Origin of the sequence: Corallococcus sp. CA054B (assembly GCF_003611625.1) — a bacterium.
Lineage (GTDB): Bacteria > Myxococcota > Myxococcia > Myxococcales > Myxococcaceae > Corallococcus > Corallococcus coralloides.
Window position 1 is genome coordinate 1 of sequence record NZ_RAVY01000026.1, and the last position, 57,671, is coordinate 57,671.

Sequence of the window (57,671 nt, forward strand, 5' to 3'; positions counted from 1 at the left end):
CGCCCGGAGTCCCCCGCCACGCGCACCTTCGTGGACGACGTGCTCCAGCGCGACGCCGGCCGCGCCGACGCGCGCCCCGTGAAGGACGACGTGGTGAGCGCGCCCGGCACGCGCTACGTGGACTGGCTGGTGCCCGGACTCATCGGCATGAACGTGATGGCCGGCAGCATGTGGGGCATCACGTTCGTCATCGTCCTGGCCCGGCAGCGCCGGCTGCTCAAGCGCTTCGCGGCCACGCCCATGCGCCGCCCGGAGTACCTGCTGTCCTTCGCCCTGGCGCGGGTGGTGTTCGTGCTGTGCGTGGACCTGCCGCTCTTGCTGGGCTTCGCGCGCCTGACGTTCGGCATGCCCATCCACGGCTCGCTCGCGGCGGTGGCGGCGGTGGCCCTGGCGGGGACGTTCGCCTTCAGCGGGCTGGCGTTCCTGTGCGCGTCACGCGCCCGCACCAGCGAGACGGCCGTGGGCCTCATCAACGTGGTGATGGTGCCCATGATGGGGCTGGCGGGCATCTTCTTCGCCTCCAGCCACTTCCCGGACGCGGTCCAGCCGCTCATCCGGGCGCTGCCCCTGAGCGCCATGAACGCCTGCATGCGCGCCGTCATCAACGAAGGCGCGTCGCTGTCCGCGCTGCTGCCGGACCTGGCCATCCTGGGCACGTGGGGCTCCGCGTGCTTCGCCCTGGCCGTGCGCCTGTTCCGCTGGACCTGAGCACTCCTCACCATGTCTTCCGTTTCCCGTCCGCGTTCCACGGCGCCCGTCCTCATGGGGCTCCTCACCGTGCTCTGGGCCGCCTCTCCGCGCGCGGAAGGTCCGCCCGCCTCCAGCGCCATCCAGGCCCGGCGCACGCTCAAGCCCATCCAGCTGGACGGCCGGCTGGACGAGGCCGAGTGGGCGGAGGCGCCGCTGTACGACCGCTTCGTGCAGACCTTCCCGAAGAACGGCGCGGCGCCCAGCGAGCGCACCGACCTGCGCGTCCTCTACGACGACGACAACCTCTACGTCGGCATCCTGGCGCGCGACTCGCAGCCCCAGCTCATCAACCGCCAGTTGGGGCGCCGGGACCGGCCCCCGGAGTCGGACTCCGTCACGGTGATGGTGGACAGCGCGCACGACCACCGCACCGCGTACGCGTTCACGGTGAACGCGGGCGGCATCCTCCGCGACGTCCTCTACTTCGAGGACATCAAGTACACCGAGGACTGGGACGCGGTCTGGGACGGCGCCGCCGCGGACCTGCCGGACGGGTGGTCCGCGGAGCTGGTCATCCCCCTGCACCTGCTGCGCTTCCCGGAGGCGCCCACGCACACCTTCGGGCTCGCGGTGCGCCGGCAGCTGGCCCGCACGCGCGAGGTCATCGACTCCACCCTCCTGCCTCGCAACGACAACGCCTTCGTGTCCCGCTTCGGGCACCTGGAGGGCCTGGAGCGCATCCCCCAACGCAGCGGCCTGCAGCTGACGCCCTACGTGGCCGCGCGCTTCGGCATGAGCCCCCGCTACGCGGACCCGGCGCGGCCCACGCCCCGGCTGGGCTCCCCGTCCGCGGACGTGGGCGTGGACCTGCGCGCGGCGCTCACCAGCGACCTGACGCTCACCGCCACGGTGAACCCGGACTTCGGCCAGGTGGAGGCGGATCAGCTCATCCTCAACCTCAGCACCTTCGAGCAGTTCTTCCCGGAGAAGCGCCCCTTCTTCCTCCAGGGCATGGACGTCTTCCAGCCGGTGGGCGAGTCCTCGCAGACGCTCTTCTACACGCGGCGCATCGGCCTGGAGACGCCCATCCTGGCGGCGGTGAAGCTCACCGGAAACCTCACCGACACGCTCCAGGTGGGCGTGCTGGACGCGGTGGTGATGGGCCCCTCCGCGCCCCGGACGGACGGGGTCGGCGAGGACGGCGAAGCGCCGCCGGACCGGCGCATCCGCTTCCACCCGTCCCGGCCGCTGCACCTGGGCCCCAACAACGAGCTGCCCGCGCAGGCGGGCCCCGCGCAGAACTTCCTCACCGTCGTGCTGCGGCAGCAGCCCGTCACCGGCGTGTCCGTGGGCGGCACCTTCGCGGCGGCGACGCCCCTGTCGGACCTGTGCTCGGGCATCCTGCCCTCCGACCCCGCAGAGCGCGACGCGTGCCGGGTGGCCGGCGGGAACGCGGCGGCGCTGGACTGGGACGTGCGCAGCACGGACGGCGCCTGGGGCGTGCGCGGCCAGCTCACCGGCTCGCGCGTGGCGGGGGGGCCGGCGGGGCGCCCGCTGCGCGACGGCACGCTCCTGCGCCCGGGCGACCTGGGCATGGGGGCGTACGTGAGCGGCGGCAAGCAGGGCGGTGAGCCCTTCCGCTTCGACGTGGGCTACGAGTACCTGTCGCCGCGCCTGGAGCTGAGCACCACGGGCTACCAGCCGACCCAGAACCTCCAGGAGGCCTCCGGCCGGGTGTCCTTCGTGCGGCCCACCGGCTTCGGGCCGCTGCTGGACTTCTCCACCTCCGTGCAGGGCATCACCAGCTGGACGACGGACGGGCGCGGCATCCGCCTCAGCCACAAGCTCACGGTGGGCGCGCTGGCCACGCTGCCCGGCTTCCACGCCGTGGAGTGCGAGCTGGGCCAGCTCACCGGGCGCAGCGACATCCGCGAGATTCCCCTCACCGGCATCCCCTACGAGCGCCCGCCGTACCGGTACGTGGCGTGCTCCGGCTCCACGGACAGGAACCGCGCCCTCTCCTTCCTGGTGGACGGCTACGTGGGCCGCATCTCCGCCCCGGGCCCCCTGCCCTCCAAGACGGGCGGCGGCGGCGCCCTGACGATGACGTGGCGCCCCACGCCGCGCCTGGAGACGCAGCTGACCAGTGAGCTGCTGACCAACCTGGACGGGCCCCGCTACGTGGGGGACGAGGACGGCCGGCTCGTGTTCGGACAGCTGCACCCGCGCGCCATGTCCTTCACGCTGCGCCAGCTGCTGGTGCTCACCCCGCGGCTCACGCTCCAGGCGTACGCGCAGTTCTTCTCCGCGTACGGCCGCTACGGCCCCTTCTTCGAAGGCACCCCGGACGCGAACGGCCGGCTGCCCCTGGCGCGGCTGACGCCCACCACCACGGCGCTGGACCCGGACTTCCACGAGTCCGCGCTCAACCTCAACGCCGTGCTGCGTTGGGAGTACCGGCTGGGTTCCACGCTGTACTTCGTCTACTCACGCGCCCAGACGGAGCTGCCCACCACGCCGGGCACCGCCCAGGTGACCCGCCTGGCGCCCAACCAATTGCTGGACGGCGCCACCACGGACACCTGGCTGCTCAAGTGGTCCCACCAGTGGGGGCTTTGAGACGTCTCAGGTCCGGCGCCCGCCACAGCCCCCTGCCGATGCAAGGGATTGGGCGGGCGCCAGCCCTAAAAACAACTCAGGCGGTGGGGCGCTCGTCTGAATACAGAGAGCCCGCCAGCACATCCATGTTCCGGATGGCGCCGCGAATCTCTTCCAGGAAGGGACGGCTCAGGTCACCCTTCAGGCCATCCGTGCAGAAGCTGGCATAGATCTCATTGATTGCCTTCTGGAGGTGGGTCGCCTTCTCCATGGGGTTGTCCATGGGCTTGCGGAACTCCGCCTCCAGCCGCGCGAAGGCCTTGAGCCCCTGCTCGTCCACCGCCCGCTCGTTGGCCAGCTTCCAGGCGATGTGCTGGAGCCGGTAGTCGGTGTGGAAGTTCTCCGCCAGGAAGCGCAGGTACTTGTTGCGGCGGAAGCGCATGGTCAGGGCCATGCTGGTGTCCATGTACTCGAAGTAGTGCCACATCAGCGCGGGCATGAAGAGCGTCTCGCCGGTGCGCACCACCGCCTGGTAACCCCCGACGTAGCGCACGAAGTTGTCATTCTCCTCCTGGCTGAGTCCTTCCGGGCTGAGCGCGCTGTTGTTACGCATGGGCAGGATCTTCCGCGACGACGTGGGCGGGACCAGCACCACGCGTTTCTCTCCCCAGAGCTGGTACTGGAAGATGTTCTTGTAGTCCGCGTCGAAGTGCATGTGGGTGAAGTTGCCCGTGTTCCCCAGCCACAGCATCGACGTGTACTCGTCGGGCTCCCCCGGGTCCGGATGGCAGTACTCGGGGATGGTGTAGCCCGCCTCCACCTTCTGGATCATCGACCGCGGGACCTCCGCGCAGACCAGCCGGCTGTCAGGGTCCTTTGCCACCATCTCCAGATAGCCGTTCACCGTGCTCTGGTTCTTCCCGATGTCCTCGAAGGTGAAGTCCTTGGAGATGAGCATCGACAGCATACGGGTGAAGTATTCCTCGTGGCCCTCCTGCACCACGACGGGCATGTCCCCCAGTTCCTTGCGGGCGATGTCCAGGCTGGACAGCCGGCTGATGGGCTGCCCGTCGAACAGGTTCGTGATGATGACGGGCTTCTGCTTCCGCACGTACTCGTTGAGGAAGACTTCGCGAGTAGGGGCCTTGATGCGTTCGATGTTCTCGTACATCCGCTCTCCTAGAGGGACCCGGTGTTGGAATTGAAACCTGGATGGTTGTCTTTGGGCCGAAAGAAACCAGTCATCAAGGAATTTACAGGGCTCAAGTATATCAATGCAAGATTTGACAGACACACTTTGACCGTGACACATGAATGCCGTCTTTCAAGCCATACATCGCGTGGAGCCCAACGACATGTCACCGGCGAGCCTGATTGAACTCCTGCGTCTTCGTTCAGCCGAGGCGCCAGGACATCAGGGCTACACCTTCCTGGTGGATGGCGAATCCGAGGAAGCGGCGCTCACCTATGGCGAGTTCGACCGGCAGGCGCGCGCCATTGGCGCGTGGCTCCAGGCGAACGGGGCACGGGGAGAGCGGGCGCTCCTGCTGTTCCCGCCGGGCAACGAGTACCTGACGGCCTTCTTCGGGTGCCTGTACGCGGGCGTGGTGGCGGTGCCGGCGTATCCGCCGGACGTGACGCGCCTCAACCGCAGCCTGCCGCGCCTGGAGGCGATGGTGCGCGACGCGCGGGCGCGCTTCGTGCTCACCACGGAGATGATCCACGGCATGGCCGGGATGCTCTTCGAGCAGGCGCCGGAGCTGGCGGGGCTCACCTGGATGGCCACGGACGCGCTGGCGCCGGGGCTGGAGGACGGCTGGAAGGACCCGGGCGTCACGGGGGACGCGCTGGCGTTTCTCCAGTACACGTCCGGGTCCACGGGCAGCCCCAAGGGCGTGATGCTGACGCACCGCAACCTGCTGGCGAACCTGGCGCTCATCCACCGCGCGTTCGGCCACTCGCGCGACAGCCGGGGCGTCATCTGGCTGCCGCCGTACCACGACATGGGGCTCATCGGCGGGCTGCTCCAGCCGCTCTACGGCGGCTTCCCCGTCGTGCTGATGTCGCCCATCGCGTTCCTGCAGCGCCCCTTCCGCTGGCTCCAGGCGGTGTCGCGCTACGGGGCCACGACGAGCGGCGGTCCCAACTTCGCCTACGACCTGTGCGTCCGGAAGGTGAGCGCCGAGGAGCGCGCGACGCTGGACCTGAGCCGCTGGAAGGTGGCCTTCAACGGCGCGGAGCCCATCCGGCCGGAGACGCTGGAGCGCTTCCACGAAGCCTTCGCGCCGCAGGGCTTCCGCAGGGAGGCCTTCTATCCCTGCTACGGGCTGGCCGAGTCGACGCTCATCGTCACCGGGCACGCGCTGGGCACCGCGCCGGTGACGGACGGTGTGAACCTGGTGGGCTCCGGCCGGGTGCTGGAGGGGAACACGGTGCGGCTGGTGGACGCGCGCACCAGCCGCGAGTGCGCGCCCGGCGAGGAGGGCGAGATCTGGGTGGCGGGCGCCAGCGTGGGCCAGGGCTACTGGGAGCGGCCGGAGGAGAGCGCGCGCGTCTTCCACGCGCGGGTGGAGGGCGCGGGCCCGGACGATGGGCGCTACCTGCGCACCGGCGACCTGGGCGTGCTGCGCGGCGGCGAGCTGTTCGTCACTGGGCGCATCAAGGACCTCATCATCCTGCGCGGGCGCAACCTGTACCCGCAGGACGTGGAGTCCACCACGGTGCGCGTGCACTCCGCGCTGCGTCCGGGGTGCACCGCGGCGTTCTCCGTGGAGCTGGAGGGCGAGGAGCGGCTGGTCATCGTGCAGGAGGTGGACTCGCGCCACGCCGGCACGGACCTGGAGGCGCTGGCCCGGAGCATCCGCGAGGCCGTGGCGCAGTCGCACGACGCACAGGCCCATGACGTGGTGCTCATCCAGGCGGGCTCGCTGCCGAAGACGTCCAGCGGCAAGGTGCAGCGCTACGCGTGCCGTCAGGCGTGGCTCGCCGGGGAGCTGGAGGTGCTGGGGCAGAGCACGCTCCAGGCCTCCGTTCCGTCCGTGCCCACGCTGAGTCCGGAGCAGCTGCTCGCGCTCCCGGAGCCGGAGCGCGCGGCGTTCCTGGAGGCGTCGCTGGTGGACGCGGTGGCGGCGCGGCTGCGCCTTCCCCGCGCGCACGTCGACGCGGAGCGGACGCTCATCAGCCTGGGGCTCGACTCGCTGGCGACGGTGGAGCTCAAGAGCGACCTGGACGCGTGGCTGGGCACGGACACGTCCCTGGCGCGGCTGATGGACGCGGTGAGCCTGCGGGCCCTGGCGCGGGAGCTGGTGGGCACGCTGGGGCAGCGGCCGCTCGCGCCCACGGCGTCGGGGGATGCGCTGGGACGCCACCCTGTGTCCCAGGGACAGAAGGCGCTCTGGCTGGCGCAGCGCCTGGCGCCGGACAGCACCGCGAACCACCTGGCCTTCGCGGTGCGCTTCCACACGCCCGCGGACGTGCCCACGCTGCGCGAGGCGCTGGCGCGGCTGGTGGCACGGCACCCGGCCCTGCGCACCACCTTCCACCTGGAGCACGATGAGCTCGTGCAGCGGGTGGACGCGGCCAATGGCGGCGGGCTCCTGAAGGACGCCTCGCTTCCGCTGGAGGACGCTCCGCTGCGGGACGCGCTGGCCGCGGACGCATCGCGCCCGTTCGACCTGGAGCAGGGGCCGCTCTTGCGCGCCTCGCTGTACGCCCACGCGGGCGGCGGCCAGGTGCTGCTGCTCGCGGCGCACCACCTCATCCTGGACCTGTGGTCGCTGGCGCTGCTCGCGGAGGAGTTGCACGGGCTCTACCCCGCACTGAAGGAGGGACGGGACTCCGCGTCCCCCGCTCCGGCCCTGCGGCCCTCGGACTTCGCCCGCTGGCAGCGCCCGTTCCTGGAGGGCCCGGACGGTGAGCGGCTCTTCTCGTACTGGCACAAGCAGCTGGACGGCGTGCCGGACGTGCTGGAGCTGCCCACCGACCGCGCCCGTCCGGCGGTGCGCGCGTTCCGGGGCGCCGCGTGCACCTTCCGGCTGGACGCGGAGCTGACGCGGCGGCTGCGTGCACTGGCGCGTGAAGAGGGCACGACGCTGTTCTCGCTGCTGCTCGCCGCGTGGCAGGTCCTGCTCGCCCGGCATGCGGGGCAGGACCGCTTCGCGGTCGGCTCGCCCGCGGCGGGGCGCACGCGCTCGGGGCTGGAGGACGTGGTCGGCTACCACGTCAATCCGGTGGCGCTGGTGGCGGACCTGTCCGGGGACCCGTCCTTCCGCGCGCACCTGGGCCGGGTCCGGCGCACGGTGCTGGAGGCGCTGGAGCACCAGGAGTACCCCTTCCCGCTGCTCGTGGAGCGGCTGCGGCGTCCGCGTGACGCGAGCCGGTCTCCGTTGTTCCAGGCGGTGTTCGCCTGGGAGCAGCCGCACCAGCGCGAGGAACTGACCCCGCTGGTGCTGGGCCTGCCTGGCGTGCGCGTGCGCTTCGCGGGGCTGGAGGCGGAGAGCGTGCCGGTGGAGCTGGGCACCGCGCAGTTCGACCTGGCGCTCCAGATGGCGGATGCGCCGAGTGGGCTCGACGGCGCGCTCCGCTACGACACGGACCTCTTCAACGCGGACACTGCGGGACGCATGGTGGCGCGCTTCACGTGCCTGCTCGCGGGCATCGCGGCGGACGCGGACCAGCGCGTGTCGGCCCTGCCGCTGCTGCCGGACGCGGAGCAGGAGCGCGTGCGCACGTTCAGCACGGGAGCGCGGGTGTCCGGGTCCTTCACGCCCGTTCACCACGCCATCGCGGCCCGAGCCGCGCTCGCGCCCGACGCGCTGGCCATCACTGCGGATGGACGACAGTGGACGTACGGAATGCTGGAGCAGCAGGCCCGCGTGCTCGCGCGAAGACTGCGCCAGCTGGGCGTGGGTCCGGACGTGCGCGCCGGTGTGCTGATGCACCGCTCGCCCGAGCAGGTGCTGGCGCTGCTGGGCATCCTCAAGGCGGGCGGCGCCTACGTGCCGCTGGATCCGGACGCACCGCAGGCGCGGTTGGAAGCGCTTCTGGAGGACGTGGGCGCGGCGGTCGTGCTCACGACGCCGGAGCTGCGTTCACGGCTGCCCGCGTCCGTGCGCGTGCTGGACGACGTGACGGCTGCGGCCCACGGCGTGCCGGACACAGTGCTGGACGCCACGCCTGACGCGGATCACCTCGCCTACGTCATCTATACGTCCGGCTCCACCGGGCGGCCCAAGGGCGTGCAGCTCACGCACGGTGGCCTGGCCCACTTCGCGGGTTGGTACCAGCGGACCTTCGCCCTGTCGCCCCAGGACCGGGCCACGCATCTGTCCACGCCGGTCTTCGATGCGTCCGTGCTGGAGGTGTGGCCCGCGCTCATCGCGGGCGCCAGCCTGCACCTGCCCGGCGATGACGTGCGCGCCCTGCCGGAGCGGCTCGTCGAGTGGCTCGCCGCCGAGCACATCTCCCACACCTTCCTCACCACGGCCCTCGCGGAGGGCGTGCTCGGACAACAGTGGCCCCAGACGCTCGCGCTGCGCGAGCTGACCACCGGCGGCGACCAACTGCGTCGGCGGCCCTCCGCGCACACTCCCTTCCGCGTCACCAACCTCTACGGTCCCACCGAAGGCACCGTGGCCGCCACCTTCGCCCCGGTCGGATCCGGGGACGCGGCGTCCGGCCTGCCCACCATCGGCCGGCCGCTGGATGGCATGCACGTGCAAGTGCTCGACGCGTCGCTGCGGCCCCAGCCGCTGGGTGTCGCGGGCGAGCTGTGCATCGGCGGGCCGGGCGTGGCTCGCGGCTATCTGGACCGCCCCGACCTCACCGCTCGCGCCTTCGTGCCGGATCCCTTCAGCACGGTTCCCGGCGCGCGCCTGTACCGGACCGGGGACCTCGCGTGCCTGCTGCCGGACGGCGAGCTCCAGTTCCTGGGCCGGCTCGACCATCAGGTGAAGCTGCGCGGCTTCCGCATCGAGCTGGGAGAGATCGAATCCGTCCTCCAGCGTCACCCGGACGTGCGTCAGTGCGTGGTCGCGGTGCGCGACGAGCCCTCCACAGGCAAGCGCCTCGTCGCCTACGTCGTCGCCACACCGGACGCGGCGCTCACCGGAGCCACGCTGCGCGAGCACGTGCGCCGCGAGCTGCCGGAGGTGATGTGCCCCGCGGCCTTCGTGCTCCTGCCCGCGCTGCCGCTGACCCCCACGGGCAAGGTGGACCGGCAGGCCCTGCCCGCGCCCGAGCTGGAGCGCCCCACGTCCCCGGAGGACACGGCGCCGCGCACCGCCACGGAGCAGAAGCTCGCGGGCCTCTGGACCGAACTGCTTGGCGGAGCCGTGGGCCTGCACGAGGACTGGTTCGCGCTGGGCGGCCACTCGCTGCTGGCCGCGCGGCTGCTCGCTCGTGTGCGCGAGGTGTTCGGGGTGGAGCTGCCCCTGCGCACGCTGTTCGAAGCGCCCACGGTGGCCTCGCTCGCCGCGCGCATCGACGGAGGCGTGCGCGCTCCGGCACGAGGGCCCGCGCTGAAGCACCAGACGGACCGCGCGCCGGAAGCGCCGCTGTCCTACGCGCAGGAGCGGCTGTGGTTCCTGGACCAACTGGAGCCCGGCGACGCGCGCTACCACCTGCCCGCGGCGGTGCGCCTCCAGGGCCCGCTGGACATCGCGGCGCTGCGCCGAGGCCTCGATGAAGTGGTCCACCGCCACGAGGCGCTGCGCACCACCTTCTCCCAGCACCAGGGCCGCGCCACTCAGCGCGTCCACGCCCACGTCCCCTTCGAACTGCCCGAAGTCGACCTGAGCGCACTGTCCCCGGCGGCGCGCGACGCGGAGGTGCACCAGCTCGCGAAGCAAGAGGCCCGCGCTCCGTTCGCGCTCGCCCAGGGCCCGCTGCTGCGCGGCCGTCTGCTGCGGCTGGGCCCGGACGAGCACGTGCTGCTGCTGACGCTCCACCACATCGTCGCGGATGGCGAGTCCGTCGCCGTGCTGCTGCGGGAGCTGGGCGCGCTGTACGCGGCGTTCTCCACGGGCGCCCCTCCGGCGCTCGCGCCGCTGCCGCTCCAGTACATCGACTTCGCGCTGTGGCAGCGGGAGTGGCTGGCGGACGGCGTCCTGGAGCGTCAGCTCACGCACTGGAAGCAACGGCTCGCGGGCGCTCCCAGCGTCCTGGAGCTGCCCACGGACCGGCCCCGGCCCGCGGTGCGGACGCTCGCGGGCGGCCGTCACGAGATCCACCTCCCGGCGGCGCTCGCTGGAGGACTCGCGGAGCTGGGCCGGCGCGAAGGCGCCACGCCGTTCATGACGCTGCTGGCGGCGTTCCAGACGCTGCTGCTGCGCTACACGGGCCAGGACGACCTCGTCGTGGGCTGCCCGCTGTCCAACCGCACGCGAGTGGAAACCGAAGGGCTCATCGGCTTCTTCGTCAACACGCTGCCCCTGCGCACGGACGCCTCCGGCAACCCCACCTTCCGCCAGCTGCTGGGCCGGGTGCGCGAGTCCGTGCTCGCGGCGCACGAGCACCAGGACGTGCCCTTCGAGAAGCTCGTCGAAGCGCTCGCGGTGGAGCGAGACCTGGGCCGCACGCCGCTCTTCCAGGTCGCGTTCTCCTACCAGGACGCGCCCCTGCCCTCCCGCGCCCTCCAGGGGCTGCACCTGACGCTGCTGGAGTCCGAGTCCGCTCCGGCGAAGTTCGACCTGGACCTCGCGCTGGAGCGTGGCGAGGACGGCGGGCTGACCGCGCGCTTCGAATACGACGCGGACCTCTTCGACGCGGCCTCCATCGCGCGCCTCGCGGAGCACTTCCAGGTGCTGCTCTCCAGCATCGCGGCGGCTCCCAATGGCCACGTGGGCGACCTGTCCCTGATGACGGCCGAGGAGCGGCACACGCTGCTCCACGGGTGGAACCCGCGCCCTGTTGCGCCGCCGTTCCACGTCTCCGTGCACGCGCGTTTCGGGGCCTGGGCGGAGCGCACGCCGGACGCGCTCGCGGTGGCCTTCGCGGGCGAGGCGCTCACCTACGGTCAGCTCGAAGCCCGCGCGAACCGGCTGGCCTGGCACCTGCGAGGCCTGGGCGTGGGGCCAGACGTCCCCGTGGTGCTCTGTCTGGAGCGCTCGACCGCGTTCGTCGAAGCGGCGCTGGGCGTGCTCAAGGCGGGCGGCGCCTACGTTCCGCTGGACCCCTCCGCGCCCCCGGAGCGGCTCCAGTCCATCCTGGAGGATGTCCGCGCGCCGGTGCTCCTGGCCTCGCGCAACACCGCCGCACTGACGCTTCCGCCGGACTGCCAGCGCCTGCTCGCGGAGGATGGCTTCGGAGCCGCCGCCGAGCCCGCGCACGCTCTGCCGGAGCTCACGGGTCCGCGCCACCTGGCGTACGTCATCTACACGTCGGGCTCCACCGGCCGTCCCAAGGGCGTGGAGCTGGAGCACGCGGGCCTGGCCCACCTGGTGGACTGGCATCAGCGGACCTACGCGCTGACGCCAGAGGACCGCACGACCCAGGCCGCCGGGCCCGCGTTCGACGCCGCGGTGTGGGAGCTGTGGCCCACGCTCACGGCGGGCGCCAGCCTCCACATCGTGGAGGACGAGGTGCGCGCCCTGCCGGAGCGCCTCGTCGCGTGGCTCACCGAGGAGCGCATCACCCGCTGCTTCCTGCCCACGCCGCTCGCGGAGGCGGTGCTCACGCAGCCGTGGCCCGCGCACGCGGCGCTGCGGACGCTGCTCACCGGCGGAGACCGGCTGCACCGAGGCGCGCCCGAAGGCACACCGTTCCAGCTGATCAACCACTACGGCCCCACGGAGTGCACGGTCGTCGCCACCTGTGGCCCGGTCTCCGCGGGCGCGGTGAACCCGCCCATCGGGCGCCCCATCGCGAGCACCCAAGCCTACGTCCTGGACGCGCGCCAGCAGCCCGTCCCCGTGGGCGTCCCTGGCGAGCTGTGGCTGGGCGGCCTGGGGCTCGCGCGCGGCTACCTGAACGAGCCAGAGCTGACCGCGCGCGCCTTCGTGCCCCACCCCTTCGACGCGCGCGACGGCGCCCGCCTCTACCGCACCGGGGACCGGGTCCGCTTCCTGCCGGACGGAGCGCTCGAGTTCCTGGGCCGCACCGACGCACAGGTGAAGCTGCGCGGCCTGCGCATCGAACTGGGCGAGGTGGAGTCGCTCGCGCTGGAGCACCCCGCCGTGCGGCAGGCCATCGCCACGGTCCGCGAGGACGGGCCCATCGGCAAGCGGCTGGTGCTCCACGCCGTGGTGGCGCCGGGACAGGCGTGCACGGAGGCCGACCTCAAGGCCCACCTGCGCCGCCGGCTGCCGGAGTCCGTGATGCCGGCCGCCATCGTGTTCCTGGACGCGCTCCCGCTCACCCTCAACGGGAAGGTGGACCGGCGCGCGCTGCCCGCGCCGGACATCACGCCCCGCGCGGACGGCGTGGCGCCCCGCGACGCCACGGAGCAGCGGCTGGCGGACATCTGGACGGAGCTGCTCGGGGCGCCCCGGGTGGGCGCCCACGACGACTTCTTCGAGCTGGGCGGCAACTCGCTGCTCGCCACCCAGGTCATCTCGCGCGTGCGCGAGTCCTTCGGCGTGGACGTGCCCCTGCGCAGCGCCTTCGAGGCGCGCACCGTGGCCGCGCTCGCGCAGGTCGTCTCACGGCAGGCGGAAGTCAGGAAGCAGCCCCTCCTCACGGCGCGCGCCCCAGAAGAGGCGCTGCCCCAGGTGGATGGGCTGTCCGAAGCGGAGCTGGACGCACTCATCGCGGAGCTCGAAAGCGGAGAAATCGAATCATGAGTGATGTGAAGCAGTCCTCCGCGTTGGAGGAGAAGCGCGCCCGCGCCCGGGCCCTCATCCAGCAGCGCGCGGCGAAGCCCCGGGCCTTCCCGCCCTCCTTCGCCCAGCAGCGGCTGTGGTTCCTGGACCGGCTGGAGCCGGGCAGCCACCACTACGGCATCCCCTTCGCCGTGCGCCTCAGCGGAACGCTGGAGCGCGGCGCCCTGGAGAAGAGCTTCCAGGAGATCGTCCAGCGCCACGAGTCCCTGCGCACGACCTTCCAGGCCCGTGAAGGCGAGGCCGTGCAGGTCGTGGGGCCCGCGCCCGAGCTGCCACTGCACGTGGTGGACCTGGGCGGGCTGGACGCACAGGAGACCGCGCGCCGCGTGCGCGAGCTGACCGCCGAGGACGTGGCCGCGCCCTTCGACCTGGAGCGCGGTCCGTTGATCCGCTGGAAGCTGCTGCGCCTGTCGGACGCGGAGCACATCCTGCTGCTGTCGATGCACCACATCGTCTCCGACGGCTGGTCCATCGGCGTGTTCGTGCGCGAGCTGGCCGCGCTGTACGCGGCCTTCCTCCAGGGCGCACCCTCGCCGCTGCCGCCGCTCAAGGTGCAGTACTCCGACTTCGCCCGCTGGCAGCGCGACTGGCTCCAGGGCGACGTGCTGGAGGAGCAGCTCGCGTACTGGCGCACGCACCTGGCGGACGCGCCCACCGCGCTGGGCCTGCCCACGGACCGTCCGCGCCCTCCGGCCCAGACCTTCCGCGGCACGCAGCTGCCCCTGGGCGTGTCCCCGGCCGTTACCGCCGCGCTCAACACCCTGTCCCGCCAGGAGGGGGCCACGCTGTTCATGACCCTGATGGCCGCGTGGCTGGTGCTGCTCCAGCGCTACACGCGCCAGGACGACCTCGTCGTCGGCACGCCCATCGCCAACCGCAACCACGCGGAGACCGAGGGGCTCATCGGCTTCTTCGTCAACACGCTGCCCCTGCGCACGAACCTCTCCGGCGACCCGCGCTTCACGGAGCTGGTGGGCCGCGTACGCGAGACGGCCCTGGGCGGCTTCGCCCACCAGGACGTCCCCTTCGAGAAGCTGGTGATGGACCTGCGCGTGAAGCGGGACCTGAGCCGCTCGCCGCTCTTCCAGACGATGTTCGTCCTCCAGAACGCGCCGCTCCAGCCGCTGGCGCTCCCGGGGCTCACGCTGACGAACCTGGACCTGGAGACGGACACCTCCAAGTTCGAGCTCACCCTGACGCTGGTCGAGACGTCCGGCGCGCTGACGGGCTGGCTCGAATACAACACGGACCTCTTCGACGCCTCCACCGCCGACCGGCTGGCGCGGGCCTACGAACGCCTGTTGGAAGGCATCACGGAGGATCCGCGGCGCCGCGTCTCCGAGCTGCCGCTGCTGGACGCGGCCGGCCGTCAGCAGGCGCTGGAGTCCTTCCACCCGCCCCCGGTGCCGCTGTCCCCGCGCCCCCTGCACGTCCTCTTCGAGGAGCAGGCGCGGCGCACGCCGGACGCCATCGCGGTGGAGTGCGAGGACGACCACCTCACGTACGCGGAGCTGGAGCGCCGGGCCAACCGGCTCGCGCACCTGCTGCTCGCGTCCGGCCTGGAGCCCGAGGAGCGCGTGGCGTTGTGCCTGCCCCGCTCGACGGAGGTGCTGGTGTCGATGCTCGCGGTCATGAAGGCCGGTGGCGCCTTCGTGCCGCTGGACGCCGGAGCCCCCGCGCAGCGCCTGGCCCTGATGGTCGCGGAGTGCCGCGCCCGCTACGTGCTCGCGCCCGCTTCGCTCGCGGTCAAGCTGCCGGTGCCGCCGGAGGCGCGCCTGGAGCCCGGCGCGTGGCGGCAGGAAGGCCTGGCGGAGACGCCTCCCGCGCGGACCGTCCACCTGGAGCAACTGGCCTACGTGGTGCACACCTCCGGCTCCACCGGCGTGCCCAAGGGCGTGATGATCGCCCACGCGGGCATCGCCAACCGGATGCTCTGGGAACAGCACGCGCTGCCCATCGGGCCGGAGGACCGCGTCCTCCAGGTGGCCTCGTTCGGCTTCGACGCCTCCATCTGGGAGTTCTTCCGCGCGCTGCTCGCGGGGGCCCGCTCGGTGATGGTGCGTGACGGAGCGCACCAGGACAGCCGCTACATCGCGGACCTCATGGCCCGGCGCGGCGTCACGCAGATGAACGTGGTGCCGTCGCTGCTGCGCGTGGTGCTGGAGGAGCCCCGCATCGCGGACTGCCATGCGCTGCGCACGGTGGTCTGCGGAGGCGAGGCGCTGACCACGGACCTGGTGGACCGGCTGGCCGAGCACACCTCCGCGACGCTCTTCAACTTCTACGGCCAGACGGAGGTGTCCATCGACGCCACGTGGTTCACCTGCGCGCCCGGCATGGCGCGCAAGGCGGTGCCGCTGGGCCGGCCGCTGGGCAACATGAAGATGCACGTGCTGGACGCGCGCGGACAGCCCGTTCCCCCGGGCGCGCCCGGCGAGGTGTACCTGGGCGGCCCGGGCCTCGCGCACGGCTACTTCCAGCGGCCGGACCTGAGCGCGGAGCGCTTCGTGCCGGACCCCTTCGGTCCTCCGGGCTCGCGCCTGTTCCGCACCGGCGACCTGGCCCGCCAGCTGCCTGACGGCGAATTGGAGTTCCTGGGGCGCGGTGACCACCAGGTGAAGATCCGCGGCGTCCGCGTGGAGCTGGGCGAGATTGAAGCGGCGCTCCGCCAGCACCCCGCCATCCAGGACGTGGTGGTGCTCGCGCGCGAGCAGGCCGTGGAGCCCGAGCCCGCCGCGATGGATCCGCGCCTGCTCCCGCTGGAGCCGCCCGCGCGCGGCCCGTCCCCCCATCCCCTGCCCTGACCCTCACCCCCCGAGGAGTAGACACGCCATGCAACGCACCAACCTCCAACTGGCCTCGCAGCACCCGTCATTGGTCCCACAGCCCCAGTCGCAGCCGGTGGTCTCCTCGCACACCGAATGGGATCCGCTCGAGGAGGTCATCGTCGGCGTCGCGGACGGCGCCACGGTGCCCTCGTGGCACGTGACCCTCAAGTCGACCATGCCCCGCAAGCACTGGGGCTTCTTCCAGGAGCACGGTGGCAAGCCCTTCCCCCAGGACATGGTGGACGCGGCCAACCGCGACCTGGACGAGTTCGCGCACATCCTGGAGGCCGAGGGCATCCGCGTCCGCCGCCCCGAGCGCGTCTCGCACGCGAAGCCCTTCTCCACGCCGGACTGGCACTCGCCGGGCGGCCTCTACACGGCGATGCCGCGCGACCTGCTGCTCGTCGTGGGTGACCACCTCATCGAGACGCCCATGCCGTGGCGCTCCCGCTATTTCGAGGTACATCCCTACCGGAAGCTATTGAAAGAATACTTCCAGGCGGGCGCGCGGTGGACCTCCGCGCCCAAGCCGCAGCTGACGGACGAGTCGTTCGACGACACCTGGGAGGTGCCGGGTGACGACGAGCCCATGCGCTACGCCCTCACGGAGTTCGAGCCGCTCTTCGACGCGGCGGACTTCGTGCGCTGCGGCCGGGACCTCTTCTACATCCGCAGCCACGTGACGAACGCATTCGGCGTGGAGTGGCTGCGGCGGCACCTGGGCAGCGAGTACCGCATCCACGAGCTGAAGTGCCGGGACACCAAGCCCATGCACATCGACACGACGTTCATGCCGCTGGCGCCCGGCAAGCTGCTGGTGAACCCGGAGCGCGTGGACGAGCTGCCGCGGATGTTCAAGTCGTGGGACATCCTCCGCGCGCCGCCGCCCTGCGCGTCGGACGACCTCATCCTCTACTTCAGCGGCAAGTGGCTGAGCATGAACATCCTCATGCTCGATGAGCAGCGCCTCGTCGTGGACAAGAACGAGCACACGCTGATCCGCGCGTTCAAGGACTGGGGCTTCAAGCCCATCACCTGCAACTTCACCAACTTCTACCGGCTGGGAGGCTCGTTCCACTGCGCCACGCTCGACGTGCGCCGCCGTGGCGTCCTCCAGTCCTACTTCTGAGCCAGGGCCGCGCGCGCTGCATCCGCCCTTTTCCCGCCGACACACTTCCCCAGGACCGCTCCAACATGTCGTCCACGCACCACCGGCTCTCCGAATCCCCTTCCGAACAGCGTGAACCGCCGGCCCGAAACCTGGCGCGGGAGGACGCCCCCGCGGCGCCCTCCCGGGAGCTGGTGGCCTACGTCGTCCCTCGACCGGGCCAGACGGCGCCCACCGTCGAGGAGCTGCGCGGCTTCCTCAAGGAACGGCTGCCGGAGTCGCTCATCCCGCAGGCGTGGATGCTGCTGGAGTCACTGCCCCTCACGGTCAACGGCAAGGTGGACCTGCACGCGCTGCCCGCGCCCCTGCGCCCCCAGGCGGCGCAGGCCTTCCTGCCGCCCCAGGGCGCGACGGAGGAGCTCATCGCCGGCACCTGGGCGAGCCTGCTGCGCGTGCCCCGCGTGGGCCGGCACGACAACTTCTTCGAGCTGGGTGGCCACTCGCTGCTGGCCACCCAGGTGATGTCCCGCCTCAATTCCGCGCTCGGCACGGAGCTGCCGCTGCGCATCCTCTTCGAGTCGGCCACCGTGGCGGGGCTCGCCGCCCGCGTGGACAGCGCGCGCGCCGAGGCTTCCGGAGATGCCCTGCCGCCGCTGCTCCCCGCGCCGCGGGACACGCCCCTGCCGCTGTCCTTCGCGCAGCAGCGGCTGTGGTTCCTCGACCAGCTGGAGCCCGGCCTCACCGCCTACAACGTCGCGGGCGCGGTGCGGCTGTTGGGTCCGCTGGACGTGCAGGCCATGGCGAAGAGCCTCCAGGCGCTCGTGCAGCGCCACGAGACGTTGCGCACCACCTTCGCGCTGGTGGACGGCCAGCCCGTGCAGCGCGTGCACCCCACGGTGGAGGTGCCGGTGCACGTGGAGGCCCTGTCCGGCGCCAGCGAGGACGCCGTGCGCCAGCGCGTGGAGGATGAGGCGCGCCGTCCCTTCGACCTGGCCACGGGTCCGCTCCTGCGCGCGCGCCTGCTGGACCTGGGCGGCATGGAGCACGTGCTGCTCGTCACGATGCACCACATCATCTCCGACGGCTGGTCCATCAGCGTCTTCGTGCGCGAGCTGGCCGCCTTCTACGGCGCCTTCACCTCCGGGCAGCCCGCGTCGCTCGCGCCCCTGGCCGTGCAGTACGGAGACTTCTCCGTGTGGCAGCGCCAGTGGATGCGCGGCGAGCGGCTGGACGCGCAGCTCGCGTATTGGAAGCAGCAGCTGGCCGGAGCGCCGCCTTCGCTGGAGCTGCCCACGGACCGGCCCCGTCCGGCCGCGCAGCGCTACCGGGGCGCGCGCCACGCCTGGAAGCTGGGCAAGGCGCTGACGGACGCGCTCCAGCAGCTGTCGCGCCGCCAGGACGTGACCCTCTTCATGACGCTGCTGGCGGGCTTCAACGCCCTCTTGGGCCGCTACGCGCGCACGGAGGACGTCGTCATCGGCAGCGCCATCGCCAACCGCGGCCACGTGGAGACCGAGGGGCTCATCGGCTTCTTCGTCAACACGCTGGCCCTGCGCACGGACCTCTCCGGCGACCCGCGCTTCGTGGAGCTGCTGGCCCGCGTGCGCCAGACGACGCTGGGCGCCTACGCCCACCAGGACGTCCCCTTCGAGAAGCTGGTGGAGGCGCTGCAACTGCCGCGCGACCTGAGCCGCCCGCCCCTCTTCCAGGTCATGTTCGCGCTGCAGAACATGCCGCCGCCCCGCCTGGAGCTGGACGGCCTGACGCTGACGCCGGTGGACGTGGAGACCGGCTCCGCGCAGTTCGACCTGACCTTGAGCCTCACCGAGGACAAGGACGGCCTGGTCGCCTGGTTCGAATACAACACCGACCTCTTCGACGCGGCCACGGTCCAGCGGCTCGCGGGCCACTACCAGACGCTGCTCGAGGGCGCCGCGCGCGACCCGCGCCAGCGCCTCTCCCGGCTGCCGCTGCTCACCCCCGCGGAGAACCAGCGCCAGCTGCTGGATTGGAACCGCACGGACGTGCCCTGGCGGCGCGACGAGTGCTTCCACGAGGTCTTCGAGGCCCAGGTGGACCGCACGCCGGACGCCATCGCGGCCACATGTGAAGGCCGCAGCCTCACGTACCGGGAGCTGGACGCGCGGGCCAACCGGCTGGCGCACCACCTGCTCGCCGCGGGCGTCTCCACGGACCGCATCGTCGCGCTCTTCCTGGACCGGGAGCTGGAGTTCCTCATCGCCATGCTCGCCGTGTGGAAGGCGGGTGGCGCGTACGTGCCCATCGACCCGGCCCTGCCCCGGCACCGGCTGCGCTCCGTGGTGGAGCAGAGCCAGTGCGTGATGCTGCTCACGGAGGAGCGCCACCTCGCGGACGCCCGGGACATCGCCTCCGGCCGCCCCGTCGCGCGGGTGACGGAGCTGCTGGAGCAGGACGCGCCCTGGACGCGCCCGGACGTGCACGTGCCGCCGGAGGCGCTCGCCTACGTCATCTTCACCTCGGGCTCCACGGGCATGCCCAAGGGCGTGATGATTGAACACGTCGGGATGCTCAACCACCTGCGTGCGAAGCAGCACACGCTGGGCATCACCGCGAAGGACGTGGTGGCCGAAATCGCCACGCCCAGCTTCGACGTGTCGGTGTGGCAGTTCGTCTGCGCGCTGCTCGTGGGCGCGCGCACGGCCATCTTCAAGGACGAGTCCGCGTGGGAGCCGGTGCAGTTGCTGGCCAGGATGCGGGACGAACGGGTCACCGTCCTGGAGACGGTGCCCACGCACATGCGCATCATGCTGGAGGAGATGGAAGCCAACCCCGGCCGCTACGACATCTCCGGCATGCGCTGGTTCATCGTGAACGGTGAGCCGCTGCTGCCGGAGCTGTGCGCGCGCTGGTTCAAGCTGTGGCCGGGCGTGCCCATGGTGAACGCCTACGGCGCCACGGAGGTCTCCGACGACAGCGCGCACTACCCCATGCTGTCCGCGCCCTCCATGCACTGGGCCAGCCTGCCCATCAACGGCACGCTGCCCAACCTCCAGGCATACATCCTGGACACCTTCCTCCAGCCGGTGCCCATCGGCGTCGCGGGGGAGATGTACATCGGCGGCGTCGGCGTGGGGCGCGGCTACCTGGGAGACCCCTTCAAGACGGCCCGCTCGTTCGTGCCGGATCCGTTCGCCACGGAGCCCGGCCAGCGGCTGTACCGCACCGGCGACCTGGTGCGCTTCCTGGAGGACGGCAGCATCGAGGTGCTCGGCCGCATCGACCACCAGGTGAAGATCCGCGGCTTCCGCATCGAGATTGGCGAAGTGGAGTCCGCGCTCGCCCAGCACCCGGGCCTGCGGGACTCGGTCGTCATCGCGCGCGGGGACAAGGGCCACGCGAAGCGGCTGGTGGCCTACGCCGTCCTCAAGGAGGCGGAGGCCGCCACGCCGGCCGCGCTCGCGGAGTACCTGGGCAGCCGGCTGGCGGACTACATGGTGCCGTCCGCCTTCGTGCTGATGGACGCGCTGCCGCTGTTGCCCAACGGCAAGGTGGACCGCAACGCGCTCCCCGCGCCGGGAGAGGGCGACCTGGGCTCGCTCACCGCCTACGTGGCGCCCCGCACGCCGCTGGAGCAGCGGGTCGCGGACGTCTGGGCGGACCTGCTGGGCCTGCCCCGCGTCGGCGCGGAGGACAACTTCTTCGCGCTCGGCGGGCACTCGCTGGTGGCCATCCAGTCCAACGCGAAGCTGCGCGCCCTCACCGGCGTGGAGCTGTCCGTGCGCGACCTCTTCGAGGGCCAGACGGTGGCGCGCATCGCGCAGCGCATCGAGGCATTGCGGAGCGTCCCCACTGACGGCGCCACACCGGCGGTGGCGCTGCCGCCCCTGCGCAGGCTGGAGCCGAGGGCGCACTACCCGCTGGCCACGTACCAGTTCCCCGAGTGGTACATGCACGAACTGGAGCCGGACAGCCCGTTCTACAACGTGTGCATCGGCGACCTGGTGCTCACCGGCGACCTGGACCTGGACGCCTTCACCCGCGCCTGGCAGACGCTGGTGGACCGTCACGACATCTTCCGGCTGCACTTCGGCTACGTGGACGGCCAGCCCGTGCAGTACGTCCGCCCGCACGTGGCCGTCACCCGCGAGTCGCTGTACCTGGACCGGCGCGACGTGCCGGACGCGGACTTCCACGCGGAGGTGCAGAAGCTGGCGCGGAAGCACAGCGGGATGTCGCTCGACTTCGAGAACGGCCCGATGTTCCACGTGAAGCTCGCGCACTTCTCCGGCGGCCGCTTCCTCGTCCTCTTCCTCGTCCACCACATCATCTGGGACGAGACCTCCACCATGAACCTGGCGCGGGAGCTGAGCGAGCTCTACAACGCCTTCCGCGCCGCGCGCGCCCCGCGCCTGCCGGAGCTGCGCCTGGGCTACGTGGACTACGCCGCGTGGATCCACGACGCCGTGGCCTCCGGCGCCCTGGAGCCCCAGCGCCGCTACTGGCTCCAGAAGTTCGCCACCCTCCCGCAGCCCCTGGAGCTGCCGCTCGACTTCCCGCGCCCCGCCTTCCAGACGTTCAACGGCGCGGAGGTCCACCGCGTCATCCCGAAGGAGCGCAGCGCCGCCATCGACGCCTTCGCCCGCCGGCACCACACCACGCTCAACATCGTCTTCCTCTCCGCGCTGCACGCGCAGCTGCACCGGCTGAGCGGACAGCGGGACTTCGTGGTGGGCACGCCCATCGCCAACCGCGATGACGAACGCGTGGCGCCGCTCCTGGGCCTCTTCGCCACCGCGCTGCCCATGCGCTGCACGGTGCGACCGGGCATGACCTTCCAGCAGCTGCTGGAGGACACGCGCCAGACGGCGGCGGAGGCGTATGACCACCACGTCTATCCCAGCGTGCTGGCCATCCAGGAGCTGAACCCGGACACGGACCTGTCGCGCAACCGCCTCTTCTCCGTGATGTACGGACTGCAGAACAACAAGCTGCGGCTCGCCGACGAGGTCCGCTTCGACGGGCTCCAGCTGGAGTTCCTGCGCGGCATCGAGGTCGCCGAGAGCGAGACGTCCAAGTTCGACCTCACGTACATCGTGGACCACGTCGCCCAGGGCGTCATCGTCCGGCTCAACTACAACACCGACCTGTTCAAGGCCGCGACCGCGGAGCGGATGCTGGAGCAGTACCTCTCGCTCGTCGAACAGCTGGTGGCGGACCCCACCCGCGCGCTCGCGGACTACCGGATGCTGTCCACGACGTCGGAGCAGCGGCTGCTGCACGCGTTCAACGACACGGCGCTGCCCTACGACGCGGACACCGGCGTGCACCGCCTGGTGGAGGCGCAGGTGGAGCGCACGCCGGACGCGGTGGCGCTCTCCTGGGAGGGCGGACACCTCACGTACCGGCAGCTGGACCAGGAGGCCAACCGCTGGGCCCACCACCTGCGTGCGCACGGCGTGGGCCCGGAGGACCGGATCGGCGTGCGACTGGAGCCGTCACCGCGGCTGGTGCTCGCGCTGCTGGCCGTGCTCAAGGCGGGCGCCGCGTACGTGCCCGTCAGCCCGGAGCATCCGGAGGAGCGTCAGGCCCAGGTGCTCGACACCGCCGGAGCCCGGCTGCTCATCACCGAGGGGCCGCTGTCCACAAGCCTCCAGCGCCCGGGGCTCACGGTGCTCTCCATGGACGCGGAGCGCGCAGCCGTGGCGTCCCGGCCCTCGACCTCTCCGAAGGGCTCACGGGGGGGGCGGGCCCTGGCCTACGTGCTGTTCACGTCGGGCACCACGGGCGTGCCGAAGGGCATCGAGATCGAGCACCGGGGCATCGCCAACGTCGTCGCCTCCACCCAGCGGGATTACGCGCTGGACGCGAGCGACTCGGTGCTGCTGCTCACCTCGTTCACGTTCGACCCGTTCGTGCTGGACCTCTACTGGCCGCTGACCGTGGGCGCGCGCGTGGTGATTCCGCCGCACGCCGCGGCCCGCTCGCCCCAGCACCTGGCGGAGGTCGTGCGCCGTGAGTCCATCACCCTGTTCCAGTGCGTGCCCCTGATGCTGGGGGAGCTGGTGGACGCGCGGCGTGCCGGGCGCATCCCGGAGCTGCCGTCGCTGCGGCGGGTCCTCTCCGGCGGCGCGTACCTGCCACGCGAGCTGCGCGACGCGTTCCTCGCGACGTTCCCCGCCCGCCTGGCGAACCACTACGGCCCCACGGAGGTCACCGTGGACGCCAGCCGCTTCGACTGCGCGCGGCCGGTGGAGGGCGACATCGTTCCGCTGGGCCGGCCCATCGCCAACACGCGCCTCTACCTGTTGGATGAAGCACTGCGCCCCGTGCCCTTCGGCGTCACCGGCGAGCTGTACGTGAGCACGCCGGGGCTCGCGCGCGGCTACCTGGGCGACCCGGCGCGCACCGCTCGCGCCTTCCTGCCAGACCCCTTCGGCCAGGAGCCGGGCGCGCGGATGTACCGCACGGGAGACCTGGGCCGGTACACCGAGGCGGGCGACGTCGAGTTCATCGGCCGCGTGGACAAGCAGGTGAAGGTCCGCGGCAACCGCGTGGAGCTGGAGGAGATTGAGGCCCGGCTCGCCGCGCACCCGGCGGTGGCGGGCTGCATCGTGCGGCACGCGAAGAAGCCCGGCGGCGGCGACGGCCTGGTGGCCACCGTGGAGCTGCACGAGGCCGCGAGCACGCTCCAGGGCGAGGGCCTGCGCTACCGGATGTTCACGCTCGCCCAGCGCCCGGAGCTGAAGCGGGCCATGGACGACCTGCACGTGGGCGCGTGGCCGGACTTCTTCGCGGGGGACACCGTCCTGCGCGAGTTCTGGCCAAGGCTCGCGGAGGAGTTCGCCGCGCACCAGTTCGCGCTCGTCGATGAGGACGACGCGGTGGTGGCCGCAGGCAACGCGCTGCCCATCCGTTGGGACGGCACCCGCGAGGGCCTGCCCGCGGGCTGGGACGCGGGGCTGCGGCAGGGCTTCGAGGACGCGGCGCGCGGCGTGCCCGCCGACACGCTGATGATCCTCACCGGCGTGGTGGCCGAGGACGCCCTGGGCCGGGGGCTCGCCACGCTCATCCTGCGGGGCTTCAAGGCGCTGGCGCGCGCTCACGGGCTGGGCCGGGTGGTCGTCCCCGTGCGGCCCACGGGCAAGGCGTCGCGCCCGGACCTGTCGTTCGAACAGTGGTGCCACGCGCGCCGAGAGGACGGACAGCTCCAGGACCCGTGGCTGCGCATCCACGAGCGCGTGGGCGGCCGGATGCTCCACATGGAGTCGCGCTCGCAGTACATCCGCGCGGACCTGGCCTCGTGGGAGCAGTGGAGCGGCCAGCGGCTCACCGCGTCCGGCGAGTATGCGCTCCCGGGCACCATGCAGCCGGTGACGGTGGACGTGGAGCGGGGCTTCGCCGAGTACCACGACCCGAGCGTGTGGATGGAGCACCCGCACGCGGAAGGTGAGTCCGCCGCGTGGCAGCTCCTGGACGGCGCCCGGCTCCAGGACTTCCTCGCGAAGACGCTGCCGGACTACATGCTGCCGGAGCGCTACCAGTTCGTCTCGCGCCTGCGCCGCAACCTCAGCGGCAAGGTGGATGAGCGAGCCCTGCCCCCGGCCTTCGGTGACGAAGGTCCCGCCGCGCCGATGGTCGCGCCCCAGACGCCGCTCCAGGAGCGGCTCGCGGAGCTCTGGAAGGACGTGCTGGGCCTGCCCAACGTGGGCATCCACGCGGACTTCTTCGAGCTGGGCGGGCACTCCATGCGCGCCCTCCAGTTGCTCGCGCGAATGACCGACCAGTTCGGCGTGACGCTGGGTCTGAGGCAGCTGCTCAAGCACCGCACCATCCACCGCCTGGAGAAGCTCGTCGGCGAAGCCCTGGCCACGACCCAGGACGTGGCCGAAGCCCCCATCGCGGCCGTGCCCGTGGTGCAAGCGGCCCCCGCGCTCTCCGCCGAGGGCCGAGGCGAAGCCGTGGGCCACCACGGTGAGCTGCTCCAGGGCGTGTTCCGCGACGCGGACGGGCGGCTGCACCGGGGCCTGCTGTCACTGCCCTGCGGCATGCTGCGCTCGGATGCGCGCTTCCAGCTCACGTCCGACGCGGGGCTCACCGTGGAGCCCTCGTGGAAGACGAAGGCGGCGCGGGCCGCGGCGCTCACATTGGAGTGGGCGGGCGTGGAGCCGCGCGGCGGGCACCTGGTGGTGCACAGCAACATCCCCGTGGGCTGGGGGCTGGGCTCCTCCACGAGCGACGTGGTGGCCACCATCCGCGCCGTGTCCGCGGCGTTGAACCGGCCGCTGACGCCGGAGGACACCGCGCGGCTGGCGGTGAAGGCGGAGACGGCGTCGGACTCCACCATCTTCGGCAACAGCGCGCTGATCTTCGCTCATCGAGAGGGCGTGGTGCTCGACCGCTTCAGCGGCGAGGTGCTCGACCTGCGCGTGGTGAGCATCAACCTGGACCCCGGGGGCAAGGGCGTGGACACCCTGGCCCACGCGCCCGCCCGCTACGACAGCGAGGAGATCGAGCAGTTCCAGCGCCTGCGTGCCTCGCTGGAGCGGGCGCTCGCGACGGGGGACTACCGGCTGCTGGGTGAGGTGGCCACGACCAGCGCGCGCATCAACCAGCGCTTCCTGCCCAAGCCCCACTTCGACCTGCTGCTGGAGGTGATGGAGGCCTCAGGAGCGGTGGGGCTCCAGGTGGCCCACAGCGGAACGGTGGCGGGCCTGCTCTTCGACCCGAGCAAGCCCGACGTGGAGGCGCGGCTGTCGAAGTGCCAGGCGCTCCTGGCGGAGCGGGGCCTCCCCGACACGTGGCGCTTCTCCAGCCACGACCGGAGCAGGCCCGCCTCCGCCTGACACGAGCTACACGGGAGGCCGGTGCGCGGCGGAGTGGCCGCGCATCACCTCCTGGAAGAAGCGCCGTCCGACGAAGAAGCCGCCCAGCGGAGCCCCGGACCAGAGGGCTCCGGTGGACGGGTCGAGGATCCACGGCGTGATGTCGACACCCTCCGCGCCCGAGGCCCTGCGCAGCGGCCCCAGCCGCGCCCGGTCCTCGGGAGTGGGCGGCTTGCCCAGCTCGAACACCTCAATGGACGCACGCCGCGTGGGAGAGCGCGCCGCGCCGGCATCGAGGCAGCGCAAAGCCAGCGCCGTCACCTCTTCACGCGTCAGGGCGAAGCGCCGCGCCGGGTCCCGCGCGCGGTCCACCATGCACGCCAGCTTCAGACCGCGTGCGTCCCACCGGTGCACCACCACGTCCGTGGCCTCCGCCAGGGCCTGGGCTCCGTCGGGGGCGCCCCACACGAAGCCGCGCTCGGCGACAGCGCGGCCGGCGAAATAGGAGGCGAAGGACGCGGCATCACCGCGCTGTTCAGGAGAGGTCGTCATGGGTGGAAGCACACGCCGCCTCGATCCTGTTTCCAACAGCCCCCCACGTCGGGCCGAGCGAAGCCCACCCCTCTCGTCCCATCCGGCGCTTGGATTCCAGCAGCTTCAAGCACCGACACCAGGAGGCCCGCGAATGATGGACGACTCACCCTGGCTGTGGACCCGCAGGCGCATGCTGGGAGCCACGGGGGGACTCCTCACCGCGAGCGCATGGATGCCTCCGGTGCTCGCCGCCACCGCGCCGCAGGTGAAGCTGCCGGACACCTACGCGAAGACAGAACGCGAGCGCCCCGGCCCGCCCAACCCCCAGCCCGAATCCGAGCGCGTGGGCTGGGCCGTCGTCGGCCTGGGCCATCTGTCATTGGAAGAGCTCCTCCCCGCCTTCGGACAGATGAAGCGAGGCAGGCTCGTGGCGCTGGTGAGCGGCGACCGCGCGAAGGCGCAGGCCATCGCGAAGCAGTACGGCGTCCCGGACAAAGGCCTCTACGACTACAAGTCGTTTGATCAGATCAAAGACAATCCAGATGTGCAGGCCGTCTACATCGTCCTGCCCAACAGCATGCACGCGGAGTTCACCGTGCGCGCGGCGCAGGCGGGCAAGCACGTCTTCTGCGAGAAGCCCATGGCCAACACCTCGGCCGAGTGCCAGCAGATGATCGACGCCTGCAAGAAGGCCGACCGCAAGCTGGGCATCGCCTACCGCCTCCAATACGAACCGCACCACCGCGCGGTCATCCAGATGGCGCGCAACAAGGAACTGGGCACGCTCAAGCTCTTCACGGCGAACAACGGCCAGAACCAGGGCGAGCCCAACCAGTGGCGCCACAAGAAGGCCCTGGCGGGCGGAGGCGCGCTGCCGGACGTGGGCATCTACTGCCTCTCCGCCGCGCGCTACTTCAGCGGCGAGGAGCCCACGGAGGTGCAGGGCTTCAGCTACAGCATTCCCAATGACCCGCGCTTCAAGGAGGTGGAGGAGTCCTTTGCCTTCCACCTGCGCTTCCCCTCCGGCTTCCAGGCGCACTGCACCAGCCACTACAGCACGCACGAGACGAAGGACCTGCGGCTGATGGGCACGGACGGCTGGGCCTCCATGGACCCCGGCTTCTCCTACAGCGGGCTGCGCCTGCGCGTGGGCATGAAGTCCAAGAACTTCCCCAAGGCGGACGACACGGTGGAGCGCAGCTTCAGCCAGCCCAGCCAGTTCGCCCGGGAGATGGATCACTTCTCGCGCTGCGTGCAGGAGAACGTCGTCCCGCACACGCCGGGCGAGGAGGGGCTCGCGGACATGCGCATCATCGAAGCGCTCTACCGCTCCGCGCAGGAGGGCAAGGCGGTGAAGCTGGAGGCGCCGAAGAAGCTGGATGCCTTCCGCGGCCCACCTCCCAAGGAAGAAAGCTGAGCCCACGCAGGCGGCCAGCGGCCCGTGACCCAGTCCCGTGCCCCGAAGTCCTCCGCCAGAATGCACGCCTCACGGAGCGCTGCGATGGGTGCGTGCACGGGCGGCAAGGCGGGAACCGAGCAGCGGCATCTGCCCGGGCCCGGTTGCCTCAAAACCTGCCCGACTGTCGAACAGGGGTTCCACCGCATGTCCCCGAGTCCACGCCGGTCTGGCAGGAGCGCGACCTCGCGCGTGCGAGAACGCCAACGTGGAGCGCGGATGGAGGCGCCCGCCCGGGCCCGGTTGACTCAAAACCTGTCCGACTGTCGGACAGGTTTTCGCCCCATGCCGCCCGGGGGCGCGCTGGCTCGGCAGGCGCGCACGTCCATGTCAGACCCCTGTGGTTGGATGGCCATGCTGGGACGAGGAAGGGGCGTGGGGATGGAACGGCGAGGACTCGTGGCCTATGTGGAGGCACAAATCGAGCGCGATATCGCGCTGGGGCGGCTGCACCCGAGCGGGAGGTTCGGCTCGGAAGCGAAGCTGGCGCGTCGCTATGAGGTATGCCGGGGCACCATCCGAGAGGCGCTGCGACGGCTGGCGGCGCGAGGCCTGGTGGTGCAGCGCCCCGGACGCAAGACGCGCGCGGTGCCGCTGGATGAGTCGCTGACGCTGGAGAACCTGGGCCTGGCGCTGCATGACGTGGGCAATCCGGATGCCCGGTGGCTTCTGGAGGGCTACTTCAGCCTCAAGCGTCAGGTGCTGGTGGAGCTTCTGGCCGACTGTTGCGAGAAGGCTTCGGACCTCGACCTGGACCGGCTGGGGAGCGCGTGCTTCCGGCTTCAGGACGCGGCGCGCTGGGAGTCGGGGGAAGCCTGTGCGCAGGCGGAATTCGAGTTGCTGCGGCAGGCCGCTCGGGTGGCGGCGCGGCCCGGACACGTGCTCCTCGTTCAGTCCCTGCAGCGGGCATTCCTGGGAGGAGCCGCCCAACTGCTGCCGCATCTGGGCGGAGAGGCGCTGCGCGAGTGGGCCTTCCGCGTGATGGCGATCCTGCGCGAGCGCGACATGCAGGCACTTCAAAACGAGCTGCCAGCGCTGCTGAAGGCGTGCGACGAGCGGGTGCTGGACGCCTTTGCCCCCGCGGCCAAGGAGCAGGCATCACCCGAGGCCCACGTTCCCCCCGCGTCATCAACCACGCAGGACTCCGCGCCAGAGACACGCCCCTGCACGGAGGAACGTGACTTCGGCGCTCCCATGGCAGCCCCTGGGCAGGACGAGTCGTTGAAGACACACCACTGCGTGGAGGAGCATGGATTCGACGGCCCCGTGTCGACAGCGGAGCAGGACACGACACCGGAGGCCCTCCTCGTGAAGCCGAACAACGGGCAGCCACCGTCTCCAGCCGCGCTGGGACGCTCCACCTGCGAGCTCCGAGGGGAATTCACTGAGAAGAGCGTGCCCGATGTGGCCTTGGAAGACCTGTTCGACTGTCGGTCAGGTTGAGGCGTCGCGCCTCCAACGGACCTCTAATGACTGACTCACGCCCGGCGGTGGCTGCGCCGGTACGCACCGGGAGCAGTCCCGTCCCAGCGCTTGAAGGCCCGGTTGAAGGACGCCTCGCTCTGGTAGCCGATGGCCGGAGCGACCTCGCTCAGGGGCAGCTCGCTTTCGCGCAGGAGCTGGGCCGCCTTGATCATCCGCCATCCCACCAGGTACTCCAGCGGCGGCTCCCCCACGAGCTCGCTGAAGCGCGCGGCGAAGCCGGACCGCGACAGGGCCACGGCGGACGCGAGGCTCTCCACCGTCCAGGGCTCCTCGAGGCGCTCGTGGATGAGCGCGAGCGCCTTGCCAATCTGCGGATCCGCCAGCGCCCGCAGCCCGCTCTCCCGGCACGACCCCTCCGACTTCATGATGTGCGCCCGCAGGGCCTGCACCAGCAGGATGTCCGCGAGCCGGCTCATGATGACGGTGGCGCCCGGATGCGACGACGCGCTCTCCGTCAGCAGCAGCTGCACCGTGGACGCCAGGGACGGCGCCGTCTCCGCGTCGTCCGCGGCCAGGTGGATGACGCGGGGCAGTTCCTTGAAGAGGAGCGTGCGCGGCGCGACGCCCAGCTGGAACGACGCCGCCACCAGCGTCGTCCGCTCGCCGTCGCCGCCCAGCCGGATGGAGCCCTTGCCACGGGCGTTCGCACAGGCCCCGTGCTCCAGGACATGCACGGGGCTGTCCTCCGCGTCGCGCAGCGTGTGGCCACCGCCATGCGGCAGCACCGCCAGGTCCCCCGCGCTCAGCACCAGGGCTCCCGGAACGCCCTCCACCTCCAGCCGGGCCCCACCGCGCGCGACCAGGATGATGTGCGCGCCCGGGGACGTCCCGAACTGGAGCCCCCACGGCGCGAACAGCTCGAAGCGGCCGTGCATCCGGGTGGAAAGGCGCAGGGTGTCCAACACCTCCGCCAGGACATCCGCTCCCTGGGGCTCCAGAGCGTCTGGACGATCGGTCAATTTATTTGGACTGGATGCCATGGAACGTCCATAGCGCCTGGAGCATTCAACGGCCATGGCAAATACACTCAAGCTCCTCTCCCCCGTCCGCCTGGGCCGGCTCGAACTGAAGAACCGGCTGGTGATGGCCCCCATGACCCGCAGCCGGGCGCTGGCGGACGGCAACGTCCCCAACCCGCTGGCGGTGACCTATTACGCGCAGCGGGCGTCCGCGGGCCTCATCGTCTCCGAGGGCACCCAGGTCAGCCCCCAGGGCGTCGGGTACATCCGCACGCCGGGCATCCACTCGCCGGAGCAGGTGGCGGGCTGGAAGAAGGTGACGGACGCGGTCCACGCGGCGGGCGGCCTCATCTTCGCGCAGCTGTGGCACGTGGGGCGCGTCTCGCACCCGGACTTCCATGGCGGCGAGCTGCCGGTGGCGCCCTCCGCCATCGCGGTGGAGCAGGAGGTCTTCACGTTCCAGGGCAAGAAGCGCGCGGTGGTGCCCCGGGCCCTGGAGACGCATGAGCTTCCCGGCATCGTCGAGCAGTTCCGGCAGGCCGCTCGCAACGCGAAGGAGGCCGGCTTCGACGGCGCGGAGCTGCACGGCAGCAACGGCTACCTGCTGGACCAGTTCCTGCGGGACGGCTCCAACCAGCGCACGGACGCGTACGGCGGCAGCATCGAGAACCGTGCGCGCCTCCCGCTGGAGGCGGCGCGGGCGGTGGCGGAGGTGTTCGGCGCGGACCGCGTGGGCTACCGGCTCTTCCCGCAGAACTTCCCGTACACGGGCATGCACGACTCCACGCCCACCGAGACCTTCACGTACATCGCGAGGGAGCTGGGCAAGCTGGGCCTGGGCTACCTGCACGTGACCGAGCTCGTCACGGGCCCCGCCGCTCCGGCGCCCGAGCAGCGCATCACCCCGGCGATCCGCAAGGCCTTCCCGGGCGTCATCATCGCCAACGGCGGCTACGACGCGCAGGCCGGTGAAGCGGTCATCGAGCGCGGCGAGGCGGACCTCGTGGCGTACGGCGTGCCGTTCCTCGCCAACCCGGACCTGCCGGAGCGCTTCCGCCGGTCCGCTCCGCTCAACACGCCGGATGCGTCGACCTTCTTCCAGGGCGAGGAGAACGGCTTCACGAGCTACCCGGCGCTGGGCTGAGCCGAACAGGAGGGAACCGTCATGAGCACGCAGCGAAGACTGGAGCGAATCATCGACCTGCCCGAGCCCACGCAGGGGCAGTTCGGGCCCGCGCACACGGTGGTGCCGGTCATCTCACCGGAGGACTACGCGCGGTCGGATCCGTTCATCCTGTTGATGGACGACCGCATCGACGGCAAGCCCATCGGCGGGCCGCATCCGCACGCGGGCTTCGAGACGGTGACCCTCGTGGTGAAGGGCGGGATGACCCACGACAGCGGCAGCCTGGGTGAAGGCGACGTGCAGTGGATGACGGCCGGCAGCGGCGTCATCCACGGCGAGGGACTGGAGGGCGACCTGGGCCAGGCGCGCATCCTCCAGCTCTGGCTCACGTTGCCGAAGGCGCAGCGCTGGGTGCCCGCGGGCTACCAGGACCTGCCGTACGCGCAGCTGCCGGTGCGGCGCGAGCCGGGCGTGGAGGTGCGCCTCTACAGCGGCACGTCGGGGACGGTGCGGTCGGCGACGAAGAACTACGTGCCCGTCACGCTGGCGGAGTTCGTGTTCGAGCCGGGCGCGTCCATCGCGCAGGACCTGCCCGCTTCGTACAACGGCTTCTTCTACGTGCTGGAGGGAGAGGTCGCGGTGGGGCCGGACCGCCGGGCGCTGAAGCCCGGGCAGGTGGGCTGGCTGGACCGTCCGGTGTCGGGAGGCGACAGCACCGTCCGCCTCACGGGGACGACGCGGGCGCGGGTGCTGCTGTACGCGGGTCAGCCGCAGCGCGAGCCGCTGGTGAGCCACGGGCCGTTCATCGGGGACACCCAGGACGACATCCTGAGGTCCTTCGCGGGATACCGCGCGGGCCGCTTCGGCCCGCCACCGCCGAGGTAGCGGACCCGAGGAGCCGCGAGCGTCAGCGGCTCTCGACGGGGGCCGGCGCCAGGGTGGCGGCGGCCGTCGCGCCGGAGTTCGCGCGCTCCAGGTGCGGGCCCAGCTGGCCCATCAGCATCAGCCCGGCCATGCGGAAGTCGGAGATGAGCGACCAGAGCGGGTACTTGAAGGTCGCGGGGCGGTTGTGCTCGATCTTGAAGTGGCTGGCCCACGCGAAGCCGTAGGCGCACACCAGGGCTGCGGGAATCAGCGCGCCGCGTCCGGTGACGGCGGCGGTGATGCCCAGGCCCACGCCCAGGCTGGTGCCGGCGAAGTGCAGCCAGCGCGTCGACGCCTGCGAGTGCTCGCGCAGGTAGAACGGCCAGAACTCGCCATAGGTCTGGATGCGGTCGGACATGAAGTGAAGTTGTGTCCAGCTGCCCGCCTCTCGTCAACCCATGTGGGCCCTCTTCGTGCCGGCTGCGACACCGCCCGGCTCCGGACCGTGGGCAGGGGGGCAGCCGAGCGGTCCTCGACGCGGCCCGTCGTTTTTGGACGGACCGGGAACAATCCGGTGCGGACGGCCTGGACGGAGAGAGGCGCGAACCGCGCGTGTCGTGAAAGACTCGTGGGCGCGCATGAGTGACTGGACGCCCAAGCTGAACCCGGCGGTGGACCTGCGGCGGCTCCCGCTGAACGCGGAGGAGGGCTTCGTGCTGTCGCGGCTGGACGGCCACACGCGCGAGAAGGACCTGCCCGCGCTGACGGGGTTCCCGCCAGACAAGCTGCGAGACATCCTCACGAGGCTGGTGTCCCAGGGAGCACTGCTCCCGGGCACGGAGGCCGTGGGTCCCGTGAACACGGTGCGGCCGGAGGCGGCGCCGGCCCCGTCCACGGAACCTCGCGCGCCGTCACTCGACGCGAGCGACACGGAACCACTGCCGGAGGCAGAGGCCACGGACAGCGCGGACGACGAAGCCGGCCCCGTGGACGACGTGCCCGAAACGGTCCAGGGCGACTACCGCAAGCTCTTCGAGACGCGGCTGCACGCGCTGCCGGAGGACCAGCGGGTGGCGCTCGCGCATGGAGCGGAGGACCCGGAGCTGTCCGCGCTGTGCTTCGACCCGGTGCCCGCCGTCATCAAGGCCGTGCTGGAGAACTCGCGCGTGGGCCTCGCGCACGCGCGCCTCATCGCGAGGCACCACCGCAACCCCGTGGGCCTGGAGGCGCTGGTGGCCCGAGCCGCCTTCGCCGCGGACACAGGCGTGCGCCGCTTCCTCGTGCGCAACCCGCAGCTGCCGGCGGCCCTCTTCCGCCGCCTGTGGGCGATGCGCCGGCTGATGGAGCACCACAAGCTCACGGTGGACCGGGACGTGCCGGAGCAGACCCGCCGCACCGCGCGCGAGCTGTTGCGCCAGCGCTTCTCCACCGGCCCATCCGAAGAGAAGGCGGAGCTCATCCTCAACACGGAAGGCCGGGCCCTGGGCGCGCTCGTGGGCATGCCGGTGGACGGCAAGACGACGTCGCTCTTGTGCGGCCGCACGTACCGCTCACCCATGCTGGTGCAGAACATCGCGCGCTGGAGCGCCGCGCCGCCCGCGCTCATCGCGCACCTGCTCAAGCAGGAGCTGGTCCGCCGTCAGCCCCAGCTGCGCATGATGCTCGCGCGCCACCCCAACGCCCCCGCGGACGCGAAGCGCACCTGAGCCGCATGCCCCACGCCGAAGCCAGGGTCGTCCGCGAGCTGAAGCACCACCTGCTCACGCATGGGCTGCGCAAATCGCGCGTCCTGCACCTGCTGGTGGATGCGCATCCCTCGTATGTCCGCAGCCCGTTCGCCCGGGACCTGGAGCCCATGACGCGGCTCACGCTGGAGGGCACCCGGCCGGACATCCTGTGCAGCGTGGCGCGGCCCGAAGGCGTCCTCGTCACGGGCATCGAGGTGAAGGCCTCTGAAAGGGATTGGGTCCAGGGCCTGGGCCAGGCGCACAGCTACCGCGCGGGCGTCCATCACGCGTACCTCGCGCTGCCGGCCTCCGCCGCCGACCTCCGCGCCCCCACCCTGAACCAGGCGCGCAGCATCGGAGTCGGAATCCTCGCCCGGGACGCGAAGCACTGGGTGGAGGTCCTTCCGCCCGCGGACCCTACTCCGCTGCCCCGCGCCGTCAGTCAGGCCTCCTCGCTGCTCGAAGGCGTTCCCGCCGCGCGCAGCCTCCAGCTCAACCATCCGCTCAACTACCTCGCCGCCGCGTTCCTCGCGGACCGGGGTGCCCCTGCCGGGGAGCTGATCAAGTCGCTCGCTGCGCACTGGAAGGACCTGGGGAGCGACAGCTCGCGGCGCCACGCGGCCACGGGCGCCAACACGCTCGGGCTGCTGGACCTGGACTGGAAGCCCACGCTCGAAGGCCGCACCGTGGCGGACCTCCTGGCCGCGCTCCAGTTCGACCCCGACACCCGCTACGACAAGCGCAAGCGCCTGCTGGACGTGCACGCGGCCTTCGCCGCCGTGGCGCGCTTCGTCCTCATCCGTCAGCCCGCGGTGCGCCTCATCCACCGGACGCTCGCGGACCACGGCGGAAGCCTCACGCTGCCGGAGCTGGCCGTGGCGGCGGGCCATGACGACCCGGCGCTGGCGACAGCCCTCTTCCTCGCGGACCCCTCCGGGACACTGAAGCCCGGGCTGCGAGGACCGGACATCAACCCGTCCACCGTCTTCAAACTCAAACAGAACCTCTGGCACGCGGGCCTGCTCGACACCAAGGCCCACGGCACCGCCGGCAAGGACGCCCGCGCCTACCGGCCCGCGGAAGACGTCTGGGCCCTGCCCCGCGACAAGGCCTCTTGACTACAACTGTAGCCATGGCATATCGCTCCTGACTACAACTGTCGTCAGGAGGGATGCCGTGGACCGACCGCCGCATGGACAAGGGAACCCTGACGCACGCGCCGAGGCTCCTTCCCGGGAGCCGGTGCCGATTGCGCCGTTCCTCCGGGAGGGTCTGGGCTGGCTGCTGGCGTTCTACCTGCTGCTCGCGCTGCTACCGCCCCTGCACCTGATGGACACGCTGCGCGCCGGGGAGCACATGGCCCGCGTGTGGTGGAAGGCCGCGGCCACGGCGCACCGTCACGCGGCGCCGTTCGTGCTCGCGGAGCTGGAGTCGTGGTGGCACGAAGCGCTGGCGGCCCGGAGCACTTCGCGAACCTCGCGCGCGTGATGCGGCTCAGGGCTTCCGCGCGGTGATGAGCGGCTGGTTGAAGCCCGTCTCCTCCGGCGTGTACCAGCGCGGATCCACCAGCCCCGCGCGGGTGAGCGCCTGCTCCAGCTCCACGGGTTGCAGCAGGCGGTAGACGCCGGTGTGCTCGGTGGTGTGCCAGACGCCGGACTCCTGGCGCAGGATGAACTGGCGCACCGTGTACTGCCTTTCATCCACCGCCCAATCCCAGACCTGGAACAGCACGCGGCGCCCCAGCGGCGTGTCCAGCACGCGCTCCGCCGTGAAGCGCGGCCGCTTCTCCAGGAGCGCCGAGTGGTCGCGCAGGCTCGCCACCAGCAGCCCCCCGGGAACCAGGCGCGACGCCATCGCGGTCGCGGCGTCGTCCAGGTCCGAGTCCTCCAGGAGGTGCGCCATCGCGTTGTCGCAGGACATCACCACGTGGAAGGTGCCCGGCACCTGCCAGTCCAGCATCCGCATGTCCGCCACGCCGGTGGTGATGCTCACGTGCATGGCGCGGGCTTCCCGCTCCGCGCGCGCCACGGCCGAAGGACTCAGGTCCGTGGCGTGCACGGAATAGCCCCGCGACGCCAGCCCCAGCGCCTGCGTGCCGATGCCGCACGCGCAGTCCAGCACCCGGCGCGGCGGCGGTGCGCCCGAGCGGCGCAGCAGCGCATCCAGCACCGCGCCCTGCCGGTCCACCGACTGCTCCCAGTCCGCGAAGAGCAGGTGGTACTCCTCGGCCAGCCCTTCGTAGAAGTCCAGGACGCTGTCAGACATGACGGCTTCCTCCTTTAACACCCCCATGCGAGCCGTCACGCGCGTGGATGCGGGACGTCGCCTGGCCGTCATGTCTCGGGCGGGAGGTCTTCTCCTCTGTGGGTTGTTACCCGGAAGACGGGGCTCGGGAGGCCCGCGCGGGCGTGTGCGGACGACACCGGGCAGGATGCACCGTCGTTCCCCGCGTGAAGCTCGCGCGCACCTGAGGAAGGAGCACCGATGCTGTCGTTGACGCCCTCACAGGTCCGCCTGGGATGGTCCGCCACGAACAAGGCGGAGGCCATCCGCCTGGTCGGACAGGTGATGGTGGAGTCGGGCTTCATCTCGCCCGGCTACGTCGACAGCATGCTCAAGCGCGAGCAGGCGTCCGCCACGTTCCTCGGCCACGGCATCGCCATTCCGCACGGCCTGCCGGAGGCGCGCCACCTCGTGCTCCAGACGGGCGTCGTCGTGGTGCAGTTCCCCGCCGGGGTCGTCTGGAGCGAGGACGGCCATGCGCACCTCGTGGTGGGCATCGCCGCGAGGTCCGACGAACACCTCCAGGTGCTCGCCAACCTCACCGGCGTGCTGGACGACGAGGCCCGGGCCGTGGCCCTCGCTTCCACCCTGGACGCGGCCGCCATCATCCAGGCGCTCAACGGCCCCAGCGCCGACGCCGGGCCGGAGCCCCGCGCCGCCCCCGTGCTCGACGGCCACTCGCTCCAGGTCCTGTCCCCTCCGCCGTACGGCCTGCACGCGCGCCCCGCCACCGTGCTGGTGGAGGTGGTGCGCCGCTTCCGCGCCGACGTCACCGTCCACCACGAGGGGCGGCAGGCGAACGCCCGCAGCCTCCTGTCGCTCCTGCGCCTGGGGGCCGGGGGCGGCACGACGCTGACGCTCACCGCGGCGGGGGACGACGCGGACGCGGTGCTCCTCGCGCTGCGCGATGCCTTCGACGCGAGCCTGGGCGAAGCCGCTCCCGCCGCTCCCAGGACGTCTCCGCTGCCCTCCGTCGCGCTCGACTACGAGGGGACGCTGGTCGCGGGCCTGTCCGCGTCACCGGGCATCGCGGCCGGGCCCGTGTGGGCCTTCCAGCGCCAGCGGCTGGAGGTGGAGGAGTGGGCCGCCGACGCCGCGCGGGAACACCAGCTGCTGGACGAGGCGCTGGCCGGAGCCGCGGCGGAGCTGCGCCAGCTGCACGAGGGCTTCCTGCTGAAGGCGGGAGCGCAGCGGGCCGCCATCTTCAAGGCGCACCTGGAGCTGCTGGACGACCCGGAGATGCTGTCGGAGTCGCATGGCCTCATCGACATTGGCCTGAGCGCGGGCGCGTCCTGGCGCCGCGTCTTCGAGAGCCGCGCGGAGGGACTGGCCCTGCTGGACGAGCCGGTGATGGCCGCCCGGGCCGCGGACCTGCGGGATGTGGGGCTGCGCGTCCTGCGGCCCCTGGCCAGGGTGCTGGAGGTCGAGCCCATCTTCCCGGACCACCCCGTGGTGCTGCTGGCGGAGGACCTGGCGCCGTCGGACACCGCGAAGCTGGACCCCGCCATGGTCCTGGGCCTGTGCACGGCCAGCGGCGGCACCACGTCGCACACGGCCATCATCGCGCGCTCGTTGGACCTGCCGGCGGTGGTGGCGGTGGGGCCGTCGGTGATGGACCTGCGCAACGGGCAGCACTGCATCCTGGACGGGGACGCGGGCGTGCTCGTCGTGGGGCCTTCGGAGCGGGACCGGGCGAAGGCCGCGCACCAGCGCGAGCGGATCCGCACGAAGCGCGAGCAGGAGAAGCTGGAGCGCTACCGGCCCGCCATCACGCTCGACGGCAAGCGCATGGAGGTGGCCGCGAACATCAACGAGGCGATGGAGGCGCGCAAGGCCGTGGACGCGGGCGGCGAGGGCGTGGGCCTGATGCGCACGGAGTTCCTCTTCCTCCAGCGCGACGAGCCGCCCGACGAGGAGGAGCAATTCCTCGCGTACCGCTCCATGGTGCGCGCGCTGAACGGCCTGCCGCTCATCCTGCGCACGCTGGACATCGGCGGAGACAAGCACGTGCCGTACCTGTCGCTGCCGGCGGAGGCGAACCCGTTCCTGGGCGTGCGCGGCATCCGGCTGTGCTTCGAACGGGAGGACCTGTTTCGCACGCAGCTGCGCGCCATCCTGCGCGCGTCGAAGGAGGGCCCGGTCCGCATCATGTATCCCATGGTGGCGATGCCCGAGGAGCTGGCGAAGGCGCGCGCCATCACCGAGTCCGTGCGCCGCGAGGTGGGCGCGGAGCCGGTGGAGACGGGCATCATGATGGAAGTGCCCTCGGCGGTGATGATGGCGGAGCAGCTGGCGCGGGACGTGTCGTTCTTCTCCATCGGGACCAATGACCTGACGCAGTACGTGCTGGCGATGGACCGGCGGCATCCGGTGCTCGCGTCCCAGGCGGACGGGCTGCACCCGGCGGTGTTGCGCATGGTGGACCTCACCGTGAAGGCGGCGAGGCGGGCGGGCATCTGGGTGGGCGCGTGCGGCGGCATCGCGGGCGACCCGTCCGGCGCGGTGGTGCTGTCCGGTCTGGGCGTCACGGAGCTGAGCGTGGCCATCCCCAGCATCCCGGCGGTGAAGGCGCTGCTGCGGGGCATCTCGATGGCGGACGCGGAAGCGGTGGCCCGGCGCGCGCTGGAGTGCGTCAGCGCCGCCGAGGTGCGGGGCCTGGTGCGCGACCTGCTGGCGCGAAAGGAAGCAATGGCATGAGGCCGACGAAGCCGGGCGTGGTGACGGTCACGTTGAACGCGGCCATCGACCAGACGCTGGAGTGTCCGGGGTTCACGGCGGGCGCGGTGAACCGCGTGGTGGCGGAGACGCGCACGCCGGGAGGCAAGGGCATCAACGTGGCGGCGTTCCTCACGCAAGGCACGAGGCCGGTGACGGCCACGGGCTTCCTGGGCGAGGACACGGTGCCGCTGTTCGAGACGTTGTTCCGCGAACGAGGCATCCAGGACCGCTGCCTCCGGCTGCCGGGCTCCAGCCGCGTGAACATCAAGGTCGTGGACCGCACGGGCGGCGCGGTGACGGACCTGAACCTGCCGGGCCTGCGCGTGCCAGAGGAGGCCCTGGGCGCGCTGATGGCGACGTTGGATGCGCTCGTGGAGGAGAACTGCTGCTTCGTGCTGTCAGGCAGCGTGCCGGCGGGAGTGCCCGCGTCCATCTACGCCACGCTGACGGAGCGCTTGCGAGCCAGGGGCGCGCGGGTGGCGGTGGACACGAGCGGAGCGCCGCTGCGCCACGCGGTGGCCGCGAAGCCGGACTTCGTGAAGCCCAACGCCCACGAACTGGAAGAGCTGGTCGAACGCCCCCTGAGGAACGCGGGCGACATCGCGCGAGCCGCACGCGAGCTGCACGCGACAGGCATCGGGCTGGTGGTGGTGTCGCTGGGAGCGGACGGCGCCGTCTTCGTGTCGGACGATGGCGCCTGGCGGGCCCTGCCGCCCCCCGTGGAGGTGGCGAGCACGGTGGGCGCGGGGGACGCGCTGGTTGCCGGAGTGCTGGCGGCGAGGCTGGAAGGCCACGACCTGGAGACCTGCGCCCGGAGGAGCACGGCCTTCGCGGCGGCGAAGCTCGCGAAGGTGGGCCCGGTGCCACCCGCACCCGAGCGCGTGGCGGAGCTGCTCTGCGCGGTGCGGATGCACCCGCTGGGCACGGGCTGATCAACAGCCGCGAGGCAGGTGCACGCGGAAGGTGGTGCCCGCTTCCGCGGTGGACACCACGTCCACCACGCCGCCGTGCGCGCGGACGATCTGATTCACGATGAAGAGCCCCAGCCCCACGCTGCGGTGCTCGCTGCCCTCGGTGGTGCCCCGGGTCATCGGCTCGAAGAGCACGGGCAGCAGCGCGGGCAGAATGGGCGTCCCCGGGTTCGTCACCGCCAGCACCACCTCCCGCTCGTCCCCGCGCACCTCCACGCGAATCAAGGCATCCTGCTCGCTGTACTGCACGGCGTTGGTGAGCAGGTTGGTCAGCACCTGCGCGATGCGATCCGGATCCCAGCGCCCCTTCCCGCAGCCCTCGCACACCAGGTCCAGCGAGCGTCCCTGCGCGGTGAGCCTCACCTCGTCCACCACCTGCTCGGCGACTTCATGCAGGCTCATGGGCTGGGGCTTCACCGGCAGGGCCATGCCCGTGCGCACGTGGGTGAAGTCCAGCAGGTCGCGGATGAGCCGGTTCGCCCGGTCCGATGAATCGAGGATGCGCCTCAGCCCCCGGCGCGCTCGGTCATCCAGGTCCGTCCTGCGCATCAGCGTCGCCGCCGCCAGCGAGATGGCGTTGAGCGGGTTGCGCAGGTCGTGGCTGACAATGCCCATCAGCTGCTCGCGCAGGACCGACGCCTCCTGGGCGCCCATCAACTGCGAGTCGCGATCCGACAGCGTCTCCTCCTGTTCCAGCTGGTAGCCCACCAGGTCGCCCAGGTGGCGGAAGGTCTCCAGCACCTCGTCGGAGAGGTCCGCCGGGTTCGAATCCAGCGCGCACAACACGCCGAAGAACTCCCCGCTGCGCCGGTACAGCGGCACCGCGACGTAGCTCTCCACGTTGTACATCTTCGGCGCGGGGTGGTCCGCGAAGCGCGGATCCGTGCTCGCGCGGTTCACCTTCAGCGGGGTCCCCAGGGTCCGCACCGTGTTGCAGAACGTGGTGCTGACGGCCAGCGTGTCTCCGGCCTTCAGCCCGAAGCCCATCTCGTCCAGCACCGCGCAGCACGTCCACGACTCCGGCGTCACGCGCGCCACCACCGCCAGGCGCAGCCCCGTGGTGCGCGTCAGCACGCGCAGCACCGTCTTCACCGCGTCGATGCGGCCTACGGCCTCCACGTCCGCGGTGAAGGGGTTGGCGGTGCGGGGGTGGGGATGGGCGGAAGGAGTGGGGGACATGAGTCGCTCCGCGTCAGCGTACCCGTCGCTCGGGCACCGGTGCTGTTGGACCCTGGACCAAGGCCAACTGCCACCCAGCGATACCCTCAGGCTAGCCTCTCCCCTCCAGCTTCTCGATGGCCGCACGCACCGCTGGCGGAACCGGGACCTTCTCATTCGTGGCGTAGCGCAGCGTCACGACGATGGAGCCGCCGCGCGTGTAGAGCACCCCGTCGTCCGCGCCCGCCACCACGTGCTCGAAGGTGATGGAGGAATTGCCCACGCGCGTGACGCGCGCGCCCGCCACCAGGTTCACCGGGAACACCACCGGCTTGAGGTAGTCCGCGTGCGTGTTGGCCAGGATGGGCCCCACCCCGTCCGCCATCGTCGTGTCCGCGCCCGCGGCGGACGGCCCCACCAGCCCGATGCGGGCCATGTACGCGATGCGCGCGGACTCGAACCAGGTGAACGTGCGGGCATTGTTGACGTGCCCGTACGCGTCCATCTCGCTCCAGTGCACCGGGAAGCTCACGACGACGGGGAAGTCCTTCAGGGAGGCGTTCGACATGCCCCCCAGGGTCGCAGGGACCATCCCGCCAGGGAACGGAAACCACGCCTGCCTGCCCTCCAGGAGTCCCGCGCAGGCATGCTAAGCCAGGGGTCCATGGCTCTCCGGTCCACGCTGGCGCCGCCCGCCGCTGTCCCATCCCTTCCCTCCGCCGTCCGGGGTCCCCGCGATGGCCGGTGAGCCCACGCGGCCCCAGGGGGACCGCCGCTACGACCCGCCCGCGCCCTGGGAAGAGCCGGGCCCCACGCCTCCGCCGCACCTGGTGCGCGAGCGCGGCACCGCCACGGCCACCAGGCCCCAGAAGCACGCGGACATGGTGCGCTGGCTGCACCCCGGGCAGGTGCTGCGCACGGGCCTGGACGCGGTGGTGGCCACGGTGTTCGGCGCGCGCGCGGATCACCGGCTCATCGAAGCGGTGGTGCGGCCGCAGCAGCCCTACTTCGACTATTCGGAGGAGTCCGGCGCGGACGGCGACTTCTGGCTCGACTACGTCTCCGACATCGGTGACGGCTGGGACTCCACCTACGCGGTGGCGCGCCTGCTGGCGCTGCCGGAGCTGCGGCTGCCGGAAGAGGACGGCAAGACCGCGCACGTCACGCCGCGAGGCCGCGTGCTGGTGTTCGGCGGTGACGAGGTCTACCCGGGCGCCAGCCGCGAGACGTACGAGAAGCGCACCGTGCAGCCCTACGAGGCCGCCATGCGCCGCTCGCAGGCGCCCCACCCGGACCTGTTCGTCATCCCGGGCAATCACGACTGGTATGACGGCCTGTCCGCCTTCATGCGGTTGTTCTGCGCGCAGCGCTGGCTGGCCGGGCGCCGCACGCGGCAGAGCCGCAGCTACTTCGCGCTGAAGCTGCCGAAGAACTGGTGGCTCATCGGCACGGACGTGCAGCTCAACAGCGACATCGACGTGCCCCAGGTGGAGTACTTCCGCCAGGTCGCGGAGCAGATGGGCCCGGACGACCGCGTCATCCTCTGCAACGCGGAGCCGGCGTGGGTGCTGGCCGCGGCCGCGCGGCGCACCAAGGGCAGCTACCTGGAGAACAACCTGGAGTACCTGGAGGAGAAGGTGCTCGGGCGGCGCATCGCCGTGTTCCTGGCGGGGGACCTGCACCACTACCGCCGGCACGAGGACGACACCGGCCAGCACCGCATCACCGCGGGCGGAGGCGGCGCCTTCATGCACCCCACGCACGCGCCCGCGGCGCCGGTGCTGCGCGACGGCTCCACGCTGCGCAAGAGCTTCCCGGACGAAGCCACGTCCCGGAAGCTCGCGCGCAAGAACCTGTTCCTCATCCGCTACAGCCCGCTGTTCGGGCTCATCACCGGCCTGTGGTACCTGCTGCTCGCGCTGGCGGCCTACGCGGAGGTCGGCTCGCTGGGCATCTCCCGCCTGCCAGAGGTGGTGACGGCGGTGGCCAACAGCATGGTCAACCGGCCGTGGACGCTCATCCTCGGCATGGTGACGGTGGGAGGACTCGCGGGGCTGGCGGACGCGGCGCTGGGGAAATGGCGCGCGCTCCTGGGCAGCCTGCACGGCGTGGCGCACATCGTGGCGGCGTTCTTCGTCGCGTGGGGTGCCACGTACTTCACGGTGAGCAAGCTGGGCGTGTGTCCGGTGCTGTCACCGGATGGCGCGCACTGCGCGGACGGCTGGCTGCACCTCGCGGGCAAGTTCTTCTTCTCCTCCGCGTTCACCTTCGTGGGCGGCTTCCTCGTGGGCCCGTTCATCACCGGCCTGTACCTCTGGCTGAGCGTGAACTTCTTTGGAGCGCACTCCAATGAAGCCTTCGGGTCGCTCGCGCTGCCGGATTGGAAGAACTTCCTGCGCATGCGCATTGGCAAGGACGGGGCGCTGACCATCTACCCCGTGGGCCTGGAGCGCGTGCCGCGCAAGTGGAAGCCCACCGGCGCGGGGCCCATGTCGCCCGCGTTCGACCCGGACGACCCGAACGCCACCGAGCCGTTCCTCATCGAGCCGCCCATCCGCGTCTGCCGTTGACGCCCTCCCGCCGCGTGCATGGCGGAAGGGCGGCCGGGACAGCGGGTTACCGGGACACGGTCTCGTTGGAGAGCGACACCGTCTTCGCCGTGCTCTGCACGAGCACCTGGTCGATGCCCTGGGCACCCTCACTCGGAACGTCGGAGATCAGCACCAGCTGGTCCCCCACGACGATCTGCGGAGCCGCCTTGGCGACGTCCCCCACGGAGAAGGCGCCGAAGGGCGACTGGAGCGAGAAGTCGAGGTAGGGATACTTGCCGTTGCTGAGCACCCACTCCTCCTGGTTCACGCTGCCGATGCACGGGACCTTGCAGTAGGCGCATTCGATGGGACCGCCCAGGCACAGCTTCATGCACGCCTTGTAGGTCAGGGTGGTGCAGCTCTTCTTGCCGAATCCCGCGACGGACCTGGCTCCCACGGAGCCGCTGGAAATTCCGCTCACGGAGGCCACGAGCTGGCCCTCGCGGAACACCATCGCAGAGTAGGTGGTCGGCTTGCCGTTCGCGTCCACGAAGCTCGCCGCGAACTCCTGCCCTTCAGACGTCTCCGTGACGACGGAGGCGGCGACCACCTTGCCGTCCGAGATGACCGTCTTGACGGTCGTCTCCCGGGCCTCGCCGGAGGGCTCGTGGGCTAGCGCCGCGCTCCAGCCCTTGGCCTGCGCGGTGTCCACGACCACGCCGTCCTTGCCGGACGTGTCAGCGGACTGGACGAGCAGTTCCTTGCCCTCCACCACCAGCTTCGCGGCGCCCGTCGCGCAGTGCTTCATCCCGGAGAACTGGACACAGTCCTGCGCCTGCGCCTGCGCGAGCGGAAGGGCCAGGACGAACAGCGTGGCGAGACCCGAGTGGGCAAGACGGCGGAACAGACGCATGGGGGGTGCTCCTGACAGGCTCCGGGGGAAATCCCAGGAAGACGGCCAGCGCCCGCATTCACCAGATATGCCAATGACTCTCCGTGCGCCTGGGAACGCAGGAGCAGGCCCCCTGGTACGGATGTGTGGCATTGGGTGTCACAGCCCCAGCGATTCTGTGACCCGCGGGGCTACAGGTCCGTCGTCTTCCGCGACGCATCCTCCAGGAGCGGCGCGATGCCGGGCTGCTTGCGGCTGAGCGTCACGTAGTCCTGCACGGCGGCGTCCAGACCCACGTCGCGCTTCGCGCGCTCGGACAGGAACCACGGAGGTCGTACTCGCGCTGCGCCACGCGCGCGGGCGTCTCCTTGAAGGCGTAGATGGTGGCGCCGTAGCTGACGAACACCACCACGTGCCGGGACAGACCGCGCGGCACCTCCACCACGCGCGGTGAACGCTCCGTCCACGCCTCCAGCGGCAGCTCCCACGGAAGGTCGAGGAAGTCCGGGTGCCCCTGCCGGATATGCAGGGAATGAAGGCGGCGCGAGGGGTGAGACATGTTGGCCACAAGCCTACCGTCCGGGTGAGCGCGCTTCATCCGGGGGGGGCGCTGGCCCGCGTGGAACGTTCGCTGTTAGAGGAAGACGCCATGCGCCCCCTCCGCGGACTCTCACTCTGCAGCGCGGCCCTGCTGTCGGCTTGCGCCGGTTCTTCGCCAACGCCCGCGCCAGCTCCGTCCGCGCCTGGAAGCATCACGCTCGCCGCGCCTGCGGGAGACGCGTGGTACCGGGGCGCGGTGTTCTACGAGGTGTTCGTCCGCAGCTTCCAGGACTCCAACGGCGACGGAGTGGGAGACCTGCCGGGGCTCATCTCGCGGCTGGACTACCTGAACGACGGCAACCCGGCGACGACGGACGACCTGGGCGTGGATGCGCTGTGGTTGATGCCGGTGTTCGCGTCACCCAGCTACCACGGCTACGACGTGACGGATTACGAGCGCATCCAGACGGCGTACGGCTCGCTGGAGGACCTGCAGCGGCTGTGTGACGAGGCGCACCGCCGGGGCATGCGCGTCATCCTCGACTTCGTCATCAACCACACCAGCGCAGCGCATCCGTGGTTCGTGGATTCGGCGTCCTCGGCGCAGTCGCCGAAGCGGGACTGGTACCAGTGGCGCGCGAGCGACCCGGGCTGGAAGCAGCCCTGGGACCTCTACTCGCAAACCAGCACGTGGCATCGGCAGGACAGCGGTTGGTACTACGGCGCCTTCTGGGGAGGCATGCCGGACCTGAACCTGCAGACGCCCGCGGTGCGCGAGGAGATGAAGCGCCTGGCGACGCTGTGGCTCCAGCGCGGCGTGGACGGCTTCCGGCTGGATGCCGCGCGCTACCTCATCGAGACGGGCGGCGGCGCGGGGCAGGCGGACACGCCGGAGACGCACGCGTTCTGGAAGGAGTTCTCCGCGCACGTGCGTTCGGTGAAGCCGGACGCGGTGCTGGTGGGCGAGAACTGGAGCGAGACACCCTCGGTGGCGAAGTACTACGGCTCCACGGCGACGCTGCCGGGCGGGGACGAGCTGCCGCTCAACTTCAACTTCCCCATGTCCACGCGGCTGATTGAAGGCATCCACGCGGGCAACGGCGGGGGCGTGGCGGCGAAGCTGCTGGAGATGAAGAACAACTATCCGGCCGGCGTGGCGGACGCGCCCTTCCTCACCAACCACGACCACGTGCGGCTGGCGACGCAGTTCGCCAACGACGGGGCGAAGCTGGGGCTGGCGGCGGCGGTGCTGCTGACGCTGCCGGGAGCGCCGTTCCTCTACTACGGCGAAGAGGTGGGCCTGGGGAACGGCAACGCCAACAACGACGAGTCCAAGCGCACGCCGATGCCCTGGAGCGCCGCGGCGGGAGGAGGCTTCACCACGGGCTCGCCCTGGTACGCGTTCTCCAGCGGAAGGGAGACGGCGAACGTGGAGGCGCAGCAGCGCAACCCGGGGTCACTGTTGTCGCGCTACCGCTCGCTCATCCACGCGCGCCAGGGCTCGGAGGCGTTGCGAAACGGAGGCCTGCGGCTGTTCACGGCGACGACAGGTGTGTCACGGACGCTCGCGTTCGTGAGGACGTTGGACGACGAGCAGGTGCTGGTGGTCCACAACTTCTCCACCACGCAGGAGTCGGTGGGCCCCTTCGACGTGGAGGCCACCACGGCGGAGCCGCTGTTCGTGGACCCCGGAGTGACGCAGCTCGCGGGAGGCACGGGAGCGTGGAAGGCCAGCATCCCGGCGCGCTCCACGGGCATCTGGCGGCTGCGCTAGGGGCTGTCCCTGATTACCGCAGCCAAAGAAGCATGGAAGCAACGTGCAGGACGGCGAGGTAGCTCTTCGCCGTCTTGTCGTAGCGGGTGGCCGCAGCCCGAAAGCGCTTGAGGTCGTGGAAGAAGCACTCCACCCGGTAGCGCAACCGATAGAGGGTGCGGTCCAGCGCAGGCGGTTGCTTCCTGCTGGGATGGGGATGAATGACAGGCGTCATTCCCACCTTCAGGGCGTTGGCGCGAATGCGCTCTGCGTCGTAACCGGTGTCCGCGATGAAGGCCTTGCCCTCGGCGTGCACCAACAACTCCTCGGCCATCGTGGACTCATGTTGCTGGCCGGGCGTTATTTCGAGGTGGAGCGGCTTACCGCCCGCCGTTGTGACGGCGTGAACTTTCGTTGAAAAACCTCCTCGAGAACGCCCCAGAGCATTTCTTCGGACCCCCCTTTTCCGCCCGAGGCGTCCTGATGCGCCCGGACGACGGAAGCGTCTGCCAGCGAGCCGAGCTCATCCACCGGAAGTCGCAGGGCCTTGAAGATGGCTTCCCAGCGCCCGACTTGCGCCCAGCGGTGGAAGCGGTTGTAGACGGTCTTCCAGTGGCCGAATCGCTCCGGAAGGTCCCGCCATTGCACCCCAGTCTTCACGCGCCAGATGACGGCGTTGATGAAGTCGCGGTCCCCTCGCTTCGAGGGTGGGCCGCTACGCGAGCCCAGCAAGGGCTTGATGCGGCTCCACTCGGCATCGCTCAGTTCATGTCGGCGCACAGCCAGCGTTGATCATGCCTGACGCTGGCTGGCAACCTCCTGGTGCCCCTCAAGGCCGGGTCCAACGCCCGTGTTTGATCCACCAGGTTGATTTTCGGGCCGGAGATCAGGGACAGCCCCTAGCTGACGACGGGCTGACGCCACGAGCGGGAGAGGTGCGTCTCTCCCGCGGCCTTGAAGCGGCGGATGAGCTCCGCCGCCGCGCCCTTGCCCTGCTGGAGCAGCCACTTCAGCTCCGCGGGCATCAGCACCTTCACGGTGAGGAGCCGGACCTCGCCCCCGGGGAGCGTGAAGCGAGAGGGCAGCGAGTCCGTCTCCATGCCGATGAGCACGGCCACCCGGCCCTCGGGGGTGACGAGGGTTTCAGGCATGCCCACGCCGTCGACCTCCATGGACAGCGTGCCGTTGGCCAGGGAGACACGGAGCTTCTCGAACTCGGCGACCTCATAGGCGACGCGTTCGAGCAGGTGCACCGGCCAGCTCTTCCACACCTCCCCCAGCGGCTCGGGGGTCTCAATGGCGAGCTCCAGTCCGAAGCCGACGGTGGGCCGGTCCAGGATGTTGTTGAACGGGTCGGACAGGCCGTCGGTCACGATGAGCATGCCGCCGTCAGGACGACGGACGGCGATCCAGTTCTGACGCTCGCCGGGCCACGGACCGCCCACGACAGGAGGGATGTAGAGGTCGTCGGACATGGTGCCGAGCCCGCGCCACTCAGCTGCACGAGCGTTGCGAGCCTGATGCCACAACTCGGCACGTCTCTTCGTCTCCGCGCGCCGAACAGGATCGAAGGTCGGCGGCCCCGTGACCGATTCGAAGACCGCACCCGTGATGCCCGAGCGATCCATCGCGTCCTTGATCTCCTCGGAGACGATGAGCGAGCCCTTCCACTCCGACGGGCGGAACACGTTGGCGTCGCTTACCTTCGACGGATCGATACGCATGCCCGAGATGGAGAAGAGCTTCCCAACCTTTTCAGGAAGCCCATCCTCCTCGGTCCAGTAGTCCACCTCCGCGGAAGCCTCGGTATCAATGCATGTGAACTTACGGAGGACGTTGAGGATGAAGTACGGCCCTTCATGGGAATCGACCTCGACGGGAATCAACTCGATGTCATTGGGAGCCAGCTCCTGGAAGAGGGCGGCCAGCTTCGCATTGACCACCGGAGTACCGAACGCCGCGTGGGAGAAGTCACGGGATTCTCCCTCCAGGTCCAGGGGAAGCTTGATCTGTCCCTTGAAGTGGGCGGGTTCGCCGATACTGAATTGCCAGGGATCATCGAGCTCTCGCCTCTGAGCGTCGAGCGGATGCCCCAGGCACCAGAGTCCTTCCGCGACGCGCGCGTAGAGGTCGAAGTAGTTCTTCGCCATGGATGACACTCCTATGTCACTCCAAGCCGGTGACCCAACGATTCAAGTCGGACCCCTTTTCTTGAATCTCAGTTGCGAGTCTCCGCAGTGCTTTCGTCAACGAGGCGCGGCAGTCTTGCATGGTTCGGCACGTTGCCGTCGCATCCCTCAAAGTTGTGAACACCCTACGGTGGTACGCCTCTGGATGCGGGCCTCTATGCCCTGGCACGGACACCTTGTTCGCGACGTCATCGAGCGACATTCCCGCCTTGTCGAAGATCTTCTGGAACTCGGGCGACCACGGGCCACCGCGGTTCGTAGCGTTCCAGAACTTGTTGGATGCGATGTGGTGCTCCTGCCCCTTTGCATCCACCCCCGTCGCGACAGGCCCCTTGTCATCCCGCGCGGACATGGCCACCGCGTTCGGAGCCAGCACCAGCGTGACGACGCCCTCGGAGGACACGGCCGCGGACTCCACCTGCGCCGCCGCGCCCAGCCGGAAGCCCCCCATCTCCGCGGCCACCAGCGAGGCCTGCCCTGAACCCGGGAGCGTGGCGACCTTCGCCGCGAACGTCTCCGCCGTGCTCCCCACCGCCGCCAGCGCCAGCATCACGAACGCCCGCGCCGCGTTCTTCCCCATCACCTCGCCGTACTCCGCCCCCGCGTCTCGAAGCGCATCGAACGTCCGGGCGACACGCGCGTGTTCGGACAACTCGATCCATCCCTGGATGAGGTTCCACACCGTGTCGATGCCCAGGTAGGCGATGAGCACCACCGTCATCGTCGCCGCGATGCCCTTCGACACGGGCTCGGGCAGCAACCACAGCGCCAGGTACACGGTGCTCGTCGCGACGATGGTGGTGAGCACCGCGCGCCGGTCCGTCATCCCCACCAGCGCTTCCGACGTCTCTTCCCACACCGAGTCCAGCGCGATGGCGAACGCCAGCGAACGCCGCCCGCCCTCATCCAGCGTGGAACCCGCCTCCAGCAGTTGAAGACAGTCCCCCGGTGTCTGCTTGCGCTGGCACCACCGCCCATAAGCGCTCACCAACTCCCGGCCGTCATCCTCCACCAGCAGCCGGGCACGCGCAGGCTCCTCCACGGAGACCACCCCCAAGCGTCCACGCACATGGGCATAGGCCTTCGAGGAGAACGTGCCCGCGAACAGCCGATACGCGTCCTCACGAGGACGAGGGGACACCGGCGCATCCTCCGCCAGCGTCCGCACCGCGCCCGTGAACGCGTCCTCGTCCAACTCCACGGGCTCGACCTCCGCCCGAGGCACATGGACGACCGGAGCACCCTGCCCCGTCTTCAGCCGGACTCCGCGCGTCGCTGAACACCCCGTGCCCAGCAGCAACAGCAGCACCGCGACCGCCCAGCTCCGGCACGAGGACATGGATGCCTCCAAGGCCCCCATCCTCGGCCGCGCGGACTCACCGCAACCAGGACCTCCCGCGCACGGCGCGGCAACCGGCCGTCACGGGGCGGGCGACGACGGACCCACGACCCCGGCATCCTCGGCCACGGTCCCCGCATCCTGCACCTCCACGGGCACACCGGCGTCCTCCACCGGCCCCGCCTCCGGAGCAGCCACGGCCTTTCCAGACGGCACCACCGCGCTCCACGCCGGCTTCGTGGGCCCCAGCACCTCCTCCTGCGTGATGCCCGGCGCCACCAACAGGTCCACCACCGGAGACTGCGCCGGGTCACCCTTGCGCCCACCGCCGAAGCGGTCGGCGGACGGCGGCTCCCCGGGCACGATGCTCATCGCCATCAGCCGCGGGTTCGCGTTCGTGTCCCCACCGAACATCCCGCCCAGCGCCACGCGCCGCTCGATGGTCGCGCCCGTCACCGCCACGCCGTAGCCCCAGTCCGCGCTCGCGTGTCCGCCCAGGAAGCGGTCCGGCACCTGGAACACCACCGTGCGCCCGCTCACCTGGATGATGGTGGGGAAGAACACCCGCGCCTCCAGCTCCTGCTCCGTGGCCGCGTTCAGCTCCGCCTCCACCTTGCCGCCAATCCCCCCGGTCTTCTTCTCGTACGCATCCAGCGCCGCTTGCCGCCAGGTCTTGCGCAGGGCCTCACGCGCCTCATAGGGGCGCGGCGTCAGCACCACCGCCTTCTCCCACCCCGAGTCCGCCGCCAGCGTGAGCCCGCGCCCCGGCAACGTGTCCGTGCGCCCGGAGCCGGGCACCCGGTCCTGATCCACGTACAGGTCCACGTTGAACGTGTAGAAGCCGTGCCGAGCCCGCTCCGCGACCGTCGCGCCCTCCAGGTCCACGGACTGCGCGCGCGACGGCCTCGCGATGGGGTGCGCGAACGTCACCTCGAACCGCGTCGCCGCTCCATCCGCGAACGCCGCCACCGACACCACGTCCAGGTCCCCACGCCCCAGGTCGCTCCGGCGCGGATACACCAGCTCGCCGTCGCCGTGGTCATCCCCCACCGGATCCGTCAGCCGGAACAGCAGCGCGTCCTCGCGCGTCTTGCCGCCAGAACACGCGGCCAGGGAGCAGGCGAGCAGGAGCGCGGACACGCGGGAACGCACGAACATGGAAGGGCACCTCATGCACGAAGGGACGGCCCGTCCAGGTGTACCGCGCGGTGCCCCAAACGCAAGGAGCCCGGAGTGCCTTCACGGCGCCCCGGGCTCCCTCTCTCATCAACCCCGTGCCCCGCCTGAAGCGGGACGCGCGGTGACTAGAACTGCGCCTTCATGAACGCCTTGACGCGCATGTGGTCGAAGTTGCGCTCTTCCAGGCTGTTCCAGCCGCCGTTGCGGTTGGTGAAGCCGCGCGAACCCACCGCCACGTTGTGGTCGGCCGCGATGGTGTCGTCCGCGTACTGCACCACGTAGCCGTCACCGAAGTCAGGACGGAAGGTGCCGAACGCGTACTGGCCCTCCAGACCGAACTCAACGCCGGACAGGATGTAGCGCGCCTTGACCAGCACCTGGTTCTTGTTGTGCTTGCCGGACGCCATCTCGTGGTTGCCGTACGCTTGGAACGCCGTGTTGCCGTCCAGCAGGTCCGCGAAGAACTTGGAGTAGCTGGCGGACACGTACAGGTCATCCGTGAACTGGTAGCCCGCGCCGGCCGTGAACGTCGTGTAGTCCAGCAGGCGGTCGTCGTCCGCGATGTTGTCGAACGGCTTGAACTGGTAGCCCGTGTCGCCCTGGCTGTTCGTGATGACGTTCGGGTTGCGGTACAGGTCGGACGTGCTGTTGCCGGCGCTGTACTCGTTGATGAGCGTGTTGTCGCACGCCACGCCGCCGCCCGCGCAAGCACCCGACTGGAACGGCAGGAAGCGCGGGTCGTTCATGCGCTTGTCCGTCTCGTGGATGTACTTGAACTTGCCGAACACATCGATGCCCTTCAGCACGTCCACCACGTACCTGGCGCGCAGCGCGACCAGGTGCGTCTTCTTGTCCTGGAAGGGCTGGTAGGCCGTGCGGAAGTTGTGGCCCACGCCGGAGTCCAGCTCCGTGCCGGGGAACGGGCTGTCACCCAGCGCCTTGTCGGCGCTGCCGTACGCCTGCCAGTTGGTGTTGTAGGTGATGAAGGAATACTCACCGCCCACCTCCAGCGAGCCGTTCGTGTAGACCGGGTTCGCCGTCACGCCCTTCCAGCCGATGGCCGTCTCCGCCATGGGCTCGTCGAAGTCCGTGAAGTCGTTGTCCACGTTGAGCGTGGCGACCTGCTGGGCCTCGCTCGTCCAGCCGCCGTAGCCGATGCGGGTGGGGTTGCCCTTGTAGACGCCGTAGGATGCGTTGGACGGGCCGGGGAACGCGAAGCTGCCGTCGTGGCCCTCCGTGAGGAGCACGTCCGCCTCGCGGCGGCTGGCCATGACCGCCATGTACTCCGCGCCAATGCTGAACAGCTGCAGGTTCAGCGACAGGCCCACGTCCAGCGGGTCGTTGAGGGACGCGTTCAGCATGTACGTCTGGTCCGTGTGACGGCCGGCCAGCACCGGGCTGTAGCCGCCCACGCCGAAGCTCTTGGGCGACAGCACCGGGTCCGCGTTGGAGTACGACGTATACGCGGCGCCGCGCACGTCCAGCCACGAGCCCATGTGCAGGCCCGCCTTCAGACCGCCCACGCCGTTGCGGTAGCGCGGGGTCAGGTCGCGGCCGTCGTCCAGGTTCGTGTCCTCCGCGTTGATCTCCTGGTCGTTGGCGTACTGGAAGATGCCGCCCACGTCGAAGAGCTCGTTCGGGGTGACCTTCGCCTGGAAGCCGTACGCCGCGTCCCGCGCGTGGAAGGCGCCCGTGCTGAAGTTCGGGCCCGCCCACAAGCGCGGCAGCGAGATGCGCGCCGCGTCCCACGTGAGCTTCCGGTCGAAGTTGGAGCCCTGCAGCATGATGGCCGCCGCGTTGTCGCGGTCGATGTAACGGACGCGGCCGATGACGAACGGGTCGAACTGGCCCAGGTCCGTCGCGCCGATGAGCGCCGAGTCGATGAGGTAGCCCGGACGCAGCGTCACGGACAGGCCGCGCAGCTTGATGTACTGGTTGGAGCGCGGGTCGAACTCGCCGCAGTCGCCCGCGGTGCAGTTGGTCGCCGTGTTGCTGCCGCCAAAGCCGCCGAAGTTCGTCCAGAAGTTCTGGTTGAAGCGGCTGTGGATGCGGCCGTTGACCTCCACCTGCGGGGAGATCTTCGCGTTCAGCAGGAGCTCCAGCTCCGTGCCGATGCCGTTGTCGCCGTAGCCTTCACCGGGCACCGTGGTGAAGTTGTACAGCGCGCCCTGGTCGCGCTGCGTGCCCCAGAGGTACTTCGTATAGGTCGTGCCACCAATGGTGAGCTTGGGGCCGCTGTCCTGCGCCATGGCCGCCCCGGGAATGAGGCCGACCGCAACGGTGAGCGCACACGCTCCCCGCACCACGTTCTTGCGATTCTTCATGATGTCCGGAAAACCCTTCTCAGAAAGCTTTGAACCAGAGGGGGGTCATCCCCTCTCCCGGGCCGCCGCGGGGTCTCCACGGCAGCCCTCCCCGTGTTGCATCAAACCTTGAAACGGACTGTTTTGAACAGTCCGCCACCGGCTACTTCGTCGGCGTGGCCGTCGTCGGCGCCGGAGCGACCGTCGTTCCAGCGGGGGCGGCCGGCGTGGGCGCCGGAGCCGGGGCCGGAGCCGCGGGCGCCGCCTCGGGAGCCGGGGCCGGAGCCGCCGCCGCGCCACCCTGCGCCGCCGGGCGCTTCGGGCCGGAGACCATCTTCAGCGTGGCCTTCTTCGTGGCGGAGCCGTCACCCGCGCACTCGTACGCGAGCATGTCGTACTGAGCCTTGATTTCAGAGCTGTCGCCCTTGCCCTGACCCGCGAGCACGTCGATCACGTGCGGATCGCAGTTGAAGTCGGAGCCGCCGCCGAAGCGGTGCTGGCCCTCGTACTCGTTGACGCGGCGGGTGAGCAGGTCGTTGTCCGCGGGGAAGCCCTCGTTGGACTGCATCACGACCTGGTAGCCCCAGGTGGAGGGGTCACCGGCGCCCAGGTCGGAGTTCATGACCGTGGCGGTGATCTTGTTGCCGGAGGCGCGCACCTTGGTGGGCACCACGACGGCGCCCTTCATCGCGCCGGCCTTGTTGTTGGCCTCCGCGCGCACGCGCGACGAGCCCTGCGGCGAGATGATGATGACCTTGTCCCACGCGTCTTCCGGCGCGAAGGAGACGTTCAGGCCCGGGGGGCTGTCCGTGAAGCCGCTGCCGACCTTGTGGTCCGTGTCGATGAAGATGAAGACCTCCTGCACGGAGAAGCCGTCCGCCATCTTCCAGGGGTTCTCCAGCGACGCCTTCAGCTGGATCTCCACGTCCGTCTTGTTGCCGCCCTGGTCCAGCTTGAAGCCGGTCAGGTCGAACGAGCCCGGCTTGTACACGGGGTCCGTCGGGTAGGTGTACTTGCCGGGACCCTTGTCGTCGCCGGTGGGGTCCTTGAACTGCACCTTCTCGGCCAGGGCCGGCGCCGCGGACAGGGAAGCGGCCAGGGTGAGGACTGCGATGCGGGGGTTGATCATGGGGGTGCTTGCTCCTTGCAACGACAGACGAAAGGACTGCGAAGAAAGACCGCGGGACTAACCCTTCACGCCACCGGCGGTGAGCCCGGAGACGAGGTACTTCTGCAGGAAGAGGAAGAGGAACACGACGGGCACGGACACGATGATGGAGCCGGCCGCGAAGTAGCCCCACTGCTGGCTGAAGCCGCCCACGAAGAAGCGCAGGCCCACCGGCGCCGTGTACATGGCTTCCTGGTCCATGAACGTCGCCGCGAGGATGAACTCGTTCCACGCCGTCATGAAGCTGAACAGCGCCGTCACCGCCACCGCGGGCTTGGCCAGCGGCAGGATGATGCTCCAGAAGATGCGCCCCGGAGACGCGCCGTCCATCAGCGCCGCCTCCTCCAGGTCCTTGGGGATGGTGTCGAAGTAGCCCTTGAGCATCCACACGCTGAACGGGATGGACGTGGTGGCGTACACGATGATGAGGCCCAGCCGGCTGCTGCCCAGGCCCAGCCACTGCACCAGGATGATGTAGAGCGGAATGAGCATCAGCGTGCCCGGGAACATCTGGGACACGAGGAACGCCATCATGCCCGCGCGCTGGCCGGGGAACTTGAAGCGGCTGAAGGCATACGCCGCCGTGCACGCCATGAAGACGCCCAGCACCGTGGTGCCAATGGCCACGATGGCGCTGTTGAGCATCCACTTCGCGAACGGCTGATCCGCCATCACCGACGCGAAGTTGGAGACGCTGAAGGTCTCCGGCCAGGGCGTCACCGCGCGCAGCCGGTCCCAGAAGGTGGGGTTCTCCGGCAGCGTGGCGATGGCCAGGCTCTGCTTGCCGGAGAAGGCCAGGCTCACCACCCAGAGGATGGGATAGATGGTGAAGAGGGTGAAGGTCACCAGCACCATGTGCAGCGGCAGGTGGGGGATGCCCTCGCGACGTTCAGAGAAGAGCGCCATGGGATTTACGCGGCCTCCGTGGCGCGGCTCACGCGGTTCTGCACCATGCTGTAGAGCAGCAGGATGCCGAAGATGACGGTGGAGTACGCCGCCGCGTAGCCGTGGCGGTAGCGCTCGAAGGCGAACTTGTACGCCTGGGTGACCAGGATTTCGGTGGAGCCGCCCGGGTCGCCGCCCGTCACCAGGAAGATGATGTTGAACATGTTGAAGGTCCACACCACCGACAGGATGACCGCCGGCACCAGCGCGGGCTTCAGCGCGGGCAGCGTGATGGCGGTGAACTGCTGCCACCGGTTGGCGCCGTCCACGCGCGCCGCTTCGTAGAGTTCACCCGGGATGGACTGGAGCGCGCCCAGCGACACCACCATCATGAACGGGAAGGACAGCCAGCCGTTGGTGGCCAGCGCCGTGAAGAACGACGTGAGCGGCGAGTCGAACCACGCCAGGCCGTCCCCACCGAACATCCGGATGACGTGGTTCACCACGCCGAACTGCTGGTGGAACATGCCCTTCCAGATGAGCGCGGTGATGTAGTTGGGCATGGCCCACGGCAGGATGAGCAGCACGCGGTACACCGGCCGCATCTTCAGATTGGGCACGTTGAGCGCCAGCGCGAGCAGCAGGCCCACCGTCACGCCGATGGTCACGTTCGTGACCGTCCACACGATGGTGAAGAGCAGCGTGTAATAGAAGTTCAGGTAGTTGAAGACCCACGAACCGTCCGCCGCGGTCTTCGCGAAGCTGAAGTCGCCCAGGATGTCCACGTAGTTGCGGAAGCCCACCCACAACTCAGACAGCGGCTGGCTGCTGTTGTAGAGGTTGGCGTCCGTGAACGACAGCGTGATGCCGTAGGCGAAGGGGAAGAACACCAGCACCACCATGCCCACCATGGCGGGCAGGATGTATGCGTAGGCCTGCCGGAACTCGACCGCCGTGGCCACCGCCCGGTGCAGCGCGCCCAGGCCGATGAACAGCAGCACCGCCAGCCCCACCACGCCCAGCGCGCCCAGCGCCTTGCTCGCGTTGCCGCGCACCTGCGCGCCCGCCGCCGCGAGCCTGGCCTCATCCGGCGCGCCGGACTCCGTCAGCTTGCCCAGCGGGCGGCGCATGGCGTCCGCGTCCCACGCGCCGGGCTTCAGCGCCGGCTCCGCGTTGAGGTTGTTGGCGGCGATCAGCGCCTGGGCCTTCTCGCCGCGCGTGCGCAGCTCCGCGCTGACCGCGCCCTCCGTCTCGCGCAGCTCCGCGTCCAGCGCGCGCAGCGAATAGACGGTGTAGCCACCCAGGCCCGCCAGGAACAGCGCCGCCGCCACCGCCACGCGCACGCCCTGGCGCGACAGCGCGAACACCGCCGCCGCGCACGCCGCCAGGGGCAAGAGGAACGCCAGCAGCACCGGCGTCCAGGAAGGCGCTTCACCGTTCACCACCGCCGGGGTGAGGGACTCCACGGAGCCCACCACCTGCCCGTCCACCTCCACGGGCGCGGAGAGCAGCCGGCTCGCGCCGTTGTCGAGCAGCTCCGACTCCACCTCCGCCTTGCGCGCGCTGCCCTCCTCGCGGTTCGTCTCCACCGCGGTGCGCAGGCGCTGGCCGCGGTCGTACAGCGGCTTCTCCTCGCGCGACAGCCGGCGCGGCGCCGCCTTGTCCCCGGTGTCATTGGGGAAGGTGGACGCCTCCAGCTTGATGCCGCTGAAGGCGATGACGCGCACGGAGCTGCCCGGCACTCCCGGCCAGCCCTCCACCACGG

Annotated in this window: 33 protein-coding genes and 1 pseudogene (1 of these 34 running past the window's edge); 17 read left to right on the forward strand and 17 right to left on the reverse strand. The window is 70.7% G+C overall.

Features of this window, described 5'->3' with window-relative positions; translation table 11 throughout:
• Positions 1-708: ABC transporter permease (locus D7V80_RS09355; RefSeq protein ID WP_147447031.1), on the forward strand; the 708-nt coding region annotated here is incomplete at its 5' end.
• Between the two features lie 12 nt (positions 709-720).
• Positions 721-3,309, forward strand: a complete 2,589-nt coding sequence (locus tag D7V80_RS09360) for a DUF5916 domain-containing protein (protein ID WP_120587828.1) — start codon at positions 721-723, stop codon at positions 3,307-3,309.
• A 76-nt stretch (positions 3,310-3,385) separates the two neighbouring features.
• On the opposite strand, the gene D7V80_RS09365 is transcribed toward D7V80_RS09360, so the two are convergent.
• Complete coding sequence (locus D7V80_RS09365; RefSeq protein ID WP_158616583.1) at positions 3,386-4,459, reverse strand: cupin-like domain-containing protein; 1,074 nt, start codon at positions 4,457-4,459, stop codon at positions 3,386-3,388.
• A gap of 184 nt (positions 4,460-4,643) precedes the next feature.
• On the opposite strand from D7V80_RS09365, the gene D7V80_RS09370 reads away from it, so the two are divergent.
• From D7V80_RS09370 to D7V80_RS09385, 4 genes are all read left to right on the forward strand, one after another.
• A complete protein-coding gene (locus tag D7V80_RS09370; RefSeq protein WP_158616584.1) occupies positions 4,644-13,067 on the forward strand; it encodes a non-ribosomal peptide synthetase in 8,424 nt (2,807 codons plus the stop codon).
• Complete coding sequence (locus D7V80_RS09375; RefSeq protein ID WP_120587831.1) at positions 13,064-15,910, forward strand: amino acid adenylation domain-containing protein; 2,847 nt, start codon at positions 13,064-13,066, stop codon at positions 15,908-15,910. Before D7V80_RS09370 ends, D7V80_RS09375 begins: the two co-directional genes overlap by 4 nt.
• A 28-nt stretch (positions 15,911-15,938) precedes the next feature.
• On the forward strand, positions 15,939-17,063 hold the full coding sequence (locus D7V80_RS09380; protein ID WP_199738461.1) for an inosamine-phosphate amidinotransferase 1: 1,125 nt from the start codon (positions 15,939-15,941) through the stop codon (positions 17,061-17,063).
• A gap of 65 nt (positions 17,064-17,128) precedes the next feature.
• On the forward strand, positions 17,129-25,867 hold the full coding sequence (locus D7V80_RS09385) for a non-ribosomal peptide synthetase (protein ID WP_120587832.1): 8,739 nt from the start codon (positions 17,129-17,131) through the stop codon (positions 25,865-25,867).
• A gap of 6 nt (positions 25,868-25,873) precedes the next feature.
• Here D7V80_RS09385 and D7V80_RS09390 read toward each other — a convergent pair whose 3' ends face one another.
• Positions 25,874-26,398: a hypothetical protein gene (locus tag D7V80_RS09390; RefSeq protein ID WP_120587833.1), complete on the reverse strand. Its 525-nt coding sequence runs from the start codon at positions 26,396-26,398 to the stop codon at positions 25,874-25,876.
• 133 nt (positions 26,399-26,531) lie between these two features.
• Between D7V80_RS09390 and D7V80_RS09395 the strand changes: the two genes are divergently transcribed.
• Positions 26,532-27,797, forward strand: a complete 1,266-nt coding sequence (locus D7V80_RS09395; RefSeq protein ID WP_120587834.1) for a Gfo/Idh/MocA family protein — start codon at positions 26,532-26,534, stop codon at positions 27,795-27,797.
• Between the two features lie 420 nt (positions 27,798-28,217).
• Positions 28,218-29,279, forward strand: coding sequence for a FadR/GntR family transcriptional regulator (locus tag D7V80_RS09400; protein WP_233585230.1), 1,062 nt, complete (start codon positions 28,218-28,220; stop codon positions 29,277-29,279).
• A 35-nt stretch (positions 29,280-29,314) separates the two neighbouring features.
• On the opposite strand, the gene D7V80_RS09405 is transcribed toward D7V80_RS09400, so the two are convergent.
• Positions 29,315-30,337 (reverse strand): cupin domain-containing protein, encoded by a 1,023-nt coding sequence (locus D7V80_RS09405; RefSeq protein ID WP_370452475.1) that lies wholly within the window; start codon positions 30,335-30,337, stop codon positions 29,315-29,317.
• On the opposite strand from D7V80_RS09405, the gene D7V80_RS09410 reads away from it, so the two are divergent.
• Positions 30,336-31,424 (forward strand): alkene reductase, encoded by a 1,089-nt coding sequence (locus D7V80_RS09410; RefSeq protein WP_120587837.1) that lies wholly within the window; start codon positions 30,336-30,338, stop codon positions 31,422-31,424. The two genes, D7V80_RS09405 and D7V80_RS09410, sit on opposite strands and share 2 nt — an antisense overlap.
• Positions 31,425-31,445: 21 nt before the next feature.
• Entirely contained in the window at positions 31,446-32,291 is an 846-nt protein-coding gene (locus D7V80_RS09415) for a pirin family protein (RefSeq protein WP_120587838.1), read from the forward strand.
• A 22-nt stretch (positions 32,292-32,313) separates the two neighbouring features.
• Here the strand turns inward: D7V80_RS09415 and D7V80_RS09420 are convergent, their stop codons facing one another.
• Entirely contained in the window at positions 32,314-32,688 is a 375-nt protein-coding gene (locus tag D7V80_RS09420) for a DUF962 domain-containing protein (protein WP_014393191.1), read from the reverse strand.
• A gap of 220 nt (positions 32,689-32,908) precedes the next feature.
• Here D7V80_RS09420 and D7V80_RS09425 point away from each other — a divergent pair, with 220 nt between their 5' ends.
• The 3 genes from D7V80_RS09425 (at position 32,909) to D7V80_RS09435 (ending at position 35,485) form a co-directional block, all read left to right on the forward strand.
• Positions 32,909-33,976 (forward strand): hypothetical protein, encoded by a 1,068-nt coding sequence (locus D7V80_RS09425; RefSeq protein WP_199738462.1) that lies wholly within the window; start codon positions 32,909-32,911, stop codon positions 33,974-33,976.
• Between the two features lie 5 nt (positions 33,977-33,981).
• Positions 33,982-35,115 carry a hypothetical protein gene (locus D7V80_RS09430; protein ID WP_120587839.1) on the forward strand — a complete coding sequence of 378 codons (1,134 nt, stop codon included), beginning with the start codon at positions 33,982-33,984 and terminating at the stop codon, positions 35,113-35,115.
• A gap of 124 nt (positions 35,116-35,239) precedes the next feature.
• Entirely contained in the window at positions 35,240-35,485 is a 246-nt protein-coding gene (locus tag D7V80_RS09435) for a hypothetical protein (RefSeq protein WP_120587840.1), read from the forward strand.
• A 6-nt stretch (positions 35,486-35,491) separates the two neighbouring features.
• Here the strand turns inward: D7V80_RS09435 and D7V80_RS09440 are convergent, their stop codons facing one another.
• Positions 35,492-36,262 carry a bifunctional 2-polyprenyl-6-hydroxyphenol methylase/3-demethylubiquinol 3-O-methyltransferase UbiG gene (locus D7V80_RS09440; protein ID WP_120587841.1) on the reverse strand — a complete coding sequence of 257 codons (771 nt, stop codon included), beginning with the start codon at positions 36,260-36,262 and terminating at the stop codon, positions 35,492-35,494.
• Positions 36,263-36,481: 219 nt separating this feature from the next.
• On the opposite strand from D7V80_RS09440, the gene ptsP reads away from it, so the two are divergent.
• Together ptsP and pfkB are read left to right on the forward strand one after the other, a co-directional pair.
• A complete protein-coding gene (gene ptsP / locus D7V80_RS09445) occupies positions 36,482-38,977 on the forward strand; it encodes a phosphoenolpyruvate--protein phosphotransferase (protein ID WP_120587842.1) in 2,496 nt (831 codons plus the stop codon).
• Positions 38,974-39,930, forward strand: a complete 957-nt coding sequence (gene pfkB / locus D7V80_RS09450; RefSeq protein ID WP_120587843.1) for a 1-phosphofructokinase — start codon at positions 38,974-38,976, stop codon at positions 39,928-39,930. The genes ptsP and pfkB overlap by 4 nt, the downstream gene beginning before the upstream one ends.
• Here pfkB and D7V80_RS09455 read toward each other — a convergent pair whose 3' ends face one another.
• Both D7V80_RS09455 and D7V80_RS09460 read right to left on the reverse strand, forming a co-directional pair.
• A complete protein-coding gene (locus D7V80_RS09455) occupies positions 39,931-41,148 on the reverse strand; it encodes a GAF domain-containing sensor histidine kinase (protein ID WP_120587844.1) in 1,218 nt (405 codons plus the stop codon).
• Positions 41,149-41,239: 91 nt separating this feature from the next.
• Positions 41,240-41,695 (reverse strand): thioesterase family protein, encoded by a 456-nt coding sequence (locus D7V80_RS09460; protein WP_120587859.1) that lies wholly within the window; start codon positions 41,693-41,695, stop codon positions 41,240-41,242.
• A 169-nt stretch (positions 41,696-41,864) separates the two neighbouring features.
• Between D7V80_RS09460 and D7V80_RS09465 the strand changes: the two genes are divergently transcribed.
• A complete protein-coding gene (locus tag D7V80_RS09465) occupies positions 41,865-43,697 on the forward strand; it encodes a metallophosphoesterase (RefSeq protein ID WP_199738464.1) in 1,833 nt (610 codons plus the stop codon).
• Between the two features lie 46 nt (positions 43,698-43,743).
• Here the strand turns inward: D7V80_RS09465 and D7V80_RS09470 are convergent, their stop codons facing one another.
• Both D7V80_RS09470 and D7V80_RS09475 read right to left on the reverse strand, forming a co-directional pair.
• Complete coding sequence (locus tag D7V80_RS09470) at positions 43,744-44,571, reverse strand: hypothetical protein (protein WP_120587845.1); 828 nt, start codon at positions 44,569-44,571, stop codon at positions 43,744-43,746.
• 241 nt (positions 44,572-44,812) lie between these two features.
• A complete protein-coding gene (locus D7V80_RS09475; protein WP_233585232.1) occupies positions 44,813-45,109 on the reverse strand; it encodes a hypothetical protein in 297 nt (98 codons plus the stop codon).
• Between the two features lie 90 nt (positions 45,110-45,199).
• On the opposite strand from D7V80_RS09475, the gene D7V80_RS09480 reads away from it, so the two are divergent.
• Positions 45,200-46,864 (forward strand): alpha-amylase family glycosyl hydrolase, encoded by a 1,665-nt coding sequence (locus D7V80_RS09480; RefSeq protein WP_120587846.1) that lies wholly within the window; start codon positions 45,200-45,202, stop codon positions 46,862-46,864.
• A gap of 13 nt (positions 46,865-46,877) precedes the next feature.
• Here D7V80_RS09480 and D7V80_RS43845 read toward each other — a convergent pair.
• The 8 genes and pseudogenes from D7V80_RS43845 to D7V80_RS09525 all read right to left on the reverse strand — a co-directional run.
• Positions 46,878-47,623, reverse strand: a pseudogene (locus tag D7V80_RS43845) (IS5 family transposase).
• Positions 47,624-47,742: 119 nt separating this feature from the next.
• Positions 47,743-48,993, reverse strand: a complete 1,251-nt coding sequence (locus D7V80_RS09495; protein WP_120587847.1) for an imm11 family protein — start codon at positions 48,991-48,993, stop codon at positions 47,743-47,745.
• A 16-nt stretch (positions 48,994-49,009) separates the two neighbouring features.
• Entirely contained in the window at positions 49,010-50,371 is a 1,362-nt protein-coding gene (locus D7V80_RS09500) for an AHH domain-containing protein (RefSeq protein WP_120587848.1), read from the reverse strand.
• Between the two features lie 81 nt (positions 50,372-50,452).
• Positions 50,453-51,529 (reverse strand): glucodextranase DOMON-like domain-containing protein, encoded by a 1,077-nt coding sequence (locus tag D7V80_RS09505; protein ID WP_158616585.1) that lies wholly within the window; start codon positions 51,527-51,529, stop codon positions 50,453-50,455.
• Between the two features lie 146 nt (positions 51,530-51,675).
• Positions 51,676-53,874 (reverse strand): hypothetical protein, encoded by a 2,199-nt coding sequence (locus D7V80_RS09510; RefSeq protein ID WP_120587850.1) that lies wholly within the window; start codon positions 53,872-53,874, stop codon positions 51,676-51,678.
• A gap of 142 nt (positions 53,875-54,016) precedes the next feature.
• The gene (locus D7V80_RS09515; protein ID WP_120587851.1) at positions 54,017-54,982 is read right to left on the reverse strand and encodes a glucodextranase DOMON-like domain-containing protein; all 966 of its coding nucleotides are present in this window, start codon (positions 54,980-54,982) and stop codon (positions 54,017-54,019) included.
• A 57-nt stretch (positions 54,983-55,039) separates the two neighbouring features.
• Complete coding sequence (locus D7V80_RS09520; protein ID WP_014393174.1) at positions 55,040-55,927, reverse strand: sugar ABC transporter permease; 888 nt, start codon at positions 55,925-55,927, stop codon at positions 55,040-55,042.
• Positions 55,928-55,932: 5 nt separating this feature from the next.
• Positions 55,933-57,671: the 3' portion of a carbohydrate ABC transporter permease gene (locus D7V80_RS09525; protein ID WP_120587852.1), read on the reverse strand. The gene runs 310 nt beyond the window's last position; only the last 1,739 of its 2,049 coding nucleotides appear in the window; its start codon lies beyond the right edge, outside the window; it ends in the stop codon at positions 55,933-55,935.

Bases quoted from the DNA above. Each gene is read 5' to 3' on its own strand.
- D7V80_RS09360 (WP_120587828.1), top strand. From the start codon at position 721: ATGTCTTCCGTTTCCCGTCCGCGTTCCACGGCGCCCGTCCTCATGGGG.
- D7V80_RS09365 (WP_158616583.1), bottom strand. From the start codon at position 4,459: ATGTACGAGAACATCGAACGCATCAAGGCCCCTACTCGCGAAGTCTTC.
- D7V80_RS09370 (WP_158616584.1), top strand. From the start codon at position 4,644: ATGTCACCGGCGAGCCTGATTGAACTCCTGCGTCTTCGTTCAGCCGAG.
- D7V80_RS09375 (WP_120587831.1), top strand. From the start codon at position 13,064: ATGAGTGATGTGAAGCAGTCCTCCGCGTTGGAGGAGAAGCGCGCCCGC.
- D7V80_RS09380 (WP_199738461.1), top strand. From the start codon at position 15,939: ATGCAACGCACCAACCTCCAACTGGCCTCGCAGCACCCGTCATTGGTC.
- D7V80_RS09385 (WP_120587832.1), top strand. From the start codon at position 17,129: ATGTCGTCCACGCACCACCGGCTCTCCGAATCCCCTTCCGAACAGCGT.
- D7V80_RS09390 (WP_120587833.1), bottom strand. From the start codon at position 26,398: ATGACGACCTCTCCTGAACAGCGCGGTGATGCCGCGTCCTTCGCCTCC.
- D7V80_RS09395 (WP_120587834.1), top strand. From the start codon at position 26,532: ATGATGGACGACTCACCCTGGCTGTGGACCCGCAGGCGCATGCTGGGA.
- D7V80_RS09400 (WP_233585230.1), top strand. From the start codon at position 28,218: ATGGAACGGCGAGGACTCGTGGCCTATGTGGAGGCACAAATCGAGCGC.
- D7V80_RS09410 (WP_120587837.1), top strand. From the start codon at position 30,336: ATGGCAAATACACTCAAGCTCCTCTCCCCCGTCCGCCTGGGCCGGCTC.
- D7V80_RS09405 (WP_370452475.1), bottom strand. From the start codon at position 30,337: ATGGCCGTTGAATGCTCCAGGCGCTATGGACGTTCCATGGCATCCAGT.
- D7V80_RS09415 (WP_120587838.1), top strand. From the start codon at position 31,446: ATGAGCACGCAGCGAAGACTGGAGCGAATCATCGACCTGCCCGAGCCC.
- D7V80_RS09420 (WP_014393191.1), bottom strand. From the start codon at position 32,688: ATGTCCGACCGCATCCAGACCTATGGCGAGTTCTGGCCGTTCTACCTG.
- D7V80_RS09425 (WP_199738462.1), top strand. From the start codon at position 32,909: ATGAGTGACTGGACGCCCAAGCTGAACCCGGCGGTGGACCTGCGGCGG.
- D7V80_RS09430 (WP_120587839.1), top strand. From the start codon at position 33,982: ATGCCCCACGCCGAAGCCAGGGTCGTCCGCGAGCTGAAGCACCACCTG.
- D7V80_RS09440 (WP_120587841.1), bottom strand. From the start codon at position 36,262: ATGTCTGACAGCGTCCTGGACTTCTACGAAGGGCTGGCCGAGGAGTAC.
- ptsP (WP_120587842.1), top strand. From the start codon at position 36,482: ATGCTGTCGTTGACGCCCTCACAGGTCCGCCTGGGATGGTCCGCCACG.
- pfkB (WP_120587843.1), top strand. From the start codon at position 38,974: ATGAGGCCGACGAAGCCGGGCGTGGTGACGGTCACGTTGAACGCGGCC.
- D7V80_RS09455 (WP_120587844.1), bottom strand. From the start codon at position 41,148: ATGTCCCCCACTCCTTCCGCCCATCCCCACCCCCGCACCGCCAACCCC.
- D7V80_RS09460 (WP_120587859.1), bottom strand. From the start codon at position 41,695: ATGTCGAACGCCTCCCTGAAGGACTTCCCCGTCGTCGTGAGCTTCCCG.
- D7V80_RS09465 (WP_199738464.1), top strand. From the start codon at position 41,865: ATGGCCGGTGAGCCCACGCGGCCCCAGGGGGACCGCCGCTACGACCCG.
- D7V80_RS09470 (WP_120587845.1), bottom strand. From the start codon at position 44,571: ATGCGTCTGTTCCGCCGTCTTGCCCACTCGGGTCTCGCCACGCTGTTC.
- D7V80_RS09475 (WP_233585232.1), bottom strand. From the start codon at position 45,109: ATGTCTCACCCCTCGCGCCGCCTTCATTCCCTGCATATCCGGCAGGGG.
- D7V80_RS09480 (WP_120587846.1), top strand. From the start codon at position 45,200: ATGCGCCCCCTCCGCGGACTCTCACTCTGCAGCGCGGCCCTGCTGTCG.
- D7V80_RS09495 (WP_120587847.1), bottom strand. From the start codon at position 48,993: ATGGCGAAGAACTACTTCGACCTCTACGCGCGCGTCGCGGAAGGACTC.
- D7V80_RS09500 (WP_120587848.1), bottom strand. From the start codon at position 50,371: ATGTCCTCGTGCCGGAGCTGGGCGGTCGCGGTGCTGCTGTTGCTGCTG.
- D7V80_RS09505 (WP_158616585.1), bottom strand. From the start codon at position 51,529: ATGTTCGTGCGTTCCCGCGTGTCCGCGCTCCTGCTCGCCTGCTCCCTG.
- D7V80_RS09510 (WP_120587850.1), bottom strand. From the start codon at position 53,874: ATGAAGAATCGCAAGAACGTGGTGCGGGGAGCGTGTGCGCTCACCGTT.
- D7V80_RS09515 (WP_120587851.1), bottom strand. From the start codon at position 54,982: ATGATCAACCCCCGCATCGCAGTCCTCACCCTGGCCGCTTCCCTGTCC.
- D7V80_RS09520 (WP_014393174.1), bottom strand. From the start codon at position 55,927: ATGGCGCTCTTCTCTGAACGTCGCGAGGGCATCCCCCACCTGCCGCTG.